General features: G+C 42.0%; 31 protein-coding genes. 8 read left to right on the forward strand and 23 right to left on the reverse strand.

Annotated features, from left to right (window positions below; all coding sequences use genetic code 11):
- Nucleotides 1-13 precede the first annotated feature (13 nt).
- Both F824_RS26905 and F824_RS0116230 read right to left on the reverse strand, forming a co-directional pair.
- Nucleotides 14-3,874, reverse strand: coding sequence for a sensor histidine kinase (locus tag F824_RS26905; RefSeq protein ID WP_019598979.1), 3,861 nt, complete (start codon nucleotides 3,872-3,874; stop codon nucleotides 14-16).
- Nucleotides 3,875-3,978: 104 nt separating this feature from the next.
- The gene (locus tag F824_RS0116230; protein WP_022582400.1) at nucleotides 3,979-4,410 is read right to left on the reverse strand and encodes a hypothetical protein; all 432 of its coding nucleotides are present in this window, start codon (nucleotides 4,408-4,410) and stop codon (nucleotides 3,979-3,981) included.
- Between the two features lie 840 nt (nucleotides 4,411-5,250).
- Here F824_RS0116230 and F824_RS0116240 point away from each other — a divergent pair.
- On the forward strand, nucleotides 5,251-6,447 hold the full coding sequence (locus tag F824_RS0116240; RefSeq protein WP_019598982.1) for an esterase: 1,197 nt from the start codon (nucleotides 5,251-5,253) through the stop codon (nucleotides 6,445-6,447).
- On the opposite strand, the gene F824_RS27540 is transcribed toward F824_RS0116240, so the two are convergent.
- The 7 genes from F824_RS27540 to F824_RS0116275 form a co-directional block, all read right to left on the reverse strand.
- On the reverse strand, nucleotides 6,440-6,589 hold the full coding sequence (locus F824_RS27540; protein WP_019598983.1) for a hypothetical protein: 150 nt from the start codon (nucleotides 6,587-6,589) through the stop codon (nucleotides 6,440-6,442). The two genes, F824_RS0116240 and F824_RS27540, sit on opposite strands and share 8 nt — an antisense overlap.
- Nucleotides 6,590-6,736: 147 nt before the next feature.
- On the reverse strand, nucleotides 6,737-7,387 hold the full coding sequence (locus F824_RS0116250) for a DUF4230 domain-containing protein (RefSeq protein ID WP_019598984.1): 651 nt from the start codon (nucleotides 7,385-7,387) through the stop codon (nucleotides 6,737-6,739).
- A gap of 303 nt (nucleotides 7,388-7,690) precedes the next feature.
- Nucleotides 7,691-8,845 (reverse strand): 6-bladed beta-propeller, encoded by a 1,155-nt coding sequence (locus F824_RS0116255; RefSeq protein ID WP_019598985.1) that lies wholly within the window; start codon nucleotides 8,843-8,845, stop codon nucleotides 7,691-7,693.
- Between the two features lie 547 nt (nucleotides 8,846-9,392).
- Entirely contained in the window at nucleotides 9,393-10,511 is a 1,119-nt protein-coding gene (locus F824_RS0116260; RefSeq protein ID WP_019598986.1) for a glycoside hydrolase family 16 protein, read from the reverse strand.
- 13 nt (nucleotides 10,512-10,524) lie between these two features.
- Entirely contained in the window at nucleotides 10,525-12,018 is a 1,494-nt protein-coding gene (locus F824_RS0116265) for a PKD domain-containing protein (RefSeq protein WP_019598987.1), read from the reverse strand.
- Nucleotides 12,019-12,029: 11 nt separating this feature from the next.
- Nucleotides 12,030-13,499: a RagB/SusD family nutrient uptake outer membrane protein gene (locus F824_RS0116270; protein WP_019598988.1), complete on the reverse strand. Its 1,470-nt coding sequence runs from the start codon at nucleotides 13,497-13,499 to the stop codon at nucleotides 12,030-12,032.
- A 5-nt stretch (nucleotides 13,500-13,504) separates the two neighbouring features.
- The gene (locus tag F824_RS0116275; protein WP_026333760.1) at nucleotides 13,505-16,585 is read right to left on the reverse strand and encodes a SusC/RagA family TonB-linked outer membrane protein; all 3,081 of its coding nucleotides are present in this window, start codon (nucleotides 16,583-16,585) and stop codon (nucleotides 13,505-13,507) included.
- Between the two features lie 244 nt (nucleotides 16,586-16,829).
- Between F824_RS0116275 and F824_RS0116280 the strand changes: the two genes are divergently transcribed.
- Nucleotides 16,830-19,727, forward strand: a complete 2,898-nt coding sequence (locus F824_RS0116280; RefSeq protein WP_236613225.1) for a triple tyrosine motif-containing protein — start codon at nucleotides 16,830-16,832, stop codon at nucleotides 19,725-19,727.
- A 215-nt stretch (nucleotides 19,728-19,942) separates the two neighbouring features.
- On the opposite strand, the gene F824_RS27545 is transcribed toward F824_RS0116280, so the two are convergent.
- The 3 genes from F824_RS27545 to F824_RS0116305 all read right to left on the reverse strand — a co-directional run bounded on the left by F824_RS27545 (nucleotide 19,943) and on the right by F824_RS0116305 (nucleotide 23,522).
- On the reverse strand, nucleotides 19,943-20,101 hold the full coding sequence (locus F824_RS27545) for a hypothetical protein (RefSeq protein WP_019598992.1): 159 nt from the start codon (nucleotides 20,099-20,101) through the stop codon (nucleotides 19,943-19,945).
- Between the two features lie 172 nt (nucleotides 20,102-20,273).
- The gene (locus tag F824_RS0116295) at nucleotides 20,274-20,636 is read right to left on the reverse strand and encodes a hypothetical protein (protein ID WP_019598993.1); all 363 of its coding nucleotides are present in this window, start codon (nucleotides 20,634-20,636) and stop codon (nucleotides 20,274-20,276) included.
- A gap of 372 nt (nucleotides 20,637-21,008) precedes the next feature.
- Nucleotides 21,009-23,522 carry a cation-translocating P-type ATPase gene (locus tag F824_RS0116305; RefSeq protein WP_019598995.1) on the reverse strand — a complete coding sequence of 838 codons (2,514 nt, stop codon included), beginning with the start codon at nucleotides 23,520-23,522 and terminating at the stop codon, nucleotides 21,009-21,011.
- A gap of 182 nt (nucleotides 23,523-23,704) precedes the next feature.
- Here F824_RS0116305 and F824_RS0116310 point away from each other — a divergent pair, with 182 nt between their 5' ends.
- From F824_RS0116310 to F824_RS0116335, 5 genes are all read left to right on the forward strand, one after another.
- Nucleotides 23,705-24,157, forward strand: a complete 453-nt coding sequence (locus tag F824_RS0116310; RefSeq protein ID WP_019598996.1) for a ferritin-like domain-containing protein — start codon at nucleotides 23,705-23,707, stop codon at nucleotides 24,155-24,157.
- A 108-nt stretch (nucleotides 24,158-24,265) separates the two neighbouring features.
- On the forward strand, nucleotides 24,266-25,180 hold the full coding sequence (locus tag F824_RS26060) for a YihY/virulence factor BrkB family protein (RefSeq protein WP_019598997.1): 915 nt from the start codon (nucleotides 24,266-24,268) through the stop codon (nucleotides 25,178-25,180).
- 526 nt (nucleotides 25,181-25,706) lie between these two features.
- Nucleotides 25,707-26,267: a helix-turn-helix domain-containing protein gene (locus F824_RS0116320; RefSeq protein ID WP_026333761.1), complete on the forward strand. Its 561-nt coding sequence runs from the start codon at nucleotides 25,707-25,709 to the stop codon at nucleotides 26,265-26,267.
- 40 nt (nucleotides 26,268-26,307) lie between these two features.
- Nucleotides 26,308-31,812, forward strand: a complete 5,505-nt coding sequence (locus F824_RS26910; RefSeq protein ID WP_019598999.1) for an ATP-binding protein — start codon at nucleotides 26,308-26,310, stop codon at nucleotides 31,810-31,812.
- The gene (locus tag F824_RS0116335; RefSeq protein WP_019599000.1) at nucleotides 31,790-32,224 is read left to right on the forward strand and encodes a response regulator; all 435 of its coding nucleotides are present in this window, start codon (nucleotides 31,790-31,792) and stop codon (nucleotides 32,222-32,224) included. Before F824_RS26910 ends, F824_RS0116335 begins: the two co-directional genes overlap by 23 nt.
- Nucleotides 32,225-32,362: 138 nt before the next feature.
- Here F824_RS0116335 and F824_RS0116340 read toward each other — a convergent pair whose 3' ends face one another.
- The 11 genes from F824_RS0116340 to F824_RS0116380 all read right to left on the reverse strand — a co-directional run bounded on the left by F824_RS0116340 (nucleotide 32,363) and on the right by F824_RS0116380 (nucleotide 44,686).
- Complete coding sequence (locus F824_RS0116340) at nucleotides 32,363-33,520, reverse strand: efflux RND transporter periplasmic adaptor subunit (RefSeq protein WP_019599001.1); 1,158 nt, start codon at nucleotides 33,518-33,520, stop codon at nucleotides 32,363-32,365.
- A gap of 2 nt (nucleotides 33,521-33,522) precedes the next feature.
- Nucleotides 33,523-34,731 (reverse strand): TolC family protein, encoded by a 1,209-nt coding sequence (locus F824_RS27980; RefSeq protein WP_161629747.1) that lies wholly within the window; start codon nucleotides 34,729-34,731, stop codon nucleotides 33,523-33,525.
- The gene (locus tag F824_RS26670; RefSeq protein WP_022582293.1) at nucleotides 34,718-37,852 is read right to left on the reverse strand and encodes an efflux RND transporter permease subunit; all 3,135 of its coding nucleotides are present in this window, start codon (nucleotides 37,850-37,852) and stop codon (nucleotides 34,718-34,720) included. The genes F824_RS27980 and F824_RS26670 overlap by 14 nt, the downstream gene beginning before the upstream one ends.
- A gap of 33 nt (nucleotides 37,853-37,885) precedes the next feature.
- Nucleotides 37,886-38,428, reverse strand: a complete 543-nt coding sequence (locus tag F824_RS0116350; RefSeq protein ID WP_019599002.1) for a YceI family protein — start codon at nucleotides 38,426-38,428, stop codon at nucleotides 37,886-37,888.
- A gap of 73 nt (nucleotides 38,429-38,501) precedes the next feature.
- Nucleotides 38,502-39,128 carry a hypothetical protein gene (locus F824_RS0116355; RefSeq protein ID WP_019599003.1) on the reverse strand — a complete coding sequence of 209 codons (627 nt, stop codon included), beginning with the start codon at nucleotides 39,126-39,128 and terminating at the stop codon, nucleotides 38,502-38,504.
- Nucleotides 39,125-39,547, reverse strand: coding sequence for a Rieske 2Fe-2S domain-containing protein (locus F824_RS0116360; protein WP_019599004.1), 423 nt, complete (start codon nucleotides 39,545-39,547; stop codon nucleotides 39,125-39,127). The genes F824_RS0116355 and F824_RS0116360 overlap by 4 nt, the downstream gene beginning before the upstream one ends.
- Nucleotides 39,548-39,638: 91 nt before the next feature.
- Nucleotides 39,639-41,009, reverse strand: a complete 1,371-nt coding sequence (locus F824_RS0116365; RefSeq protein WP_019599005.1) for a sensor histidine kinase — start codon at nucleotides 41,007-41,009, stop codon at nucleotides 39,639-39,641.
- Nucleotides 41,006-41,158 (reverse strand): helix-turn-helix domain-containing protein, encoded by a 153-nt coding sequence (locus tag F824_RS28135; RefSeq protein WP_316928731.1) that lies wholly within the window; start codon nucleotides 41,156-41,158, stop codon nucleotides 41,006-41,008. The genes F824_RS0116365 and F824_RS28135 overlap by 4 nt, the downstream gene beginning before the upstream one ends.
- The gene (locus F824_RS26675; protein ID WP_022582292.1) at nucleotides 41,127-41,669 is read right to left on the reverse strand and encodes a response regulator transcription factor; all 543 of its coding nucleotides are present in this window, start codon (nucleotides 41,667-41,669) and stop codon (nucleotides 41,127-41,129) included. Before F824_RS26675 ends, F824_RS28135 begins: the two co-directional genes overlap by 32 nt.
- A 31-nt stretch (nucleotides 41,670-41,700) precedes the next feature.
- Entirely contained in the window at nucleotides 41,701-43,956 is a 2,256-nt protein-coding gene (locus F824_RS0116375) for a lipid-A-disaccharide synthase N-terminal domain-containing protein (RefSeq protein WP_019599007.1), read from the reverse strand.
- On the reverse strand, nucleotides 43,949-44,686 hold the full coding sequence (locus F824_RS0116380) for a glycosyltransferase (protein ID WP_019599008.1): 738 nt from the start codon (nucleotides 44,684-44,686) through the stop codon (nucleotides 43,949-43,951). Before F824_RS0116380 ends, F824_RS0116375 begins: the two co-directional genes overlap by 8 nt.
- A gap of 925 nt (nucleotides 44,687-45,611) precedes the next feature.
- On the opposite strand from F824_RS0116380, the gene F824_RS0116385 reads away from it, so the two are divergent.
- Nucleotides 45,612-45,986: redoxin domain-containing protein (locus tag F824_RS0116385; RefSeq protein ID WP_019599009.1), on the forward strand; the 375-nt coding region annotated here is incomplete at its 3' end.

The following is a 45,986-nucleotide window of genomic DNA, read 5'->3' on the forward strand; positions in this document are numbered from 1 at the left end:
GCATCAAACGGGTTTAAGCGGGTAATTGAATGATAAATTTCGTTCCTTTCCCAACTTCACTTCTCACCTTCAACTCCCCTCCGTGCGCTTTGATGATATCATTGGTGATACTCAGACCAAGTCCTGTGCCTTCAGTCCCTTTTTTTGTGGTAAAGAAAGGTTGTAGGATTTTGTCCTTGATCTCATCGGGAATACCGGGACCGTTGTCTTCAAAGGATATCAGGATTTTCCTGTTTTCAAGTCCGGTTCGAACAGCTAATTTTGGCACATAGATTTCATCAAGCACTGCTCCATCATCGTACTTGGTACTTCGTACATCGTCCCTTTTGAATTTCTCCTTCATCGCATCAAAAGCATTGTTACAAAGGTTGATCACCACCCTGGTAAAATCCTCCTTGATCAGCAAGACTCGGGTGATTTTAGGGTCAAAATCCAAGGCTATGTCGACATAAATCGGGTTCTTTCCTGCCCGCATTCCATGATAGCTCAGATTGGTGTATTCCTTGACCAGGGCATTCAGGTCTGTGGGTTCTTTTTTTCCCGAACCTCCCCGGGAATGCTGCAGCATGGAGGTCACGATGCCATTGGCCCGGGATCCGTGTTCATGGATTTTCTGGAGGTTGGACTTGATATCCTCCATTATTTCATCCACCAAAGTCTCGTCTCTAGCTTCCGGACACTTACTTCTTTCTTCTTTCGCCTCTTCGATCAATTCTATGCTGACTTCCGAGAAGTTATTGACAAAATTCAGTGGGTTCTTGATCTCGTGGGCGATACCGGCTGTAAGCTGTCCAAGGGAAGCGAGTTTTTCTTGCTGGACGAGTTGGGCTTGGGTTTTTTGTAACTCCATATAGGCCTTTTCGATTTCCTTGGCCTGCTCCAGTTCCTTTTGTTGGATCCGATCCCTTTCTCTGCGGATGGTTTTACTTTTTTGAAATACATGTACCCTTTTGATGCCCACCAAAAGAATGGCACAATATATCAGATAAGCCCACCAGGTTCTGTGCCCAGGGGGAAGAACAGAAAATCGATATACAGCTTCCTCCGACCACTCTTTTCCGGCGGATTCGGCCGGTCCCGTGTATCTTGCGATTACCTTAAACACATAATCCCCTTCCCTGATATTGCCAAAAGTAGCGCTGCTGTTTTTGGTTACAGGACTCCAGCTTTTTTTGTACCCTTCTAGAATATACCTGTACTCCATCAAATTGGGTCTTACCAATTCATCTGTTCCAAAATCTATGGTAATCTGATTTTGGGAGTAGGGCAACTTTAGTTTTTCAGGGAAAGTTTCAAATCTTTTGATTTCTGAGAATTGTATTTTAGAAAATTCGTTTAGTTGTGATTTTCTTTCTTCAGCACTGAGTACCCTACCAAAGACCCTCACTTCGTCTGTGATATACGCCAAGGTTTTCAAACTATCAACAGTCTCTTCTTCATCAAAGCTTCTTTGAAGGGAAATCCAACTGATGGGTTTTTCATAAAGGCTGATGTTTTTGATTTTTATGGAGGGCTTTTTTATCTTCTTTTTCAACGCTGGGTAGTTAAATTTCACCAAGCCTGTTTTGTCACTCCCATTTCCTGCCCATAGATTTCCTTGGCTGTCAAGGTAGATGCCCTTGTTTACATCTTTGACCGGATAGCCATTTGCTGTATTGTAGTATTCCAAACTCCCTCTCATCTCCTCAAAGGGAAGGGCAGCGACCTGCCCGGGAACAACAGTAAATCCTCGGTTGGTCCCAATAAAAATGTTCCCAACTTCATCTTCCAAAAGATCATAAACGGTATCATCCACCAATCCCTCTCTTTTGGTGAAGGTGCTGAATGATTGACCATCGAACCTGGAAACACCTCCTCCTTGGGTCGCAAACCATAGATTCCCCACTTTGTCTTCCAGAATACTCCAGACGATGTTGTTGGACAATCCTTGCGCAGTGGTGAAATTGGTGAAGGATTTCCCATCAAATTTGGAAACCCCTCCTCCACCAGTGCCGACCCATAGATTTCCTTTCCTGTCTTCAAGAATGCTATAAACAGCATTGCTGGCCAAGCCTTGGTCCGTGGTGAATGCCGTGAAGCCTGCCTGCTCCACAGGCAGGATATTCCAATCAAATTTTATCAAACCGGCCCCATCAGTCCCTAGCCAGAGGTTGCCAAATCGGTCTTCTTTGATTGCATAAATGATGTCGTTTTTCAAGCCATTTTTGGAGTTGAAAGTCGTAAAACTTGCGCGTTTACCAGCATCAGGGCTTTCTTTGTAAAGCGCGATACCTCCTCCACCAGTCCCAAACCAAAGTTGACCCTTTTTGTCTTTGACGCCACTGATGACAAGTGGATGTGGAAATCCCTGTTCAGTAGTGAAATTTGTAAATGATTTGCCATCGTATTTTGACACGCCACCCCCATCTGTGCCAAACCATAAGTTGCCATTGTTGTCCTCTATAATGCCATATACACTGTTTTTGGCAAGTCCAAGATCAACCGTGAAATTGGTAAATGCAGCACCCTTGTACAGCGCAAGCCCTCCTCCCGCAGTTCCAAACCAGGGATTTCCTGCCCCATCAATTGAAATGCTGTACACCACATTGATGGGCAATCCTTGCGCAGTGGTATAATTTATGAATTTTTTCCCGTCAAATTTTGAAACCCCAGCCCCATCGGTCGCAAACCACAAATTCCCACGAAGGTCTTCTTCAATATCCCAAACATCATCATGCCCAAGTCCATCAGCTGTGTTGAAGTTGGTGAAAGTCCCCTTTCCTGTTAAATCAGCACTCTCCTGATACTTGGATACACCACCGCCTTTGGTTCCAAACCATAGATTACCGGCCTTATCCTTGGTGATACAATTGATAGCATTCCCGGCCAAACCGTCTTCAGTGTTGAAATTCATAAAGGCTTTTCCATCAAACCTTGAGATGCCATTATTCCCTGTTCCAAACCAGATAAACCCATTGCTGTCCTCTGCAATTTTTATAATGGAATTGCCCGGCAAACCATTTTCCTGATTGTAACTCGTAAAATGCTCGCCATCAAATTTTGAAGCACCCCCATCTCCTGCTGCTATCCAGATATTTCCATTTCGGTCCGTGGTCAGCCCGTAGACAACATCATTTGCCAGCCCATGGTCCTTGGTTTTATTTGTAAAAGAATGACCATCATATATCGACACCCCTCCTCCATCGGTTCCAATCCAAAGATTACCAGCAGCATCCTCGGTGAGACAGTGCACCAAATTGTTGGAAAGCCCATGGGCAGTTGTAAAGTTGGTGAAGGAAACACCGTCAAATTTTGAAATCCCTCCTCCCCAAGTGCCAAACCATAAATTCCCAAATCTGTCCAACAAGGAAGAGGTAATATTGTCCAAGCCCAAACCATCATCAGTTGTAAATGTGGTGAAATGGGAAATCCCACCATCACCCAGATAATAAAGATTCCCTTCTGGATCTAAAATGGCTTCCCCCTTTTCATTCTTTAGAAAAGGCCTTTGAAGTGTTTGCGGAAATGAAATGGTCCGGGTTTGGTTTTCATCGTCTATATAGGTGTATTCCTCTTGCTGATTTTGAGGCACAAGCCTATTCTTTGGTTGGGAAAAATCTTTTAGCCAAGTCTTATGGGCTTGTAGTGAATCTGTCAGGCTGTCCAAAAAAGTGATTTTTGGTAAGGAAACACTGATTTGGTGATCATGATTTTGATTCCGATCATCAGCTTTTTTATCAATTTCCTGACATGCCCCCAAAAAAATCAGAAAGCTGATGAAGCCCAAAGTTGAATGATTAAATTTATTTACATCAACCTTGGTCGGAAAACCAATTGCTTTTTTTTCAGCAAGCATTTCTTTCAAGTTGAATCCCATATTGACATTTTTCAGCATTTTTATGCCAAGGCTCAGCGGATTTGATTGGTAAATTCAAACAGAAATCTTTTCTAATTCTCAGCTGTCCCGTTGAAAACATCTGACTGAGCAAGTTTTTTTGATCAATTCCTAATGATGATTCTTGGAGGAGATTGACCACGGGCATAAGTCATGGATTCATGAATAAAAACGGTGTAGGCAAAAGTGCCTTTGGGACTGTCTGCCGAAACTGCCATCACCAAGGGATTGCCGTCTCTTACTTCCCTGGTTTCTTGGCCAAAAATACGCATATCGGGAAATGCAAAAGAGGCATCGGAGCCTTCGACCACCCAGCGGATTCGATCCCCTCTCCTCAAAGTGACATCACTCCTCGATTCATCATTTTCCAGGACAACTCGCCATTCATTTCCTATGATTTTGACGACAACTCTATATTCCACTCTCCCCTGTTCGGGATCAGTCTGAATCGGGTCACTGAAGCTTTGATGGTCTTGGCCTGAAAAAAAGAGTAGCGGGCTTAATAAGACGAAAATCAATAGTTTTTTGAAGTACATAATTTGTGTATTTAGGTTAGTCTAGCTTTTTTTATTTCTAAGAAACAATCCAATTTGACAGCAGCGATTTCAATGATCCTAATAAATATAATCAATCCTCTCATTTCAATATAGGTATTTTGTAATTTAAATTGGTAGAAATGCAATTGACACAAGCACACCGTTCAACAAGTTTTTTCTGATTTTCATCTGCTATGTTGGTTTGCTGAATCATTTTCATCCTTCAACCCATTTTATGCATTACGAACTCAGTTCAATATCTTAATTTACTGATAATCAATTAGGTACTGACTATTTTTGACTTCACCCTACGGGTGTAAGGAATTATTCTCCCGATAGTCTGATTTTCTTTCAGTTTCAATCCCATTTGGAAACTTATTGCATATTTCGGGTTCAATTGGGATTCCGCTTAATAATTCCCCACCCATCCATATTTACAAGGTCATGGACAATAGTCCACCGGAAGCCCCTGCCCTCGGCCCCTTTTTTGGGGGTGAAGAATGGCTGCATGATTTTTATCCTTGAATTCACAGGAATTACCGGGACCCAATTGCTTTTTAGATTTTGGTCAATTTAAAAAATTGGAGATTTATTGAAACCTGAATAGGATGAACATAGGTTTTTATTGTCCCAAAGCAACTGAAAATTTACCCGGGTCAATCTCCAGGTAAGGCTTCGGAGGTCCAAGTCTGAAGACTTGAACCAACATTTGACTTGAACCAACATTTGACTTGGGACATCACCTTACTGTACCATCAGACAACCATCATTCGATCGATTTTTAGGTTTTCATTTTCCTTTTTTCTATTTTCACACTTTGAGACAATAGAAAAATAACCAATGAAAAAAAACCTATTCTTACCCCTTCTGTTCCTTATGGCATTTGGATTCTCTTCCTATGCACAGGAAGCACTTTTCCGTGCCCAAAACATCATTTCCCCTGAAATCCTGTCGGACAACTCTGTTACCTTCCGTATTCACGCGCCCAATGCGAAAGCCGTGCAAGTGACAGGAGATTTCCTGCCCACAGTGAAAATGGAAACTCCCATGGGCGAAATGGACGGCCCCGGAAAGGCCAACCTCACCAAAGGTGAAAACGGCGTTTGGGAATTCAAAACCCAGTCTTTGGGACCCGAACTTTACAATTACTCTTTTATCGTTGATGGATTCTCCACTACAGATCCAAGCAACCCCTTTCTTATCCGTGATGTAGCTTCTGCGACCAATATTTTTATCGTCGGAGGTGGACACGCAGATCTTTTCAAGACCAATGACATCCCCCACGGCACTGTCGCCCGTCGCTGGTACGACTCTCCGGGATTGGGCATGGATCGCAGAATCACAATCTATACGCCTCCAGGATATGAAAATTCCACCGAAAAATATCCGGTACTCTATCTTCTACACGGCGCTGGTGGTGACGAAGAAGCCTGGATTGCTTTGGGCCGTACCGCTCAGATTATGGACAATCTGATCGCTGAAGGCAAAGCAAAACCGATGATCGTGGTGATGCCCAACGGCAACGTCATCCAAGACGGCGCACCTGGTGAAGGCAGCAAAAATTTCTACAAACCGCAGTTTATGATCCCAAAAACAATGGATGGAACCTATGAAGGTGCATTTGAAGACATCATCCAGTTCGTGGAAAGCAGCTATCGGGTAAAGGCCAACAAAGCCAACCGAGCCATTGCGGGGCTGTCCATGGGAGGATACCACACTTTGCACATTTCCAGATACTATCCAAATACTTTTGATTATATGGGCCTATTCTCCGCTGCGATCATGCCGAGGGAAGATGCCACTGGAAAAGTGTACAATGATTTTGATGCAACCTTAAAAGCACAAATGGACAATGGCTACAAGCTTTACTGGATCGCGATTGGAAAAACAGATTTCCTATACGATGCCAACAAAGAATACATCGCAAAACTGGACGCCATGAAGATGCCCTACGAATACGTGGAAAGTGAAGGTGGACACATCTGGAGAAACTGGAGAATCTATCTCAGCCAATTCGCGCCAAGGCTATTCAATTGATGGCTGGATGAAAGCCTTTGATAAAAATAGCAAAAAGCGCAATCCTTCGGGGTTGTGCTTTTTGCTTTTCAGGCCAATCGCCACTTATCCGCCGTTGGGTGTAGTTTTTACCACCACTGAGTGTAGTTTCTACTACACGCAAATATGAACAGATTCACCATGGAAAGCATTTCGCAAAAGGTCATTTCCATTGGCTAAGGCAGGTAACGACCTGGATATAAAATTCTTCCTACTCGAATTAAAAATTCTAAGGATAGAAAAGCATAGCCAACACTACGCCAAGCAGCGATTATCGATTCAATTCATTCAATTGGTCCCGATCTTCGATAACCTTATTTTGGATGATCAGCGTCCAACCCATGGACTTGGTGAAAAAGAAGAGATCAAAAAGCTCACTTTGCAACCGCTCATTGGCATTTTCCTTCAGGCTTGATTTATCGATCATAGCCCTGAACCTGATCATGACACTTTCCTTTACTTTGTTATAATCCTTGGCTTCGAACTTATTCAAATATTCTTGCTTCACATCGTAATATTCAATGTCTGGGTAGATATTGATGACTGGCTCTGGAATATTGGTCACCGTCAATGTCTTATTGGCCTCATCCAACTCAAACGTCATCTGTCGCAGGTCATACTCCACGGTGGCCTTGGCATTGGCGACCACGAGTGCTTTTTTTTCGGAGCTGAACATGTCGAGATAGAAGCGCTTGGAGTTTTTGAAGGTAAACACCTCTGAAAAATATCCCTCTGTAACGATCAATTTTCCCACATTCTCGATTCGTTGTTGGATCATGGCAGAACTTGACTTGATTTCATCCTTCGATTCCTTATTGTTCATCCAAAGAAAAACCGTCAGCGACAGTCCAAGCGCAATCATAAATCCAAAAACAAATCTTACCATGGTTTTCTGTGGGTCTTTTACAATACCTGTCCCCATTAACCGAAATCAGTTGACCAAGGTTCTCCGAGCCTACAAGATGCTCCATAAAAAATTGGTTTCTCACCTAGATTCGAAATTTCAGTCCCGAAACCGGATATTTTTCCGGATTACACATGAATTTGATTCTTTTTCGAATAAAACTATTTCAAACATTGTCTCCGGAAAAATATAATCGATACCGTATTCAATGAATAATATATTCCTCTATATATTTGATTTAATATTTTATATATGACTTGAAATTACAATTATATTGTTATATTAATGGTAAGAAATATTGTTGACAATAAATGTTACGAATTACTTGAAATCCTTTACTGTCAAATACATCAATATAAGATGCTCATCCTCCAATTCCTCTTTGTGTTCTTCATAAAAGGAATGTATATTACTGTCGCCTTGATCAGTTTTGCTTTCATTTCCAAAAGTCTCCATATAATTGGATTTGAATTGGTTTGAATACATCTTAACTACTACCTGATCTCCATTGATCGTCCAAGGAATAGAGGTGGTCTGCATTCTGTCAATATCATTGTTCATGTTTTTACCTTGGTAGCGCACCTTGTTTTTTGAATCCAAAAATATATAATGCGCATTGGAGTTTTGTCTGACCACCATTAAATAGGAATCCTTTAAAGGGAGAAAAGAATTGATAACATCAATCAAGCCATTGGCTTGTATGTATTCGTTTTCTTCCATCATGCCTGAAAAACGACTTCTCATTGTGGAATCAAAACCATATTTTCCAAAATCAAAATTCTTGACATATTCTAAATCCCCATCCTTGTCAAAAACTGCAATACTTTGGGAAAAGGGTAAATTGTAATAAATCAATCCTTTTCTTTGCCGCTGTATAAAACCATTCTGATCCAAAGAAATTCTTTTTTCAATGTTTTTGGGGATGTCGATATATCCCGTCACCTCATCGTTCTTCTTTTTTATGATTCTAAAACCCATTTCAGGGTCATTGTGCATGTAATACAGGGAAAAATCATCGTTTCTATAGAAGCTTGCCTTCAATAACTCATTATTTTCAGTACCCAACACATTTCCGTCCAGATCAAAAATCAGTGTTTTTTTTGTCATGGCATCCTTCAAAAAAATGCGCTGACCCAAAATTTGAAAATCATCGATCGTTTCAAATTCCAAAGGACCTGCACCCGATGCGGATATAGCATACAAAAATTTCCCTTCGGCAGAATAGCTGAAAAACTTATTCTGCCTATCATCCAAAATAAATATCCTGTCTCCCACAAATTCAAATTTATATGGATTCACCATCGGATGCAATGAATCTTCCTTTATCAACACATATTCGATCGCTCCAAATACGTCTGAAAAATTTCCTGAAATCGATTTATCAACATCGATAACTATTTTATTATTTTTTGGAGTTGTATTGCAGCTAAAAAACACTAACAAAAAGGAGTAAAGGGTGTATTTAAGTAATTTCATACTATTTAGAATTAAAATGATCCTTCTATTTTTTCCAAAGACCACTATTGGGTTATGATTTAACAATTGATTTTAAACCTATAATTTACACACATGAAAAATGATTTTATTATTATAGGCTTATCATTTAAAAGGAATGTAGGAAAACAATTACAAAACCTTTTACGATTAAAAACTACAATTATTCAAACATTAAAATTTATAGCTATGTAAATAGACCTATGAAACTAAAAAAAAAAAACACGAATCAAAACTTAAACTAAATTAATTGTTTTTTTTTATGAAATCGATTTTCATCCAAATATCGATGGCCTTTAATTCTTACGAAGATAAGAAAACCGTCTAAAAAGCCATATTCAAATTGTTGGCCAATAAAACCGAGCACTTCTCCCCCATCTTCAAATTATTATTGAATTGGGACATAAATCGAACTAAAAAAAAATTCCTCCTGACTAAGAGATTTGACGATTCCCTCCCCAACCCACGCCAAAAAAAAGCCCCGGAAATCCGGGGCTTTTTTGACTCTCAAAGATTTGTTTGTTGAATCCTACTTTTGGAACACACGGATATAATCCACCACCATCTGTTGTGGGAATGCCGTACTGCCATCCGGGCTTCCCGGCCAGTTTCCACCTACTGCCACATTGAAGATAAAGAAAAAGGATTTCCTGAATTCATCCAAGGACGCAGGACTGATGTCTATTTCATGGTATTGTACGCCATCCAATAGCCAAGCGATTTTCTTTTCATCCCAAACAATGGAGAAAACATGGAACTTGTCATTGAAGATCCCCTCTTGCAGACTGGTGCTTCCTCCATAATAGGCATAAGCTCCATTATTGTCCCAATGGACGGTTCCGTGAACGGTATTGTCACGGCCGTTGGGATTTCCACCGATCATTTCCATGATATCAATCTCACCACAAGCTGGCCATGAGATTGTCGATATCGCATCCCCCAGCATCCAGAGGGCCGGCCAAACGCCTTGCCCTTTTGGCAAGACCGCTCGGATATCAACCCTTCCAAACTGGAAAGATTTCTTTCCTTGGGTTTTGATCCTGGAAGAAGTATAATTTTTACCTCCAACGCTCTCCTGCTTTGCCGTGATGGTAAGATAACCGTCTTTGACCTCGGTATTTTCCCTTCGGTAATATTCCAGCTCGTTGTTTCCCCAACCACAGAGATTGGGACAACCGTCTCCGATCTCAAAAACCCAATCCTCGGACAGGCTGGTTCCTGAAAACTCATCTTGCCAAACCAGGTTATAGCCGGCATATGTCAAAGGGCTTTCATAGCCGTCCATGGGAATTCCCAAGCCCAGTTCTTCCTCAGTGATCGTCACAGCTGTTTCTTTGGAGATAAACAATTCCTCCGTCACGTGTGCCTGAACAATGATTTTATATTCTCCAGGGTTTCTGTACGCATAAACCGCCTCGTTCCCGATTGCCCGCTCCAGCGTTTGATTAGGGACCCCAAAACCCACCTTATAGAAATTCGCATTGGTGGCGGAAAAGGACACGGTCACCGATCCATTTGGATTTTTATTCAGTGATACTGCCAGGTTTTCTGGAAGTATCACTTGATTCTCTGCCACATCCTCCTGACAGCCATAGGAAACCCAAAGGCCGAGCAGGAGAATGGTTAAGATTTTGAATTTGTAGAACATAATCATTGATGTTTTATGCAGGGATCAGGACAAAGGTCCAGAATACGCCTCCATTGTTGGTAATGTCGATGGTGATCGTCAGTTCTTCTTTATCGCCTTCATTTACATAACCAATAACATCATAAGTGACAGATCTGTTGGCTTGCGGTGGTCCAGCCGTATATTCACCACCATTAAACGCCTTGGGAAGCACGATAAACGCACCTGTTCCTGTCACCGTGATTTTGGGTTTGGCCGAAGATGTTCCCGGTGTAAAAGAGAATTTATGCTCTCCCGAAGCCCAGGCGGCACCGGCAGTCCCCGTCAATTTGGATTCCTCCTGACAGCCATCACTGATCCCCAAATAACCTTCTCCATAGACGTCTCCTTTGGCATCATAGGCAAAAAACCCATCTTGTCCGAAGATAAACTCATCGTTGAATAGACAGGCCCTATCCGCGGATATATCCAGTCCATTTGGGAAAAATGCATCACTTCCAGGTGCTGGACCTACTCCAAATGCCTTGACGGCAGGCTTTAACTTCCAAGCCTTTTGATTGGCACCTACCAAATTCTGTAAGGTAATATTGACTTCACCTGGTGTTGGCTCGGGTTCTGGCTGCGGTACTGGAGCAGGCTCATTGCCACCACCACTTTGGAATCCGGCAGGAATCAATCTGATATACCAAGCAAGCCCTTCATTCGCTTGATCAACAAATCTCAGGAACAACTGATTCTCTTCGATATTGATGATCTGATATGTCCTGGTCCCGGCAAAATAGCCAATGAATCCCCCGTTTGATATGGTCAATTCCGGATAGGCTCCATCAGCTTCCACGATGTTCCAGGTCAATCCGGCAGGCGGATTGTACGGCGCTCTTAAGTCACCCACTCCAGAATCCACCGCCCCTGAGAAATTACTTCCCTGCGCAGCATTGATGTACACATTGCCATTGGTTTTCATAATAAACCCAAAATTATTCAAAACGAAGGTGTATCTGTCATCATACATCCCACCACCGGCTTTTTCATTTGGCCCGGCTTGGTAATATTCCGGAAAGTCTCCCGCCTGTGAAGGATCAGGTCCAACCCCGAAATGTCCTGTAGCCGCAGAGTCCAAAACCCATGTTTTGCCGTTCAAAGCTTCCACACCACCTGTTAGGAAATTAAAAATCGGTCTATCCAACAACAAGGGATCTGTCTTTTCGATGACTACCTCACGGCTTGAGGAAACACTTCCTCCTCTGCTAAAAACCGTCAACGTGACTGTATAGGTGCCAGCTGAAGGATAGATTCCCTGGGCTGTTTTACCAGTGGCAGTTGCCCCGTTGCCGAGGTCCCAATTCATCAGGAAAAACTCTTGGTCCGCTGTGAAATTCAGGATATTGTCACTATCTGCAGTTGCTTGGAAATTAAAAGCAGCTTGATCAGCCGTAGGGGCTTCGTCCGTGAGGGAATACTCCTCAATACAGGCCGCCAAAAACACGACGGGCAGCATCAACATGAAATACTTTATATATTTTTTCATCTTTTTAAAATTTAATAACCAGGATTTTGTTGCCAGTTTCCGCCAGCCAAATCTATTTCAACCTGTGGTATTGGAAACAATTCATGCTTACCGGGTTGAAAACCGGCAATGATATCCGCTGCTCTTCCAGTTCTGACCAGATCAAAAAACCTGAATCCTTCACCCGATAGCTCAAGCCTTCTCTCTCTGTAGATGTCTTCCAGCAATTGGCCTCCTGAACTGTTGATCAATGGCATCCCAACCCTTGCCCGCACTTTATTGAGTTCGGTCCTTGCCCTTCCATCATCACCGGATTTTTGGAAAGCTTCTGCAGCCATCAGCAACACATCTGCAAATCGGATTGCCCTGTAATTCAATGGACTGGTAAGGTCATCATCCGGCAATCCTCTCTCGTTCAATCGTTTGATGTATTTGTTATTGTAATACCCAGTGTGCCCACCACCTCCTACTGCATAGGAAATTTGATCTGAATTGGGCTGACGGGCGATAAATGCATCAATATCCAAAACCGTTGCATCTCTTCTTGGATCGTTGGCGGCAAAAGCATTGTAAAGGTTTCTGGTAGGGAGATTGTAGCTGTTTCCATCTCCGTAAAAAGGCCCATTGTACAATCGGATTCCATGAAATCCCACGGCAAGGTTTCCTTCCAGGCAAACGAAACAATCATAGCCTCCACCTTCCAAACCTGAGTATTGGACGGTAAAAACGTCTTCATTGATGTTGTCGTTGGCCGTGTAAAACAAAGAACTAAAATCGCTGAACAAACCGTAACCTGCCTGATTGTTGGTGATCAAATCACCCAAAACCTGAGCAGATTCTGAATTTTTATTCTGGTAAAGCAGCACTTTACCCAAAAGCGCCATCGCAGCACCTTTGGTGATTCTGCCGATTTCAGGATTTGTCCAAGGAAGCGTTTCAACGGCTACCCTCAAATCCTTTTCAATCTGCGCGTACACTTGGGCTTTTGGCGTTCTTTGACTGGAAGTCACCTCAGAAAGCGCCAACCTTTTGTCCACCACCAATGGAATATCCCCAAAGTAAGTGACCAGAGTAAAATGATAGTAGGCACGCAAAAATGCAGCTTGTGCCAAAATCTGATCTTTCCCTTCAAATTGGATCTTGTCCCGATTTTCAAAGATATAGTTCGCTCTTGCGATCCCGGCATAATTGAAGCGCATTACGTTCCTCAATTCCGCATTGACTCCGCCATGTGTCATGCTTTCGATCTCGTGCAATCCTTGAGAATCATTCACACTTTCACCACCCGCTATCGAATTGTCAGAGGCGATTTCGCCAATCCAGATTTGGAGGTAGGAAGTTTGTAACAAATCGTATGCACCGATCAAAGCCCGATCGTAATCCTGCGGCGTGTTGAAGAAATTCTCCGCATCCTGGGTGAATTCCGGCTCGATATCAAGCAATTGGTCACAGGAAACCAACATTCCCATTGCAACCAGTAAAGCAGTATATATATATTTCATAATGATTAAAATCTAACGTTTAAACCTCCCATGATCGTTTTCGCCTGTGGATAGATTCCTCCATCAACACCTGCAAACAATGGATTCCCAGACCCCACATCAGGATCAAAACCAAGGTATTTGGTCAGTGTCACCAAATTATTGGCGGCGATATAGACCCTCAAGGAGCCGATTCTCAAATTCTCACTCAAATTCTCACTCAAAGTGTAACCAAGCTGTAAGTTTCTCAGCCTGATAAATGAGCCATCTTCCACATAAAGATCCGAGAACACATTGTTCCTTGTTGACCCTGTGGTCAATCTTGGGATTTCATTGGAGGATCCCGGACCCGTCCATCTGTCGAGGTTGTAAGTCAGTTGATTGGCGAAGGGCTGCTGTCTTTCGTAATTCCGGATGATGTCTTGACCCAGTGCGGCAAAAACATTGGCAGAAAGGTCAAAACCCTTTAAATCCACGGAAAAATTAAATCCCATCACTACGTTTGGAATAGGAGAACCAATCATGGTCCTGTCCGAATCATCACCAAAGCTGATCACACCATCGCCGTTTTGATCCACAAATCTCAAGTCCCCAGGCTGTGCACCTGGCTGAGAGACCGGACTGGAAGCGATTTCCTCCGCAGTCTGGAAGATTCCATCTGTTTTATAGCCGATAAAATATCCGATTGGAAAACCTTTCTCAAATCTGGTAGCCACATTTCCTCCGACGCTGAAACCAGCTCCAGGGATAAAATCAAATCCATCGGGAACTTTGGTCACCTCATTTTTCAAGAATGTCACATTGTAATCCATCCTGAAATTGACCCCGGAAGTTCTTTGCGTTCCGTAACTCAATTCAAGTTCCAGACCTTTGTTGGATACATTGCCCGCATTGATCACCGGAGCCGATCCCCCAGCGCCGTATGAACCGAGCAAAGCAGAAACTTCAGGCTGAAAAAGAAGATCCTGAGTGTTTTTGATGAAATAGTTGGCCGTGAAATCCACCTTTCCAAAAAGAGTAAGATCCACTCCCAAATTTGTCTGTCGTGTGGTCTCCCACTTCAAATCCGGATTGCTTGTGGCGCCGATTGCAGCTCCGTTGACCAATGCATTGTTGAATACATAAGTAGCCTCCCCGTTGAGCAATCCTCTGTAGCGAAACAGTCCAATCTGATCATTTCCAGACAAACCAAAACTGGCTCTGAATTTCAGAAAATCAACAGCACTGGATCCGAAAAAATCCTCTTCGGAAAGTATCCATGCTCCAGAAATAGAGGGGAAGTAACCAATTCTGTTGTTTTCACCAAAATTTGTGGATCCATCCCTTCTGACGATTCCGGAAATAAAATAACGCTGCTTGTAATCGTATTCCGTCCTTAAGAATACCGATGTCAACCTTTGTCGGGATTGGAAGGAACCAACATTGTTCAGATACCCACCACCCGCTTGATTGGCGGAGATATCAGCCAAATCCAGTGAATTGTTGGGGATATTGAAGCCTATTCCGTTGAGGCCAAGGCTTCTGTTTCCTACATAGGAGACACCAGCAGTTCCTTTGACTCTATGGACTTCATTGAAGGTTTCATTGTAGTTCATGAAAGCTTCAAGGTTATAATCCAAAAAGGTATTTCTGCCTTCGCTTACACTCGCTCCTCTTTCAATTTCCAATCCGCCAAGATTCAAGATCACTGGATCCAAATTGGCGTTTCGGGCACTGTTGGCAAATTTGCCGGCACCGTACCAAACCAAGGGATTGAAAGACTTGCTGTCCACCAATGCATAATTGTATCCGGCTCTTCCTACAAGTGTAAACTGATTGTTGATCTTATAAGAAAGCTCTTCTTTCCCGACGAGTTTGTTCACCCATGCATTGTTATAGGTGTTTTCGATCTGCGCAACGGGATTGATGATGTCATTGACATTGGCGAGGTAAGAATACCTCCCGTCGGTAAAAACAGATTCGGTTGGGTATGCATTGATGGCATTGTAAAGCACGGATCCAATGCCTCCCTGTGCGATACCACTGCTTTCTTCACGGGTAAACAATAGAACGTTCGACAACGTCAATTTCGGAGCGATTTCCGTGGTAAAATTCACCCTGGCGCTATAGCGTTCGAAATTTGCTTTGGGACCACCCACAATTCCCTCTTGGGCAAAATAGGAAGCACCAATGGAGTAGGATGTCTTAGCAGAACCACCTGTGACGGTCATGTTGTATTCTTGGATAGGCGCTTCTTGAAAAACCGCCCGCTGCCAATCCGTTCCTTCACCAATGTTGGTGTTGTTGAATGGAGCCTGCTGACCACCTGCGGCGAAAGCCTCATTCTTGAGGATCGCATATTCTCGGGCATTCAATAAGTCCAATTGTCTGGCGGTTTGTTGTACACCGTAATAAGCACTGAAATCCAAAGTCGGTTTGGAATTTAGGGCTCCCTTTCTTGTTTCGATTAGAATGACACCGTTTGCTGCCCTGACACCATAAATACCTGCCGTTCCATCCTTCAGTACATTGACCGATTCAATATCACTGGGATTCAATGCATTCAAACCTGCGGCATCATAAATCACACCGTCGACCAAAATCAAAGGATCATTGTCCCCAAAAGTACCGATTCCCCTGATTCTGATATTGGAAGTTCCCCCGGGAGCACCTGAGTTGGTCGAGATGTTAACCCCTGAAATCTGACCCTGTAAGGCCTGATCTACCCTAGGCATGTTCATCTTTTTGATTGCATCTCCCTTTACCTGTGAAGTGGCTCCAGTCAGCTCCTTTTTGGTGGCCGTCCCATACCCGATGACCACGACCTCATTCAGCGAAGTAATTTCTTCGTCAAGGATGAGGTTGATGGTTCGGTTGTTTCCCACATTGAGTGTTTGGGATTTGAAGCCGATAAAACTGAATTGGAGACGATCGCCTTCCGCTGCTAAAATGGAGTAAATGCCATCCAAATTTGAAATTGTTCCAACTGTGGAACCTACCTTTAATACACTGACTCCGGGAATGGGTTCGCCATCAGACCCGGTTATTTTTCCTGTGATCGAAATCGATTGCGCCATGAGGGAATAATTGAGTACCATGACACAACACAACCATAAAAGTTTTTTCATATTTAAATTTTTGGGGTTAATTATTAACTGACATAAAACACGACATAAGGTAAATCACATCAAAAAAAACCAATACAACATTAATACATCAAGGACCAAAATTCAATTTCACAAAAACACAACAAGCACACCTTAATAAGCCATTTAAAGGGAAATTTCGCATGTTTTTAAATTCTTTATTTATTACTTCAAACCTATTTTTCTAACACAACAAAGGAATTTATTATATTGAAAAAAAATACCCTTGATTCCACCCAAAATGCTGTACCGATTCATTCTCCTTTTGTCCTTTCTGAGTTTAAACGAATGTCTTGGTCAGACTCCAGGATTGCCTTTCTCTAAATACTACTCCAGCAAAGATTACAATGGAGGAACGCAGAATTTTGCCATCACGCAGAGTTCTTCAGGGCTCATTTATGTGGCCAATAATTTTGGACTACTGGAATACGATGGCGCCGGTTGGAGAAGGTATCCTCTGCCCAACAGCACCAAGGTTAGGGATGTGCTCTTGGATGAGCGTGGAATTATATACACCAGTGGACAGGGCGAATTCGGGTATTTTCAGGCAGATCAGACAGGTATTTTACGTTTTCATTCCCTCTTGGATCAGCTTCCGGAAGCCAACCGTAACTTGGAGGAAATCTGGAAAATACAACTCCTGCATGATCGGGTCTATTTTTTCACACTGGAGAATGTATTCGTTTTCTCAAAAGACCATCAACTGCTCAACATCATTTCAGGAAATCCGGCGTTCGAAAGTTTCCATTCTACAAACAATCAGCTCTTTTTGAATCAATTGGACAGCGGATTGCAGCTGATAGAAAAAAACAAATTGGAGCCGTTGGATTTTGGAAAGTCACTGGGAAACAACCTGATCGTGGGAATCATTTCCTTCGCCAGCAACCAGAAACTGTTCTTTACAAGGGATCAGGGAATCTTCAGACTCAATTCGGTGGGAATGCTCCCATGGCAAACCGAACTCAGCAATAAGACAAGGATCAACAAGGCCATTCGGCTGAAAAATGGAAACATTGCCATCGGCACCCAAAGTGATGGGATTTTCATCCTGAATGAAAACGGGGAAATCATCTTGAAGATGAACAACAATCCCGGACTTCAAAACAAGGCCGTACTTTCCCTTTTCGAGGATATTTCCGGTAATCTATGGGTGGGCCACAACAATGGCATTTCTTTGATTGAACTCAGTTTGCCGTTTAGGGAAATCGATCAATATTCGGGGCTTTCCGGAAGTGGATATGATGCTGATTTTTTCGATGGAAAACTCTATTACGGCACCAACAATGGCTTGGCCGTTCAGCAAATGAATGGAAACACCGCTAGCCAAATCCAAAAGATTGAGCATTCCTCAGGCCAGGTATATTCGATTTCCGAAATCCACAACAAGCTTTTTCTAGGCCATAATGATGGCGCCTATGAAATCATCGACGGGCAAGCCAAATCAATTGATGGCGTGACAGGGATCTGGAAATTACAACCTTTGCGGGACCATCACAATATGGTCATAGGAGGAAGCTACAATGGACTGGTACTCTTCGAGTTCAAGGATGACAAACTCAAATTTGTCCGAAAAATAAAGGGCTTCAACGAATCCTCCAGGCTAATTGAGCAGGACAACGATGGCCACATTTGGATGACCCATGGTTATAAAGGCGTCTATAAATTAAAATTAAATGCAACATTGGACGCCGTGGAAGTCTCGTATTACGGGACAGAGGCCGGACTGCCCACCAATTTATTGATAAGCGTTTACAAGATCAACAATAGGTTGATTTTCACCACCGAATATGGAATGTATTCCTTTGATCCTCAAACGGACCGCTTTGAAAAAGACCCTTTTTTCTCACAGTACTTTCCCCAAGACTTTCTGCTCACCAGTATCATCGAAGATCCATTGGGCAATGTTTTTTATATCGGGGAAGGGGAGGTCGGTGTTTTGGAAAAACAAATCAATGGCACATACCTCAAAAAACATCAGATCTTCAATAAAATCATCCCTTTGTTGAATGATGATCTCCAAAACATCTCCCCGATCAAAGCCAATGAAATTCTATTTGCCGCCAAAGAAGGTTTTATCTGGTATCGCCTCGACAACAATAACCAAAACACGCCTACTTTCCCCACCATGATCAGATCGGTCTACCTGACCGGTGCTACAGATTCATTGATTTCCCACGGAAGTTATCCTAAAAAAGGAACGGGATCCTCTGAGGAATTGGAAAAGGAAAACATCTCCATCCCCTATTCGGCTAGAAACATCAGGTTTGAATTCAGCAACCCCATACCCAACAATGAAAACACCACGCAATTTCAATTTTGGTTGGAAGGTTTGGAAAAAGACTTCGGGGAATGGACCACCAAACGGGATAGAGGATATACCAACCTGCGGGAAGGAACGTATACCTTCCATGTCAAAAGCAAAAACATCTATGGTCAGATCGGTGAAGAAGACAGGTATTCTTTCAGCATCCAAGCGCCTTGGTACAGGTCGATTCTTGCTTACTTGACTTATGTTCTTTTGGTAGGAGGACTATTGGTTTTGTTCCAAAAACGAATGGATAAAAAATTCCAGAAAAAAACCGCAAAAATCACCTCAATCCAAAGGGAGGTGATAGAGCAAAAAGAAACTGCGCTCAAAGACTCCCATGAAGAGATTGAAAGACTGAAAAATGAACAGCTGCACGCTGAAATCAAGAGTAAAAACAAAGAACTGGCTTCCGCTACGATGCACCTGATCAACAAGAACGGATTCATCGACCATGTCAAAGACCATGTCGCCACCGTGGTCAAGAAAAGCAAAAACCAGGAGGTGAAAAACGAACTCCAAAAAGTCATCCAAAGCATTGACAAAAATATGGCTGGCGACAACGATTGGGAGCAGTTCGAAATCCATTTTGACCAAGTGCATGGAGATTTCGTCAACAGGTTCAAGAATCAATTCGAAGACCTCAGTCCTCAGGAAATAAAATTGAGTGCCTACCTGAGAATGAACCTTTCTTCCAAGGAAATCGCCCATTTGATGAACATTTCCACGCGAGGCATCGAAATCGCACGCTACCGACTTCGCAAAAAACTCAACCTCAACAGGGCGGAAAACCTACAGGAATTTATCCTGAAATTTTAAACTCCTTGTATGCATTTCCAATCCCATTCCACACTAAAAACGATTCATAATCAGTCGCTTGTCTACAGTTCATGACTCCCCCATTTTGGCTCAATGCCTTATTCCCCAAATGGTTTGATTTTCTAGCGGTTTCAACACCTATTGAGAAACCAATTGGATATTTCGGGTTTAACCCCTGTTGTGTCGGGTTTGAACCCGTTTTATGCATTGTCCATTCAAATGTAGCATGTCCAGAGGACCGAATCCGTGTCATTTTCTCGACAAAGACTGATGACAAAACAATTCCTTTCAGAACGATCCAAGATCATTCCCACCGTCCACAAGGATTCATCCTCCCGTCGGGCCACGATCAGGGAAACTACTTTTGATTTCATAAACAGCTGTTTGAAACAATTCTAAATTCAATTGTCTTAAAAAACACCTAAAACAGCAATCAAAACCATTTCCTGCAGACAATAGCCCACTTTCGCCACAGTAATTGTTCATTGTCCAGAGTATCCTATCTGCATGGTCAGGAACTGACCGGCCATGTCATCATCGATCGCATCAGTTCTCTTCGAGGTCATTGTGATTTTCACCGCCAAGACTGTAATAGTTGTTCTCCTCATCCTCACTGCCGATATCCTCCATATCATCATCCAATTCGGCACCGGGGATATCCAAGTCTCCTCCATATGGTTCGTCTTCAAAATCTTTCTTTTTTCGACGATCCTCAATTTCCAGGGGAACCTTCATTTGGGACGGCCTTTCTGGATCGATGTCCATCTCTTCCTTGTATTGAATATAAATATCCTCCACTGCAGGGTATCTTGGATAGCCGGGAAATTCGGTTTTTTCAACTTCAGTTGAGGGAGTATCTGGGGATTTGCCCATCCCTTTTGTATTTGTGACTTTTCTTTTCTTTTTCATTTGAAAGTATGTTTTGTGGGAAATAAAATCGAATCAACTGAACACCTTAAATGCTAAAAACTTCAGTCTAATTTACGACATATCAAACGTATTTTCTTATGATTTTGATCATCTCTTCCATCAAACCCATAGGATGCAACACGAACTTAATTCAATATTGTAATTAACTAATAATCAATTAAATACTGACTATTTTTGACTTCATCCTTTTGGTACCAGGAATTAGTCTCCCAATAGTCTGATTTTCTTTCGGTTTCAACTCCCATTAGGAAGTCTAAAGCATTATTAGGGTTAAAAAGCGAATCGAACCCTGACAAATTTTCCAGGAAAACCAGAAGAGGTGCAAAAAATCCATCAAGGAAAAAAAGTCGATCAAGGAAGGGGTTTTTCAGCAGCAGAGCCCTTTTTTCTTTTCCAAAACTTCAAAATTTCCACCCAAATGACCGACAGGAAAGCCACCGCCAATGCCATCAGCACCTGCCCCATTGAAATCAATTCAAAGTCGAAGACCTCCCTGACAGGTGGAAAGGTGATGGATAGCGCCAGTACCAAGAGAGACGCCAACAACACAATGGGGATCAATCGATTGGGATAGCGAAGCGTATAAAAAATGGAATAGTAAAAAGACCTGTTGACCAATGTCAAAAACAAATTACTGAAAATCAAGGTCGTATAAATCACGGTACGCACCATGGATTCGCTGTGCCCATGATCCATGAAATAAAAACCAATGCCCAAACATCCCAACGTGATGGCCAAGCCTTGAAAAACACTGAGCGAAAGCTCCTTCCAGGAAAAAAAGGTATCGCTCATTTTTCGGGGGGGCTTTTGCATGGAATTGGCTTCTATCGGTTCGTTTTCGAACACAATGGAGCAGGTCGGCCCCATGATCAACTCCAAAAAAATCACATGGATGGGGGAAAAGATATTCGTGTATTTCCAAAACAAGACCAAGGGAATCGCCACGATCAAGATGATCGGAATGTGGATGGAGATGATGTACTGGATGGCTTTTTTCAGGTTTTCATAAATCCGCCGACCCAATGCCACTGCATCGGTCATGTGCCCAAGATCATCATCCATCAAAATCAATGCTGCTGCTTTTTTCGCCAATTCGCTTCCCCGCATACCCATGGCAACGCCAATATGAGCAGATTTCAGGGCTGGCCCATCATTGACCCCATCGCCAGTCATGGCGACGATTTCTCCATTGGCCTTGAGTGCTTCGATGATTTTAAGCTTGGCCTCGGGAAACATCCTCGAAAAAACATTGATTTCCTTGACTTTTTCTGAAAGCTCCTCGAACTCAATTTTCATGACCTCCTCCCCTGTCATCGCCGCTCCTCCATTTTTCAAGCCAACCTGTTTGGCTATCGCAAGGGCAGTCTGGGCATGGTCTCCGGTGATCATTTTGACTTTGATCCCTGCTTGGTAAAACGACTTAAGCACCTGTCCTATGTTGGGTTTGGGCGGGTCATAAAAAGCCAAAAGCCCCAAAAAAAGAAAATCAAGATCAAACTGACTTTTGGGAAGATGGGCAGGATCATGCTCGGATTTGCCGACGGCAAGTACCCGAAAACCTTTGGTTGCAAAGGCCTCTGCCTTATCTAAAATAAGTTTTTTTTCATCCCCATTCAAACTTGTCTGGTTCAAAACGCCCTCCACGCTTCCCTTGACGGAGAGGATTACTTCTCCAGATTTTTTTCGAAAAACATGGGTCATCACTGGTGGTTTTCCCTCCAAGGGATACTCATGGATCATCACCGAGTCCGGCCTTTCATCCACAGGACATACTTGTCCATAAACTTGATGGAGGGATTTTTCCATCGGGTCAAATGGATTGATCTCCGAGGCCCAGACTCCATATTCCAGCACTTCGCCATAAGAAAAAGGGTTATGGGTAAAATCAATTGTCTTATCCCCTTCCCATTGATAAATGGCGGACAGCTGCATCCTGTTTTCGGTGAGTGTCCCTGTCTTGTCCGCGCATATCACAGTGGCCGCGCCCAAAGTTTCCACGGTATGGGGACTTCTGGTGATGACCTTCTTTTTATACAAGTGATAGGCACCCAATGCCATAAAAGTACTGAAAGCCACTGGGATTTCTTCCGGCAAAATGGACATGGCCAATGTCAGCCCCTGCAACAAACTATCGAAAATACTCTGTGACAAGTAATAGTTGATTCCCCAAACCAAGAGAAAAGCTATCGCTCCAAATCCGACCATGGACCGGACAAAATTCTTGATCTGAATTTGTAAGGGTGTCTTGGTGATTTCTATTTCCTGAAGACTTCTGCCAATTTTGCCCAAAGCGGTTTCCTGACCAATGGCGGTTACCTTGGCGATACAATTCCCCGTCATCACCAAAGTCCCCTGAAAAACCATGTCCTTTCCAGAACTGGCCTCTTTGGTCACGGGCAGGGATTCGCCGGTAAGCATGCTTTCATTGACCGAAAAATCGTGTGGCTCCAAGACCGAAGCATCTACCGGAACCAAATCACCATCCTCGATCAAAATGACGTCATTGACCACCAATTCTTCGGCAGGAAGGCTGCGTAGAATACCGTTTCTGAGCACTTTGGCCTCGGGACTCGACAGTTTTTTGAGCGTCTCGACAGCATTTCGGCTTTTGTTTTCCTGAAACAGAGAGATCCCGGCCACCAAGGTCAAAGCAACCAACATAATAATTCCCTCACTGTATTCCCCCAATAAAAAATAAAGCGTGGCGGCTAGCACCAAAATAATGAATAACGGCTCCGCTATGACTTCCTTTAAAACTTCCAAAAATGGACTCTTTTGCTCTGAAGTTAATTTATTGGTGCCAAATTCATTTCTATTGGTGATTACCTCTTCGTCGGATAAGCCGGTAAAAGAAAAATTTTCCATTTAGGTGGGGACGTCATTTATGACAAGATACCTTTAAAATCATTGATTTGAAATCCAAAACCGGATATTTTTTCAATAACAAATCAAATTCTCACCTGATTTTTATGTAATCAAAATGTGTAATTGTGTAATATATTAAGAATAAACATGAGCAATTTTGTAATGTACTAAAACTAGAAAAAATGGATCCTAAAAAATCAATTACCGTTTTGAACAATCTTATTGAAATCAACAACGACAGAATCGAGGGATACGAAACTGCCGCCAAAGAGACAGAACAGGGGGATTTGAAGGCATTGTTTGCAAAACTTGCCAACACAAGTCACGAATGCAATTCAGAACTGAGGAGGGAAGTCACCAAACTCGGTGGAGAACCTGAAGAAGGCACTAGGGTAACCGGTAAATTTTTTAGGGTCTGGATGGATGTGAAAGCAGCATTGACGGGAAATGACTTAAAAGCAATCCTGAACTCTTGCGAGTTTGGAGAAGATGCTGCAGTGAAAGCTTATAGAGATGCTTTGAAGGATGATGTAGCGCATTTGGACTTGGATCTGGAGTCTCTTGTCAAGAAACAATATTTAAAAATCAAAGCGGATCATGACACCGTAAGGGATCTTAGGGATTCAACTTCCTAAATCCCAATATTTCTTTGAGATGCCAATATAAAAAGTGGAAAAACCTGTGGGCTTTTTCCACTTTTTAATTTCTATTTTTGTGGATTGAATTCAACCAACAATTACCGAATGAAATTAAAAGTCAATAATCTGGGTAAGTTGTTTTTGACAACTTTCAAGGAGTGGAATGAAAAAGATCCCTTCCGCCAAAGTGCAGTCGTTGCCTATTATGCGGTATTCAGCATTCCCGGGTTATTGGTGTTGGTGACCGCCATCACTGGATATTTTTTTGAGAAGGAAACCATAACAAAAAACATCACTGCCCAGATCTCCGGAACGATGGGCGTGGACACAGCCAATCAGATCGGTGAGATGATAGGCAATATTTCCAAGGACAATGCAACCCTGATTGGGTCTATCGTAGGGGTCTTGATTTTGTTTGTAGGGGCCACAGGCGTATTTGTAGAAATGCAAAAGACCTTCAATTTGATATGGAAAGTGGAAGCCGTTCCGCAAAAAGGAATCATCCTTTACCTTAAATCCAGGGTGTTTTCATTCGGTTTGATTTTGGCAATTGCTTTTTTGCTGCTGATATCACTTGTGGTATCGACAGCCCTTGCCTCCATGAGTAATTGGATCCAAATGGATACTTCGGGTTCTCTTTTTGTTATTTTCGGTATCTTTAATTTCCTTTTCTCATTGTTGATCATCTCAACGCTATTCGGCTTGATGTTCAAGATTTTGCCGGACGCAAAGATCAAATGGAAACATGTTTGGCTGGGTTCACTGGTGACAGGCTTGTTGTTTACCGTAGGCAAGACCGCATTGGAATTCTATTTCATTACCGCTTCCCCCGGATCCGTATATGGGGCTGCGGGCACAGTGATCCTGATCCTGCTATGGGTATCCTACTCCGCAATGATTTTATTTTTTGGTGCTGAATTTACAGCCACCTACGCCAAGATGTACTCTGGGAAAGTGGCGCCAACAGAGATCGCTGTGGCCGTGGTGCCGGAAAAAACAATAATGGTCGAGGAAAAATAAAAACCCCAAGTCAGGAGTTGATTTTGTTGCTCAAAACAGAAAATATCCAAAGCCATAAAAAAAACTCCAAAAAACTATTGAAGACGGAACGGATTTTTCGTAGCAAATCCAGTTTTCAATAAAAATCACACACTTTTAAAAAGAAAACCGGATAATTTTTCCTTACTCAGTTTCGATGTTGTTTGATTTGATCCAATGGAATGATTTTTTTCGCTATGAAAGAAAACTTTATTATTTTTAATTTCTTGGTAAAGAATTTGCAATGACTTCGTACATTGGATACCAGACACCACTGTTCAAGTAAACCCTGAAGTAACCAGATGGACTACTGTTTGCGAACGATCACCTGTAATTTTCATTTTAAAAACTCTTTAAATACAAACTTTAACAAAAAGTACCCTTGACTTTAAATCACTTTAAAAAATCATCCGAAATAAGTGGTTCTTGAACGCTTCGATGAAAATCAAATAATTGATCCGATTGAAAATTTCTTCTTATTACAAAGTCTTAACCCAGTCAAAATCTATTGAAAATTTACATTAAATATATGGTCAGTACCCGCTGCAAATTGGCGGTAAAACAAGAATTGAGAAATCTTGGACTTCATTTTATGGTGGTGGAATTGGGCGAAGTCGAAATCATGGAGACGCTCACAAAAGAACAACATGAAAAACTGAAAGTGGGATTACTCCAATCTGGACTTGAATTAATGGATGACAAGCGGGCGGTTCTGATTGAGAGGATCATCAATGAAATCATCAAAACGATTCATCATTCCGAAGAGCCCTTAAAAACGAATTATTCAGATTATCTCAGTGAAAAACTAAAGTACGATTACAACTATCTCTCCAATGTATTCTCTGAGGTAAAGGGGATCACCATTCAGCAGTTTATCATCAGCCATAAAATAGAGCGAATCAAGGAACTGATCATTTACGGGGAATTGAACATGACGGAAATTGCCTATAAAATGAATTACAGCAGTGTTGCCCATTTGTCCAATCAATTTAAGAAAATGACAGGCCTGTCGCCTTCTCATTTTAAGAATTTGAAAAACAAAAATCGCCTCCCGATAGAGGAAATTTAAATCTTTTTTTGTCCAAGACACTCTTTTTAAAACTCTTTATATGGCTAAAGACCCATCTGACCCTTTTGAATCCCACATGAAAGGGGGTGAAATGGGTAAATTGATCCGAAATTTCGATTGGGGAAAAACACTGCTTGGAAACCCTGAAAATTGGCCTGTCAGCTTACAAAACACCCTCAATATCGTACTTACCAACCGCTTCCCAATGGCATTGTGGTGGGGAAAAGAATTGATTCAGTTTTACAATGACGCCTACATTGACATTCTAGGGATCAAACACCCAAAAGCCTTGGGACAAAGCGCGCGAGAATGCTGGAAAGAAGTCTGGGAAGTGGTCAAAAACCATGTAGAAACCCCTTTGAACGGAGGTCCGTCTACTTGGATAGAGGACATGATGTTGGAAATAAACAGGAACAACTTCATGGAAGAAACCCACTTTGCGGTCTCTTACAGCCCCATACCTGACCTTACTGCGCCAAATGGTGTTGGGGGTGTGATCGGTACGGTCCATGAAATCGGATTGCAGGTTATTAGTGAGCGAAGGATGATGTTGCTCAGGGACGTGGCGGCAAACGCCAACAAAGCGCGGCTCGCTGAAGAGGCCTGCGTCATCGCGGCTGCCAATATTGTCAATTTCCCCAAAGACATTCCTTTTGCTTTGATCTATTTGCTCAAGGCAGGAAAATCCGAAGCCAGGCTCGTCGCTACAGCCGGGATTGGAATGGGTGAAGAAATCAGTCCATTTTTGATTGAAATCGGAAGTGCTTCCGATTGTGAAAAGTGGAATTTGGCCACAGTCCTTCAGACCAAAAAACAATATTTAAAGGAAGATTTGCAAGATTGTTTTGAAGATATCCCTCAAGGACCTTGGACAGATGCTCCCAAAAGTGCCGCCATCATTCCTCTGCGCAGCAACAAACCAAATGAATTGACAGGCTTTATTGTTTTGGGGATCAGTTCGCGATTGCGCTTCGATGGAAATTACAAAAGCTTTTTTGACTTGCTTTGCTCCCAAATTTCCTCATCGGTAGCTACTGCTTCCATTATAGAAGATGAGCGCAAACGAGCCGCAACACTTGCCGAAATTGACATCGCAAAGACCGCTTTTTTCAACAACATCAGCCATGAGTTCCGAACGCCATTGACCTTGATCCTGGGCCCTTTGGAAACCATCATCAACAGTTCAAAAAACCAACTCAGCCCAGAACATCTCGAAAGCTTGGAGACCACGCATCGGAATGCGCTTCGCTTATTGAAACTGGTCAACAATCTACTCGACTTTAGCCTCATTCAAAGTGGCCGTCAGAAAGCCAATTTCGAGCAGGTGGACATTGGATTGTTCACCAAAAACCTGGCAAGTACCTTTCGGTCTGTCATCGAAAATGAAGGCCTCCAGTTTATTGTCAATTTAGGCCCCATAGCCGATCCTGTATTTTTGGACAAGGAAATGTGGGAGAAAATTGTATTCAATCTTCTATCCAATGCGCTTAAAAACACCTTAACGGGAACAATTCAAGTGGATGCCTATGTAGAAAGTAGGCAAATAAAAATCAAAGTGAGCGATTCTGGAATCGGTATCCCGAAGCATGAGCTGGAAAACATTTTCGATCGATTCTTTCGGGTTCAAAACAGTTTGGGCAGGAGCCACGAAGGTTCTGGACTTGGCCTTGCCATGATCAAGGAACTTGTGCACATACACGGTGGCACCATTCAGGTAGAAAGCATTTTACACAAAGGAAGCACTTTCACCATTTCCATTCCCACAGGAAAAGAACATTTGCCAGAAGATCAGATCAACGGCGCCCACACGATCAATTTGGAAAAGCCTTCACTTGGTTTTTTTGAGGAGTCCCGCATCCTATTGGAAGAGAAAATGGTGAAAAACACCTCTGCGGTTTACCCGGCGGGGATTTTTGAAGAAGATAGCCTTGAGTCGGTCTTGATTGTGGACGACAATGCAGATATGCTTTCATATCTGGAAAAAATTCTTGAGTCGGAGTTTAGGGTGCACACTGCCGAAAACGGAAAAGTGGCACTCGAAAAAATAGCCCAGAGCCATCCAGACATTATCTTGTCGGACATCATGATGCCGATCAAGGACGGGATTCAACTCCTAAAGGAAATTAAAGAAAATCCAAAAACTGCCCATATTCCGGTCATTCTGCTTTCTGCGCGTGCAGGTGAGGATTCCAAAATCCAAGGCATAGACATCGGAGCGAATGACTTTATCACCAAACCTTTTTCGGCAAAAGAGCTGATCGTGCGGATGAAAGCTCAGCTTAAAATAAAACGTACCCTCCAATTGGCAGATCAGCATTTGAAGAATCTTTTTCAACAAGCTCCAGTGGCTATCTGTATTTTTAGGGGAATAGATTATGTCATTGAATTTGCAAATGAGGCAATGATCGAATTTTTGGGGAAAAAGGTTGAACAGGTGCTCAACAAACCAGTTTTTGAGTCGATGCCTGTTTTTAAAGATCAGGGATTTGAAGAACGACTAAAAAACGTCTTGGAAACCGGAAAACCCTTCATTGCCTCAGAATTGCCAATTACTCACATGAGGGGAGGTAAAATTGAAAACATTTACATCAAGCTGATCTATGAAGCCATGCGCGATGGGGAAGGGAAGATCACAGGTGTGATGGCTTTGGTAGATGACATTACAGATCAGGTCTTGATGCGGAAAAAAGTAGAAGAGAGTGAAAACCGATACCGTGAATTGATCCATTCCTCCCCTTTTATGATCGCCAGTTTTAAAGGCGAAGAAATGATCATCGAAATCGCCAACAATGCCATCTTGGAACAGTGGGGCCAGGACCGCAGTGTAATCGGGAAATCATTGTTTTCAGTTTTACCGGATTTGGCAAAGCAAGGATTTGATGAGATTCTGGCAAATGTGTACCGTACAGGAGAGGTCTTTACAGCCTATGAAATGCCCGTTACATTGGTAAGAAATGGGATTCCCGAGTTGTTTTATTTCAATTTTATTTATTATGCCCAACGGGATCTGGAGGGAAACATCGTAGGCATCATTGATATCGCCAATGAAGTCACGCCCAAAGCCGAATTAAACAAGTCAATTAGGGCTAGCGAAGAGAAGTTTCGAAAGATCATCAACCTCATGCCAGAGAAGGTTTCCAACGCCAACCAAAATGGAGAAGTCATTTATTATAATCAAAGTTGGGCAGATTATACCGGGACAAGTATTGAAGAATTGGTCACAAACGGCTGGGAACAATGGATCCATCCAGAGGATTTGCCTCTCACTATCGAAAATTGGAATGTCGCTGTGACCACAGGCAAGCCCTTCGAGGTAGAAGCGCGCATGTTGGACAAGAATGGCCATTACAAATGGCACATGAGTCGGGCAAGGCCTATAAAAGATGAAAACGGAGCAATCAGCATGTGGATCGGGGTGAATTCTGAAATCCAGCTTCAAAAGGACCAAAACCGGCTCCTGGAAAAAACAGTGAAAATCAGAACCAAAAAATTAAAAAGGACCAATAAAGAACTGAAATCAAAAAATCAGGAACTGATTATTGCCAAAGAAAAATTAATGTCCGAATATTCTCGAAGTCTGATCGAGGCAAGTCTTGACCCCTTGATCACCCTAAGTCTAGATGGACAAATCACGGACGTGAACGAGGCAATGGCCAAGATCACAGGAAAGACCAGGCTACAACTCATCGATTCAAACTTTGCGGATTATTTCACAGAACCCCAAAAGGCCAAGGAAATTTACCTGGAAGTTTTTGACAAAGGATTTGTGAAGAATTATCCACTAATTTTGATTGATGGAGAATTGATAGATGTCCTTTTCAACGGCTCCACTTACAAGGATCAATCGGGAAGTGTCCTTGGGGCAGTCGTCATTGCCCGAGTGATTACCGAACAAAAAAGAATCCAGAGAGAACTGATGAAAGCAAAGGATTCTGCGGAGTCTGCAAGAACCATCGCCGAAACAGCACAAGCAAAAGCAGAGGTTGCCGTCATTGCCAAACAACAATTCCTTTCCAACATGAGCCACGAAATAAGGACTCCCATGAATGCAATCATCGGATTCACCAATCTGGTCATGAAAACGGATTTGTCTGGAAAACAAAAAGAGTATATGGATGCCATCCAAACAAGTGGGGACACTTTACTCCAGCTAATCAATGACATCCTCGATTTGGCAAAAGTAAATAGTGGCCAAATGACGTTTGTCAATGAAGCCTTTAATCTTCGCGACTCCCTGACCAGTATGCTCAAATTATTCGAGCCAAAAGCAGCTGAAAAGGGTTTGGTTCTGAAAAAAATACTGGATAAAAACATCCCGGAAATATTGCTGGGTGACCCACTCAGGTTGCATCAAATTCTTTTGAATCTCTTGAGCAATGCGATCAAGTTCACCTCCAAAGGTGAGATTTCGATTGGCGTGCGTTTGTTGGATGAAAACGATCAAGATGCAACACTGGAATTTGATGTCCATGATACAGGAATCGGAATCCCCGAAAATAAATTGAAATCCATTTTCGGAAACTTCCAACAAGCAGCCGACGACACCTCAAAACTCTATGGAGGTACGGGATTGGGCTTGGCAATCGCAAAACAACTTGTGGAATCCCAAGGAGGAAGCATCCAAGTAAGGAGTCATATAGGACAAGGATCAAGTTTCTCCTTTATTTTGAAATTAAAGAAAACCAAAGACGAGATTATCGTGAATGAAGAGATAAAAATGACAGTTGATGTAACCAAAAACATCAAGGTTTTGGTAGCTGAGGATGTCGCATTGAATCAATTGCTTATCAAAACAATTTTACATGGATTCGGTTTTGAATTTGAAGTGGTGGATAACGGTGAAATCGCCTTGCAAAAACTGCAAACCAAGTCCTATGACATCATTCTGATGGACTTGCAAATGCCCGTCATGAATGGTTTCGAGGCCACAAAACATATCCGGGAGATCCTCAAATCGAATATCCCGATCATCGCCTTGACGGCCGATGTGACCACGATGGACAAAGGAAAGTGTTTGGAATATGGCATGACGGATTACTTAGCAAAACCAATACATGAAAAGATTCTTTACAACAAGATCGTGGAGCTGGTAGGCGCTCATTTTCAACCGAATACAGACCCCATCCAAACTGATATCCAAAATGGGGCTCAAGACAAAACAACAAAGAAGCTTATCAAACTTGAATATTTGAAAAGTATCACATCCTCAGACAAGGTCTTGATAAAAGAAATAATCTCCGTTTATCTTACTCAAACACCCCAATACCTCGAAGGAATAAAGCTGAGCCTGGAAAATGAAGACTGGAAAGGAATTTATCAGTTTGCACATAAAATGATTCCTTCCTTCTTCATCATCGGATTGGATAAAGAATTCAGCGATATTGCCACAGATATCCAAGATTATTCAGCCGATGTCTCCAATAGAAACAAAATACAGGAACGAGTGGATTCCCTTCAAGCGATCATGGAACAAGTTTATATAGAATTAGAAGCAATTATGTCACTCAATAACAATTCACAAGATGGAGTCTGGAAAAACAATTAAGGTATTCTTGGTGGATGATGACACTTTGTTTTTGAAGTCATTGGAAATCCAATTCAAGAAGTTGGGTGGATTTGAAGTATCAACCTTTGAAAGCGGATCACTCTGCATCGCCAATTTAAATCAAAATCCAGATGTCATAATTTTGGATTATCATTTGGACAGCATTGACAAAGAAGCGATGAACGGAATAGAAACCTTGGACAAAATCAAAGAAATCCAACCCAAGCTACCCGTGGTCATGCTTTCTTCACAGGATAAAATCGAAGTAGCGATAAACTGCATGCACCATCATGCCCACGACTATATCACAAAGAGTGAGACCTCCTTTATCCGGATCCAAAAAAATATAGATCGAATTTTCAGTTATCAGAAAATTGAAAAGCAATTGAATTGGTACATGGACAGGATGTAAAAACAGGCACAGAAAATTTTCTGTGCCTGTTTTTATTGAAAAATCATCTTTATTTTCTAGTGAAAAATTCTTTTTGGCTTCTCACCAATCGTCCAACCCCCCTTTTGTCAGGCCCTTAACACAGTTTGTTTTCTGGTATCAATTCAAAATTAGATTGAAAGCACCTTTGGAGAGGAATTGTGAATTTGCATCGAAATCGGATGTATTCAAGATCTCCACTCTCCCACCACTTTTTTGCCCAATCAAAACTTCTCTTTTTTCAAGATAAATCAAGTCATTTTCCATTCCTTTTTTAATCAACACGAAGTTCTTTGTTTCTACATTCACCACACTTTCTTCCGGCAATGAAAGTGCCTGATGACTAGCGATGATGATTTTGGATTCCACGAACATTCCCGGAACGAGTTTTTCTCCCTCTTTTTCATTTTTAAGGTGAACGTGGAGGTTGACCATTCTTTTTTCGTTGACGGATTGGCCCACCAAGAACACCTCTCCCTCGATGGACTCGGTTTCCCCTCCTTGAAGAGAGAAAAATACGGGCTGACCTTGTTTGATGATCACCGCATCCTTTTCGAAAACATTCAATTCTACATGCAAATGCTCCTTATTGATCAGTTTGACAGCAATGTCTGAGGGATTAAGATAAGTCCCTTGATTTACCAGTACTGTCTCCACATATCCGAAAGTGGGTGAAAGCACCGAAACCCTTGACGTGATGTTTTCGGGAGTAATTTGGGCAGGGTTCAGGTTGATCAAGAGAAGTTTCTTTTTAAGACTCTCTGATTTGGCCAAGGTGCTTTGATAATCCGCCTCTGCTTTGAGATAATTCTTCATTGAGGAAATATTTTCGTCGATGAGCACTTTTTGCCTGTCAAAATCATTCTTTAAATAGGCCAATTGACTCTTTGCATCCAAATAGTCCTGCTGCATTTGTATAAACTCAGGGTTTTCAATGGTAAAAAGAAGCTGTCCTTTGGACACTTTTTGGCCCACAAGAAGCTCCATTTTTTTGATGTAACCCCCAAAATAAGTACTGATATCGAACCTACCTTCTGCCGGTACATTGACCATCCCAGTTGCGGTAATGTGTTCTGTAAATGCCGATGAAGAAATACTGTCCCAAATCATCCCCGAGCCTTCAAACTGGGCTTGGGTGAGTGTCACTTCATTTTGGTTTTGGTTGGTCTTGATTTCAAGTGAAGTCTCCCCTGTATTCTGTCCAGTACATTGTAAAAAAGCCAATGCCAAAGCAAAAAGCCAAATCGATTTGAAGTTTGATTTTCTATCGTTTTTCATGATTAGGGATTCATTAGATAATTAATTTCCAAAACTGTCATATTGTAGAGATTGAGATTTTGAAGGTAGCTGACTTGGATATTCCGAGAATTTTCAATCAACAAGACATACTGAAGAAAGTCTATTTCGCCATTTTTAAAGGCTTCACTGGCTTGCTTGATCAATTGATCACTCAATTCTTTTCCCTCTTGTTCATAAAAATCAATGGCCTCCATGTATTTTTTCAACTCGATGGTGAGTTGTTCGGTGCGATTCTCTAATTGGAACACAAAGTTTTTATTGTCCAGCTGAGACTGCTCTCTGTCAGTCCTCGCAGATCCGATTTTGGCTTTTTGTGCACCAAACCAAAGTGGCAAAGAAACCCCAACCTGAAATCCTGGATACACTTTGGAATTTGCACCCGAATTGGTTCCCCTGAAAACTTCTGCGAAGAGATCCGGAAGCAGTTTGTGTTGTTCTAGACCAATGGCGTGTTCACTCATTTTTACGGCATTTTCATAGAAAACCACTCCCGGATGGGCATCAACATCGATGATTTCCACATTCAATTTCCGGAGTTGAATATCCCCAACCTGAACAAGACCATCCATTTGAATCCATTGTTCGAGGACCATATAGGCGTTTTTTTCGCTTTCAATTGCTTGGGCGAGCTGCACCCCAATCTCTCTTTGCTTGCTTTGTGCAGTGATTTTTTCCAAGTAATTGGTTTCACCAAGTTCAAAGCGTCTACTGGAAGCGATCGAAAACTGCCTGTACAAACTGTCCAAATATTGGTAATTGGCCTGAAGATTTTTCCAATAAACGATGGAGTAATATGCTTTGGAAACCTCCTTGACCACCTGGATTTTTGATATCTCATATTTTTGCTGCTGCATCCTAAATCGGTCTTGGTTTATTTTTTTCTGAAAACCATATACCGTTGGAAATTGAAGATTTTGACTGATGCCGAGGACGCTGTTGGAGAATCCGTTTTCGGCAATGTCGTTTTGGTCATGCCGGTAAAAAGCCTGTGTTTTTTCGATGTTAAAACCCGTTGGAATAAGTGCTCGGGAACTTTGGACCATTTTCTCTTGTGCCTTGAGCCCAATATTATTGGCTAGGGCAGCATCAATTGCTTGTTGGAGATCTATGGTCACACTTTGTCCAAAGGCATTCAATGAAAGGCCAACACTTATGACCAATACTCCTATTGTTAATTTATAGGTCTTCATTTTTTTCTTTTGTTTTAAAGAACATTGCATATAGAACCGGGAGGACAATAAGTGTAAGAAACGTAGCGGAAATCAATCCTCCCACTACCACTGTGGCCAAAGGACGCTGTACCTCCGCACCTGCAGAAGTTGAGATTGCCATAGGTAAAAACCCCATCGCAGCAGCAGAAGCTGTCAAAAGCACAGGCCTAAGTCGTTCTTTGGTGCCTTTGATAATCATCTTGAATAGATCGTGGTGGCCCTCACTGTAGAGTGTTTTGAAGTGCTCTATCAAAACAATCCCATTCAACACTGCAATCCCAAAAAGGGCAATGAAACCAACACCTGCCGAAATACTGAAGGGCATTCCCCTTATAGACAACAAAAGGATGCCTCCCACGGCAGAGAATGGAATCGCGGTATAGATGATCAATGCATCACGTAAAGATGAAAAAGCAAAGTACAGGAGCGTAAAAATCAAGACCAGTGCAACTGGGACGGCCACCATCAGCCGGGCTTTTGCCAAATTCAAGTTTTCAAACTGACCCCCATAGTCAATGGTATACCCCTCTGGAAGAATGATGTTTGATTGAATGATTTGCTGGATATCGTTGACTACGGATTGCAAATCCCTATTCCTTACATTGACACCAATCACGATTCTTCTTCTGGTGTTGTCCCGGGAAATTTTGGCCGGACCTTTATCCAGGTAGATTTCCGCGAATTCGCTTAGTGGCAAAAAAGTCCCGTCTGGTAAATTAACCGATGCTTGTTGGATATTTTCGATTTCCTTTCTGAAACCTTCTTCAAACCTAACCACAAGGTCAAACTGCTTTTCACCTTCGAAAACCATTCCTGCTGATTTCCCGGAAAAGCCCATCGTGACCAAGTCATTGAGCTGACTGATATTGACCCCATATTTTGCGATTTTATTTCTGTCATACTTAATTTTCATCTGGGGAAGTCCGGCGACTTTTTCCACGATCACATCTGCAGCCCCCTCCAATCCCTTGATTGCAGCTTCGATTTCCTTGGCTTTTAGGTTCAAAACTTCCAGATCCTCCCCAAAAACCTTGATGGCCAAATCGGCCCTGACACCTGTGATCAGCTCATTGAACCGCATCTCAATGGGTTGGGTAAATTCAAAATCCAGACCTGGAATGATCGAAAGTGCCTCTTTAAATGCATCCGCCAATTCGTCTTTTGAGGAAACGGTGACCCATTCAGAAGGTGGCTTCAAGGTGACGATGACATCACTTTCTTCCATGGACATGGGGTCTGTTGGGATTTCAGCAGCACCAATTCTGCTGACCACCTGGTCCACCTCCGGAAATTTTTTCAGGATTTGTTCTATCCTGGTGGTGGTGGAAATCGTTTGGCTTAAAGTCGTTCCAGTTTTCAACACCGGCTGGATTACAAAATCCCCTTCATCTAAAGTCGGAATAAATTCACCTCCCATTCTGGAAAAAACCCATCCGGAAATCACTAAAACACCAATGGCTGCACCCAAAACGATTTTTGTGTGCAGCAATGCCCATTTGATGGATGGCTCATAGAACCAGTTAATCCTGGCGATCAATCGGTTGGAAATATTTTTTTTGTTTGGATCAACGGGTTTGACAAACAGGGAGGAGATGACCGGTACATACGTCAATCCCAAAATCATGGTCCCCAAAAGCGCAAAACTAAAGACCTGTGCCATAGGCCTGAACATTTTGCCTTCCACACCAGAAAGCGTAAGGATGGGAATAAAAACGATGATGATAATGATCTGGCCAAAAATGGCTGAATGCATCATTTTCGAAGATCCCTCTACCGTCAATGCGTCGATGCGGTCTTTTCTTTGGCCCAACGGAAGCGCATTGATCTCCCTATGGTTCAAAGAAAGTTTGTAGCTGATAAACTCCACAATAATGACTGCCCCATCTATAATAATCCCAAAATCAATCGCACCTAAACTCATCAGATTGGCATCCACTTTGAAAATGTACATCATGCCCAACGCAAAAAGCAGACTCAATGGAATCACCGAGGCAACCACCAAGCCGGAACGAAGATTCCCTAGCAACAAGACCACAACAAAAACAACAATCAAACAGCCAAAGATGAGATTTTCGGCAATGGTAAAAGTTGTTTTCCCAATCAGCTCACTCCTGTCCAAAAATCCATTGATGATGATTCCCTCCGGAAGGGATTCCCGGATGCTTTCCAGCCTGGCTTTGACCAAGTCAATGGTGGCATTCGAATCGGCCCCTTTGAGCATCATGATTTGCCCAAGGACTTTTTCACCTTCGCCATTGGCTGTGATGGCGCCAAATCTGTTGGCATGCCCAAAACCCACCTTGGCAATATCTCCTACATAGATGGGCGATCCATCTCGATTGTCAACGACGATCTTTGAAATATCCTCCAGACTTTGGATCATGCCTTCGCCTCTGATGAAATAGGTTTCATTGGTTTTCTCTATATATCCCCCACCTGCAATGGAATTGTTTCTTTCAAGTGCGGAAAATACGGTGCTCAAGTCCAGATTGAGTGCCCGTAACCGTTCGGGATTGATAGCAACCTCGTATTGTTTCAAAAATCCACCCCATGTATTGACCTCCACCACGCCAGGAATACCCGAAAGCTGCCTTTTAACTGTCCAATCCTGAATAGTCCTTAATTCAGTGAGCGTGTATTGATCTTTGAATTCCGGTTCAACATCAATGATATATTGATAGATTTCGCCCAATCCCGTGGATATAGGTCCCATAAAAGGTTTTCCAAAACCTGCCGGAATCTTTTCCTCTGCGCTTTTGATTTTTTCGGCAATCAATTGTCTGGGAAGGTAGGTCCCGAGATTGTCGTCAAATACGATCGTGACCACAGACAAGCCAAACTTGGAAATGGATCTGATTTCCTTGACTCCCGGTAGGTTGGACATTTCAAGTTCTACCGGATAGGTAATGTACTTCTCCACATCCTCGGTGGCCAGGTTTCTGGAGGTCGTGATGATCTGGACCTGATTGTTGGTTATATCAGGAACAGCGCCTATTGGAATATGGCTCAGCGCGAAAAACCCAAAGAAAACCAAACCCGCTGTTAACAACAGGACAATAAGTTTGTTTTCCACACTCCATTGAATGATCTTGTTTAGCATTGAAAAATGATTTTACCTGATTATATTGGTTTTTTACTTTAAATCGAAAGACAAATGAAATTTCATTTTTAACTGATCATCTGTTTTGATCATCATAAAACTTGGACGTTCGACCATAAATTCCTCGAGTGATACTGGAAATTCACCATCAACGCTTAGCTTTTTATTTTTTATTGTTTTGCTCGCCTCAAATGTCACAGGCTTTGCGATTCCATGGAAGATTAGATTACCATGAACAATCAATTCACCTTGGTGATCTGTGATTTCGGTACTGACGAACTGGACCTTAGGATATTTGATGGCTTCCAAAACTTCCAAGGCATGGGCATCACGGCTGGAATTTTGGCTGTCGAAATCTGCCACCCTTGCACTCACGGCGACTTTTTGAATCTTTCCTGTTGATTCATCATAAACGATAATACAATCCGGGACTGAATTGACCCCTGTCCAATCATGTAGAGAATGGTTAGCTGTGTAAGAAAGTGTGGATTCCTCTTTATTGGATTTCAGGTTAATATGGTCCTGCAAGGATAAAATCGCAGCAAATAAATAAGCAATCAGGAAGGCTGTTTTCATGGTTTTCTAATAAGAGAGTTTTTGAGAAATAATCAGTCGCTAGTTTTACCTGTCTTTATTTGAATTTGGAAACTCAAAAGGTCATGACAAACATGGCACCTGCAAAGGCTCCAAAGGCAGTAAATGCAGCTGCTCGGTGAACTGGAGCCCACTTGGGATCTTCTGCTTTTCCTGCCAAGACATTGGTAGCGATCATGGCCGTCAGGTGAACAGAGGCTAATATTTTATGTGCCTTGATGGAATTGAGCCCTTTGAATTGCTTATGGATCAAGGGAGGTGGAGAAAAAAGAGACAATCCCGCATCGGTAAAGTATCCGATGTTGACGGCTCCCGCCAAACCTTCATGAAGGCCTTTCATGTTTTCATGACCAGTATAGAGGCGCTGGCCCACAAAGCCTTGCGCGATCATCCCCACAAATGTGGCATAACCCAATACTTGATGGGAAATCAACATTGTTCTTCTGATCTTCAACTCTTTCACACGGTTGGCCTCTGTCAAAGGCATTATGCCTGTAACACGCAAAAGCCCTTTTTCACCCCAAAAAACCCGTTGGGTAAACATCATTTTATCGGGCAACAATGGCATTTCAACATTTTCCGATGTCGCTTCGAGTGACATCAACAGGCTGTCCATGTCTTGCGCATTGGCTTTTGAAACCAATCCAAAAATCACCACCCATAGAACTATAACCCTTTTCATAGAGAGGTAGAGAAAACCCTTAGGGTAGATCCCGAAAGTGCGGTATGGTAAACAGTCAGGTTTTTGCTCCCTTTGGCGTTTAAACCTCCTCCATTTACATCAAATCTAGCGTCGTGTGCAGTACAGTGGAAATTATTCCCTGCCTTATCATACACCACTTTCTTTTGCTGTTCATGGCTGCAAATCACAGTGGCTGCCACATATTCTCCTTGCACTGTCCTTGCCACAAGCACGTTACTGATAACCATAAAGCCACCTTTGCTCTGTAGGTTTGGTGATTGGTTGAGGTCCAGAGTAAAATCCACTGGGACTCCCGAAGGATCTGGTTCGGCTCCGCCCATACAGCTGCCCAAACATGTGACGGCCAAAGCAACTCCTGCCCCAGCGCCTAATCTTGAAAGGAATAATCTTCTGTCCATAACCTAGATTCATTTGTTGAATCAAATCTATTGACACTTTCCATCAGGAATTCTTAGGGACTTCTTAAGATTGACTTAAATAAAAAAATGATCAAAAAATTAGTTTGAATACAGTTCCGTGGTCTTTTATACTCTGGACTTGAATCTCAATCTTCAGTTCTTGACAGAGTTTTCTGACGATCGCCAAACCAAGTCCAGTCCCAGGAATGGCTTGTTCCACCATGGATTTTTCCCGGAAGAAAGGGTCAAAAACCTTGTCAATATTGGACGCCTCTATTCCCTGTCCTTTGTCTGAAACAGTTAAAAATGGAGCTGAATTGTCCATTCCAATGGCTATGGTTATGGATTGGAAAGCATCTGAATATTTTAAGGCATTTTGGATCAGATTGGTGATGACCATTTCAAGTGATTTTTCACTGGAATGGACAAAAACGTCTTGGCCGGTTAGATTCTCAATGATCAGTCTTTGATTTCCTTTGTATCCCAGCTGGTTTTTGATCTCCTCCACAAAGGACGTCAACTCGATTTCTTCTTGATTGGTGCTGGCAATTTTCTCTGCCCGCGCCAGTGCGAGCAATTGATCGAGCATGATGGTCATTTTGTCAATGGATTGAAGACCCGTTCGAATTTTTGAAACATATTCTTCTTCTGTCCTGGGTTTTCTGATGGTTACTTCCAGCGTTCCCCTCAAAACTGCCAGCGGCGTCCTCAATTCATGGGAAGCATCTGAGGTGAACTGCTTTTCCCTTGAGATTGCCTGTTCCAATCTGGCCAGGAGACTGTTAATAGAAAGGGCAAGTTGGCCAATTTCATCGCGCACTACCGGCTGAGGAATCCTTTCATTCAAGTTGTTTTGGGTGATCTGATTCGCCTTGCCAATAATCTCCTTAATGGGTTGTATACTCTTTGCTGCCAGGTATTTCATCGCGAAATACAAGGAAAATAGAATCAATGGATAAAGGAAAAAAAGAATATTCCGTAGGTTGGTCAAAAGTCTCCTGGCATCCTCAAAGGAAGTGGCCACTAAAAGATACCCCTCCAGTTTACCCTTATTATTGAGAGGAATCTGCATCTGACGTACCTCTTGATCACCCAATCGCAGGTTTAATCCCCCTCCTCTAAAAATGCCTTCGCTGTGGAAAAGGAGATGGTTGTCCTTCAAATTAGGAGACCGATCCATTGACTCTCCAACCAAACTGACGATTTCAACAAAAATTGGATTAAACTGGATTTCTTGGTGTTCCCTTTCCGCCCATTCGTTTTTATGGGAGAAGCGGATTTTATCATCTGCTAAAAAAATCTGGGCGGAATGTTCATCAGATTCTTGCCTCAGCTCATTGTCGATATTCTGAACCACAGTCCAGTTTACGACAAAATAAATAAGGCCAAAAACGATCAAGACGATCAAAGCCGTAACTGAAGTCAATCTCCAGGCAATCCGTTTTGTGTACGACAGTTTCATAACTCCTTGGCCAAATACCCTACTCCTCTGACGGTCTGGATATAATCCTCTTCTTTGTGTAGACCCAGTTTTTTTCGCAAGGAATTGATGAACACGTCAATCACTCCTGTATTGTACTCAAAATGGATATCCCAGACGCTTTCGATGATCCGAGTTCTCCTGCATACCTTTGTTTCTGATCAAATATTCCAAAAGGGCAAATTCCTTCTGAGTCAAAAGGATTTCCTGATCTCCCTTGAAAACTTGATGCTTATCCGTGTGCAAGGTGATCGGCCCCAATGAAAATTTCTCATGCTCAACAGACTTCCCTCTTAATTGGACACGAATCCTTACCAACAATTCTTCGAAGTGAAAAGGCTTTTTGATATAGTCATTTGCTCCGGACTGCAGTCCAAATACCGTTTCATCCACGGTATCTTTGGCTGTCAGAAAAATGATAGGCGTCAAAGGGAATTCTTTTCTGAACTGGCGTGTGATTTCTATACCACTCATTCCCGGGAGCATCCAATCCAGCAACAACAGGTCATAGCTTCCAGACAATGCCATTTCAAGCCCTTTTTTGCCATTTTCCTCTATATCCACAGCAAATGCCTCCTCTTCCAATCCCTGTTTCAGGAAATTAGAAATCCCGGGTTCATCTTCTACCACCAAAATCCTCATAGAATCGCTAAGTTAAATTGTATCATTTTATTCAATCGAAATACAATACCCATCCATCCACCTCTTTGTTGTTATTAAAAGTACGGATAGCTTTCAGAAGTTTCTCCGAATTCATCTTATTCTTTTTCACCAACAAGACCGATTTTTCCGGTCGTTTCTCTAACAGCCAATTGGGATTTTCTTTCAGGTTGATTAAGGTATTTTTCCAATTCGTATTTTTCTCGAATTGCGTTTCCCTATTGAGCCCCTCATCACCATCAAATAGGGAAATGACATTCTTACTGGTTGAAAAGGAAATAGACGGAAGCCTTTTGTCATAAACCAGTATATTTTCACAACCCTTGATTTCTTCTTGGATAAAAGCAGCAACGTTTTTCTGATCGTTGACAGTTCCTGCATTGTGAGCAAAAAAATAAGTGAAGGCCACGGTAATCCCCATAATAAACAAATATGCCATAAAGATGGGCTTGTCTCGGATTTTCATGGGAATCACGCTGAAAGACAATACAATGGAAGCAATGATCACCAGGATAAAATAGAGTTGGGATCCAAGGACAATATTCGGATCCAAAAGAGGGCTAATGGCCAAACCCAATAAAATCAAACAGTGAAAACAGAACTGCACGCGATCCCATTTCCGCTGGACCCTTTCATCCAAATCAGACCATACTGCCACGGCAAGGAGGGCGATGGCCGGAAAAATGGGTAAAATGTATAGGATCAGTTTGGATTGGCTCAATGAAAAGAAAATGAGCGGGACAATGATCCATACCATAAACAATACTTCCTTTTTATAAGGAGTCTGCCATAGCAATCTGGTTTTTGAAAAGACGATCAATATCCAAGGGAAAGTTGCCCCCAATAACACCGCCCCATAAAACCAGAAGGGTTGGCTTCTGCTGAAAGTATTGGTGGCAAATCGTTCGATGGTATGCTTAAAAAGAAAATAATCCAAAAACTGGCTGTCTTCGAAATAAAGCCATAAATACCAACTTAGACCAACGGTTGCTAACAAAACCAGGCCTATCAAATGTATGGATACTGATCCGGTTTTGATCTTTAGAAAAACCCTTTGGTAAACAATCAGTACAATCGGCACGATCAGCACCACTGGCCCCTTGGTTAGGAATCCCAAGCCCAACATGAGGTAAAACAAGAGCAATTGATAATTCTTGTTTTCTTTTTGAAACCACAACCAAAAAAACACCGAAGCCAAAGAAAACGTAGCCAAATAAGCGTCAGTAGTCAAGCCTCTTGAAGCGATGATCACTACAGGGAAAGAAGTATAAAGCATAGCAGAAAGGAATGCCTTGTGTGTATTGTCAAAGACCAATTGACCGATTCTGTAAATCAAGAAAACCTGAAAAAGCACCGCTATCTGGAGGAAAAATCTGGCAGAAAATGCTGAAATTCCAAAAATCTTATAAGCTGCTGCAGTGAGCCAATAGGTCATCGGCGGTTTATGGTAATGATGGATTCCCATCAAAGTAGGATGCAGATAATCTCCTGAGACTGTCATTTCCTTGGCAATTTGGGCATAGCGGGCTTCACTGGTTTCGGTGACAGACCAAATTCCCAAATTGAAGAAAAGGATCAGTGCGGTCAATATCAGCAGCACCGGAAGACGATAAAGTTTGAATCGCTCCAACAATGGCCTCAAATCCTTTTTGTTGGCTTTTTGATGTAGAAATAAATTTCGGGAATATACGATCAAGCCAAAACCCTGTCCAATAAACAGGACCGCGTCTTTTCTGAATACCGCATACACAATAATGAACAAGGCGCCTACGGCACTGATGTACCAAAACGACAGCGGAAATGCCGATTCTTGCATTTTCTCGGAATAAAGCCATTGCACCACAAATCGTGAGGTAAATATCACTTGACCAAAAGTCCCCCATGTGAGCAAAACTCCATTGATCTCTGGATTGTGGATAAACCTGGCCCAATCGTACTCCAATCCAAATACCAAAAATAAAACGATGAATCCGGGCAGGTAAAAGGCCAATCGCCTAAGCAAAAAAGGGAACTGCTCCCATTGCCCTTTTATCTGAAGATTTCGGATGTAAATCAAATAACCAATCAATTGTCCGCCCACGATGACAATGTCATTTCTCAGAAAGCCATATAAAATAAGAAGCAAGGAAGCCAGAAAGCTCAGCTGCCAAAACAAGGTTGGGGAAACCACTTTGTTCGCTTTTTCGGATTGAAAGAGTTGGATGATAAATCTTGCCGAAAACAGGCCTTGAGCAACAAAGCCCAATCCCAAAATTGAAAAATCATGCATGGGTCTCCAAAATTTTATTTCGGGAAGATTCCTTAATCTGGTATTCGATTCTCCTTTTCTTCATCCAAAAAACCAGTAGACTGTCCAGAAACGGATGAAACAGTCTGTTCCTCAAATTAAATTTTGAGATGCCCTCTGTTCTAGGAAAATGGTTGACGGGAATTTCCTTTACCCGACCTCCATGGATTTGGGTCAAAGCAGGGAGAAATCTGTGCATGCCCTTATAAAAAGGGAGTTTTTGGGCAAAACCCCTTTTAAATATTTTCAACGGGCATCCTGAATCCCGAATTCCATCACTCAAAAGGGAATCCCTGAACCAATTGGCAAAGGATGATGATATTATTTTCAAACCACTGTCTTTTCTGTTTTCCCGAAATCCCGTCACCAATTCAAAATCATCAATAAAGGGTTCAAATTTCAAAAAATCCAAAGGGCTGGTTTGGAGATCCCCGTCCATATACCCTACCCATTCGGTTTGAACATAATCAATTCCCACCTTAATCGCGGCGCTCAAACCACTGTTTTTGGTAAGAGAGATATATTCATATCCTCCCTCTTGAGCACAAATTTTTTTGATCAACCCTAAACTGCCATCCAATGAACCATCGTTTACAAAAACAACAGAAACAGCACATTGAGAAGATAAAATATACCTGTCTATTTCAGATTTAATATTTTCAATATTCCCCTCTTCATTGTATACAGGTATGATAATGGTGATGCGTTTCATTGGAATCCAGAAAAAGTGAACCTAAAATTAAAACCCTACGGTTTCAAACAATCTTAAAAGAATCTTAATATTTGCTTAAAATTCTACCAACATTCAAAGAATCCCTCAAAAAACTAGGGAACCCACCCAAAAAACTAAGCCTTTCAACTCTCATTTCTGTGAATAATGAGAAACCAAGCACTGAGCAAACCGATTAAATTTTCGTCTTGTATTTCTTAAACACATAGGGTGTTTTTTTAACCATTTATTTTTAAAAAAACATAAAATTATAAATAATAGGTTAAAAAAATAAGCATAAAAAAAGGAGTCTCTGTAAAAGACTCCTTTATTGGGTTTAATTGTAACTGACTACAGCCATATAAACTTTGGTATTTTTAAAACTTATAAATAAATTTCGCTACCATTATTTCCTAAACATAGCAAAAACATATTAAAACCCCATAATAACCATTGAAAATTTTTTCAGCTATTTTAAATAACAAGGAATAGTACGGCTAGTTGACTACTTGGTAGTAGATCTTCTACCTCATCGCAAACTTATGTTTGAAGGCTCTTTTAGAACTTGTGAATTATTTAACCTGACGATACAGTTTACCTTATGGATCTAAAATTACCATTCTTAAAATTATATTTTTAGATCTTTAACCTTTGTGTTTTTGTTTTAAAGGAGGCATCCACATCCTATTCCAATTATCCTTAAGAATTAGTTTTACACTAACAAGCCCATTTCAATCATTTGATCTATATCCAGGTATTTCAAATTTTCGATTATGAATCCCATAAATCAAAGATGGCTTAAGAGAACAGGCTGCTCTATCGGTTATAGATTTTAACTATCAAAAAAATCAATCCATTGAGACCTGGATCACATTCCATTCTCTTCAGACAAGCTAAATTTGAAGTATCAAGTTTAAAAAAAACAATCATGGAAGATCAAAACACAATAATATTGGCTAGAATCGGTGACACAGCTCCTGACTTTAAAGCGATGACTACGACAGGTCCAATGCAATTTTCAGAACATATCAAGGACAGTTGGACGATCCTATTTTCTCACCCCGCAGATTTCACTCCGGTATGCACCACAGAGATGACGGGTTTTGCCCTGAATCAAGATTTCTTTGACGAGAAAAACACCAAGCTGGTCGGCCTGAGCATTGACTCCATTCATTCCCACATCGCTTGGGTAAACAATGTAAAGAAAAATACAGGCGTCTTATTTGAGTTTCCAATCATTGCTGATATTGACATGAAGGTATCCAAACTTTATGGAATGCTGCAACCTGGAGAAAGTGAGACT

The sequence above is a fragment of the Rhodonellum psychrophilum GCM71 = DSM 17998 genome (assembly GCF_000381545.1).
GTDB lineage: Bacteria > Bacteroidota > Bacteroidia > Cytophagales > Cyclobacteriaceae > Rhodonellum > Rhodonellum psychrophilum.

Bases quoted from the DNA above. Each gene is read 5' to 3' on its own strand.
- F824_RS0116355 (WP_019599003.1), bottom strand. From the start codon at position 39,128: ATGAAAAGGGTTATAGTTCTATGGGTGGTGATTTTTGGATTGGTTTCA.
- F824_RS0116240 (WP_019598982.1), top strand. From the start codon at position 5,251: ATGAAAAAAAACCTATTCTTACCCCTTCTGTTCCTTATGGCATTTGGA.
- F824_RS0116305 (WP_019598995.1), bottom strand. From the start codon at position 23,522: ATGGAAAATTTTTCTTTTACCGGCTTATCCGACGAAGAGGTAATCACC.
- F824_RS0116360 (WP_019599004.1), bottom strand. From the start codon at position 39,547: ATGGACAGAAGATTATTCCTTTCAAGATTAGGCGCTGGGGCAGGAGTT.
- F824_RS0116335 (WP_019599000.1), top strand. From the start codon at position 31,790: ATGGAGTCTGGAAAAACAATTAAGGTATTCTTGGTGGATGATGACACT.
- F824_RS0116270 (WP_019598988.1), bottom strand. From the start codon at position 13,499: ATGAAATATATATATACTGCTTTACTGGTTGCAATGGGAATGTTGGTT.
- F824_RS0116340 (WP_019599001.1), bottom strand. From the start codon at position 33,520: ATGAAAAACGATAGAAAATCAAACTTCAAATCGATTTGGCTTTTTGCT.
- F824_RS0116260 (WP_019598986.1), bottom strand. From the start codon at position 10,511: ATGTTCTACAAATTCAAAATCTTAACCATTCTCCTGCTCGGCCTTTGG.
- F824_RS26910 (WP_019598999.1), top strand. From the start codon at position 26,308: ATGGCTAAAGACCCATCTGACCCTTTTGAATCCCACATGAAAGGGGGT.
- F824_RS0116295 (WP_019598993.1), bottom strand. From the start codon at position 20,636: ATGAAAAAGAAAAGAAAAGTCACAAATACAAAAGGGATGGGCAAATCC.
- F824_RS0116230 (WP_022582400.1), bottom strand. From the start codon at position 4,410: ATGTACTTCAAAAAACTATTGATTTTCGTCTTATTAAGCCCGCTACTC.
- F824_RS26060 (WP_019598997.1), top strand. From the start codon at position 24,266: ATGAAATTAAAAGTCAATAATCTGGGTAAGTTGTTTTTGACAACTTTC.
- F824_RS26905 (WP_019598979.1), bottom strand. From the start codon at position 3,874: ATGCTGAAAAATGTCAATATGGGATTCAACTTGAAAGAAATGCTTGCT.
- F824_RS0116380 (WP_019599008.1), bottom strand. From the start codon at position 44,686: ATGAAACGCATCACCATTATCATACCTGTATACAATGAAGAGGGGAAT.
- F824_RS27980 (WP_161629747.1), bottom strand. From the start codon at position 34,731: ATGAAGACCTATAAATTAACAATAGGAGTATTGGTCATAAGTGTTGGC.
- F824_RS27545 (WP_019598992.1), bottom strand. From the start codon at position 20,101: ATGAAATCAAAAGTAGTTTCCCTGATCGTGGCCCGACGGGAGGATGAA.
- F824_RS0116250 (WP_019598984.1), bottom strand. From the start codon at position 7,387: ATGGGGACAGGTATTGTAAAAGACCCACAGAAAACCATGGTAAGATTT.
- F824_RS0116365 (WP_019599005.1), bottom strand. From the start codon at position 41,009: ATGAAACTGTCGTACACAAAACGGATTGCCTGGAGATTGACTTCAGTT.
- F824_RS0116275 (WP_026333760.1), bottom strand. From the start codon at position 16,585: ATGAAAAAACTTTTATGGTTGTGTTGTGTCATGGTACTCAATTATTCC.
- F824_RS26675 (WP_022582292.1), bottom strand. From the start codon at position 41,669: ATGAGGATTTTGGTGGTAGAAGATGAACCCGGGATTTCTAATTTCCTG.
- F824_RS0116375 (WP_019599007.1), bottom strand. From the start codon at position 43,956: ATGCATGATTTTTCAATTTTGGGATTGGGCTTTGTTGCTCAAGGCCTG.
- F824_RS0116350 (WP_019599002.1), bottom strand. From the start codon at position 38,428: ATGAAAACAGCCTTCCTGATTGCTTATTTATTTGCTGCGATTTTATCC.
- F824_RS26670 (WP_022582293.1), bottom strand. From the start codon at position 37,852: ATGCTAAACAAGATCATTCAATGGAGTGTGGAAAACAAACTTATTGTC.
- F824_RS0116255 (WP_019598985.1), bottom strand. From the start codon at position 8,845: ATGAAATTACTTAAATACACCCTTTACTCCTTTTTGTTAGTGTTTTTT.
- F824_RS0116310 (WP_019598996.1), top strand. From the start codon at position 23,705: ATGGATCCTAAAAAATCAATTACCGTTTTGAACAATCTTATTGAAATC.
- F824_RS0116265 (WP_019598987.1), bottom strand. From the start codon at position 12,018: ATGAAAAAATATATAAAGTATTTCATGTTGATGCTGCCCGTCGTGTTT.